Genomic DNA, 57671 nt, shown 5'->3' with positions numbered 1-57671 from the left:
ATTACAACAAGCGAACACACTTTTTTATCGTTTTTTATCGTTTCAAATTGTAACATATGTGCTATACGTTCTTGATTTGTTTTGGCAATTTCAAGTAATTCATATAAATCAGAGTAGCCTTCTCCAAGTTCTATAAAGCGCTGAATCATATTTTTTCCTCCTCTTTCTTTTACTGTACCATTTCACTTTTTAAATGAAAAGCACACAAAGAAAAAAAACCCTGCATAGCAGGGCCCTTCTTATACTAGCATGTGCTAGTAAGAAGGCAAAGGGAGAGGAGAAACCGGAGGAAGAACTTATGGGGAAACGTAAGTCTTCTCCGCGGTTGGCAACAACATCGAAGGTGATGTTGTTATAATTATTTATGTCCAATCTAAATGAAGATATACATAATGAAATTAAATTTTATGTTGGGCTTTTTATTTTTCTTTTTTTTATTTTGTGATAGGATAAAAAAGATAAAGTGGAACTAATATACATATTGGATTCACTTTAGTGAATGATGAGATGAATACATAAAAATAACGAGTGGTTATTTGATGCTGAGTTTTCTAATATTTAGGTGAATGTAATTTGTTAACGGTTACCGAAGTAGAAATGGCTTTCAATAATCGCTCGATAGATTGAAATAAAGGTAGTGACAACAGATGAGAGTAGTTTCAGGAAAATGTAAAGGACACCCACTTAAAGCGGTTCCTGGTAATACAACACGTCCAACGACAGATAAAGTAAAAGAATCTATTTTTAATATGATAGGCCCTTATTTTGATGGTGGTATCGCCCTTGATTTATTTGGCGGTAGTGGTGGTCTTGGAATTGAGGCTTTGAGTAGAGGGATCGATAAAGCAATTTTTGTTGATAGGGATAGTAAAGCGATAAAAGTGATTCATCAAAATTTAGAAAGCTGTAGAATACAGGAACAAGCTGAAGTATATCGAAATGATGCGGAACGTGCAGTAAAGGCGCTAATAAAACGTGAAATGTCATTCGATCTTATATTAATAGATCCTCCATATAAAGAGCAAAAAATTGTATCTTTAATTAGTGTAATGGATCAACATGGATTACTACATAGTGATGGATTAATTATGGCAGAGCATGGTAATGATGTGGTTTTACCGAATTCAATAGGCAGGCTTGTGAAAGTACGAGCTGAGAATTATGGGATTACTGCAATATCGATTTATAAGTATGAAGGTGAGGGGACAGAATGACAAGTATAGCTATTTCTTCAGGAAGTTTTGATCCAATTACCCTTGGGCATCTGGATATTATTAAAAGGGGAGCAAAAGTATTTGATGAGGTGTACGTAGTCGTTTTAAACAATTCATCAAAAAAACCATTCTTTTCAGTTGAAGAGCGATTAGAACTAATTCGAGAAGCGACAAAGGATATCCCGAATGTAAAAGTAGATTCGCATAGTGGGCTGTTAGTAGAGTATGCAAAAATGCGTAATGCAAATGCAATATTACGTGGTTTACGAGCAGTTTCTGATTTTGAATATGAGATGCAAATTACTTCTATGAATCGAAAATTAGATGAAAATATTGAAACATTTTTTATTATGACAAACAACCAATATTCATTTTTAAGCTCGAGTATTGTGAAAGAAGTTGCGAGGTATGGAGGAAGTGTAGTAGATCTTGTACCTCCTATTGTGGAGCGTGCTTTAAAAGAAAAGTTTCAAACCCCGTTAAAGTGAACGGGGTTTTTCTTTATACGTGCGCAAAAATAATAAAATAATATATAAGTATAGACAAAATAATGTAAAAATTGGTCCGTAATGTATAAAAGATGTCCAAATTTCATGTAGTATAGAAGGATGCTTGGATAAAAATACAGGAATATCTTTTGGTATAGGTGAGAAAGAACTCACTTTCTCATAAAATGGTGTCCAAAATACAAATGTAAAAATAGGGGCAAGAATACTTTGAATAATTCGTGCGAAAAAATAGGGTTTAAATCGGATATCTGTTTCAGCTAATATGCTAGCAACTTGTGCCTGAATAGAAAGACCGCTAAATGCTAAAATGAAGCTTGTTACAATAGCTTGTTGTAAGAGCGGTGTTTCATTTATTTGACTAATCATTTGGCTTCCGAGTGTCATTTCGAAAATACCTGATAATATAGGTATACTAAAATCTGTACTTAGTTGGAAGAATGATAAAATATGTTGCATAATAAAAGAAAGAGCTGCTGTAATGTGGAATACAGTAATCATTTTATTTAACACAGAGAATAAAATAATAAATCCGCCAATCATAAGTAATGTTTGAATAGAAGAAACGATAGCATCCCCAAGTAATTTACCGATTGGCCTTTTTTCTTGTAAGCGTGTCTCGTGAAGAATTAAAAAAGGGTTTTGAAAGCGGCGTTTTTTTGTAGTGTGTGTGTTATTTTTGTAAGCGGTATTATGTCCGTAAAAACGCATAATTAATCCGACGGCAAAGTTACTGAAATAATGGGCAGCCGCTAATATAATTCCTAATTTCGGATTATTAAAAAAACCGATAGACACAGCACCGAAAATAAAAAGTGGATTAGAAGAATTTGTGAAAGAAACGAGGCGCTCCGCTTCAATCTGAGTTAAAAGATTGCTTTTTCGTAGTCTAGCGCTTAATTTGGCGCCTGCAGGGAAACCAGAAGCCATTCCCATGGCCCAAACAAATCCACCTATCCCTGGAACGCGAAAAAGTGGGCGCATGAGTGGTTCTAATATAACGCCAATAAATTTTACAACACCGATACTAATTAGAAGTTCCGCAATGATGAAAAACGGTAGTAGTGAAGGGAATACAACTTCCCACCATATATTTAACCCGCGAATAGAAGCTTGCAAAGCGGCTTGGGGGTGGAGTACAAGAGAAAAGGTTAAAAATAGCGTTGATATGGTAAGGAAAGCGGTTTTCCATTTTTCATACATGTAAGTAAATCCCCCTTTGTCCCAAAAAACGTTCATTTCAGTATACGTGGATACGTAGTGAATTTAGACCATAAGTATGAAAAAGGAATGAAAAAAATTAAAGGGTGAGAAAAATGAAAGAACCAAAGATTGGTTTAGCACTTGGGTCTGGAGGAGCGAAAGGGTTTGCTCATATTGGTGTAATAAAGGTTTTAAGGGAAGCGGGTATCCCTATTCATATGATTGCAGGAAGTAGTATGGGGGCGCTAATAGGTACGTTTTATGCGGCAAGTAGTAACGTTGAAAGATTGTATAAATTGGCATCTGTTTTTAAGCGGAAGTATTATTTAGATTTCACGGTACCAAAAATGGGATTTATTGCTGGAAAACGTGTCAAAGATATGATTAAAATGTTTACATATAATAAAAATTTAGAAGAGTTAGATATCCCGACGGCTGTTGTGGCTACTGACATACTGAAGGGGGAAAAAGTGGTTTTTACAAGTGGGCCAGTTGCAGATGCGGTGAGGGCTAGCATATCTGTTCCTGGAGTGTTTGTACCAGAAAAAATAGATGGACGATTATTAGTGGATGGTGGAGTTATTGATCGCATCCCAGTATCGGTTGTGAAAGAGTTAGGGGCCGATATTGTTATCGCTGTTGATGTATCTCCAATTAAGGTGAATGGAGATGTTACGTCCATTTATGACGTAATCATGCAAAGTATTGAAATTATGCAGCATGAGCTTGTAATGAATCGGCAAATTGCATCGGATTTAATGATGCGACCAGCTGTAGAGCAATTTAGTTCACGTGCTTTTACGAACATTGAAGACATTATTCGAGTTGGAGAAGTAGAAGCGGAAAAACATGTTTCAAATATTTATTTATTAATTGAGCAGTGGAAGGAGAAACATAATGTTTAAGCGTTTTCGGTTTATATATGCAATCTTAATAGGGGTTATATTGGCGATGTTACTTGTTTACGTACGTTTACCGTATTATGTAACAAAACCAGGAATGGCTGCCAAATTAGAGCCTTACGTTCAAGTTGAGGGTGGAACGAAAGAATCTGGTGATTTTATGCTTGTTACGGTTTCAATGGGGCCAGCAAATGTGGTGAATTTAATAGCGGCACAGTTTAATAAATATACACATATTTCGAAAGCGGAAGAAATATTGCAAAAAGGTGAGAGTGATGAAGAATATCAATTTCGCCAAAATTATGCGATGAAAGATTCACAAAATGCAGCAATTTATAATGCATATAAACGTGCAAATCGCTCTGTTTCTTTTGAAAATAAAGGTGTATTAGTTGCTGGTGTGGCAAAAGGAATGCCGTCAGAAGGAAAGCTTAAGCTTGGTGATGTTATTATAGCTGTTGACGGAAAAACATTTGAAAAGACGGAGCAATTTATTGAATATATGACTGGGAAAAAAGAAAGCGATGCTGTAAGTATTGAGTACATGAGAAATGGAAAACAATTGAAAGAAAATTTAAATGTAAAGACGATTCCTAATGGAAATGGACGTGTCGGTATAGGTGTTTCTATCGTTACGGAAAGAGAATTAGTGGTCGATCCGAAAGTGAAAATTAATTCTCATGAAATTGGTGGACCATCCGCAGGTTTAATGTTCACATTAGAAATATATAATCAACTTGTGGAAGAAGACTTAACAAAAGGACATGAAATAGCTGGAACAGGTACAATTAATGAAAAAGGAGAAGTGGGCCCAATTGGTGGTATAAATCAAAAAGTGGTGGCTGCTAGCGATGCCGGGGCTGAAGTGTTCTTTGCGCCAAATGAAAAAGGTGCGGAGAAATCGAACTATAAAGATGCACTTGAGACTGCAAAGGATATTAAAACAAAAATGAAAATTATACCAGTGGATACGCTGGATGATGCGTTAACATATTTAGAAAAGATGGATAAGGAAAAAACCTCTCTGAAATAGAGAGGTTTTTTTTATAGGAATTTTGTAGTTGTTTCATCATAGCGAATAGGATGGTGTGTTATATCCTGTTTTAATAGTTGCGTGCGTAACGGTTCGTGCATGATGGAGAAATATACAGAGTTTGCTTTTTTCTCTATATCTAAAGCGGCATGGTCAAATGTTTTTGTATGAGTAAGGATTGGAAGTTCGATTTTTTTCTTGTTTTTTGAAAGATAAGTTTGTCCTTTTTGTGACATGCCTAACAGGCGGATATATGGTGCGTGTTGTTCTATATTTGCGCTACGTATTTCTTCTTTTGTTGTGTTTGTTAAAATGTGTGTACAAGCTCTTTGTAATCTAGTCCATGTATAACGTTTTGTTTTTAATGCTTCCATGAATGAATAGAAGGAGGAACTGTTTTGTATTTTTGATAAAATACGATGCTCTAAACCTTCTTCTATTTCATATATATGTCGTAAGTCCCCTGGAGACATCGTCATGAGTTTATATTTAAAAAATGAAAAGTATTGTTCCCAATTATGTAATATCCCGTAGTTTTGTTTGTAATTTGCTAAAAGCGAAGTGGTTGCCTGTGGGAGAAAAGGTTCAATTGTTGTAAATGATCCTTCTTCGCTAAAGAGTTGTTTTCGGATGCTTGTCGCGCTTGCAATATATTGGTCATTAAATGTTTCATCATGATAATGAGAGGCAAATCTTTGTATAGTCTGAGCTTGTATAGAACTATTTTGTGACAGAATTGCTTTCATATATTGGAAGCCTAAAATATTATTTGGTTGTGACATATCTATGTTGTTTTCGGATGTTAAAATGTGTGAGAAAGCATCTGATGTTGCTTTTGCATAACTATTACCAGCGTCCATGAATTGTTTTACAAGGCAGTTAAAAGTCTCTTCTTCGTTTTTTTGTACGGAGATGGTATTATAAAAATTTTTGATTTGTCCATCCTCACTACCGAAACAAATTTCAGAAACACGTAGGGCATTTAAAATGGAAATAGCACCATTTGCGAAGGTTTCAGCCTTCTGTGTTGCAAAGACGTATGGAAGCTCTACAACAAGGTCTACGCCGTTTGCTAAGGCCATTTTAGTGCGATACCATTTGGAAATGAGTGCGGGCTCACCACGCTGTAAAAAAGGACCACTCATAACGGCAATTATTATATCGGATTGTGTTAACTTTTTTGTCTGTTGCACATGATAAAGATGACCGTTATGAAAAGGGTTATATTCAACAACAATACCACCAGCTTTTATGGTAATCTCTCCTTTCGATGTAGCATCTTTTTGAAAAACGTGATACTCTATATATTATTTACTATGATGACTTCATTATAGTGTAAAGAAAAAACATTGACAAATATAAAATGGCTAGCTATAATTTTGTTTGTTGCCTTGAGGTGATATGATATGAAATGGTCCATCCATCAATTGAATAAATTGAGAAATAAAGGATTGACATTGGATGAGATGGTAGATGTAAGTGAGCTAAAAGAGGTCGAGAAAGATATTCGTGAAATTAATCCTGTGCATGTAAAGGGAAGAGTTGATTTTGGCTCCGGTAAGTTTACGTTTCATCTACATATAACTGGAAGCATGGTTTTACCATGTTCTCGCTCTTTAGTAGATGTGACATTACCATTTGACATTAAAACAACTGAGGTGTTCCAAACTTCACAAGAAGAATTTGAAACTGAAGCTGAAATTCATTCTTTAGAAGGAGAAGTACTTGACTTACTGCCCGTAATCAAGGAAAATATACTTTTGGAGATTCCAATGCAAATTTTCAGTGATGATGTTTCTGGTGGAGCACCGACGCAAGGTCAAGACTGGCAAGTGATTTCGGAAGAAGACAAAGAAAAGACTGTTGATCCAAGATTGGCAGGACTTGCAAAGTTTTTTGACAAATAATCGGAAGACTGGTTCAGGCCTTCATATGAAAATAACTATTTCTTTTAAGGAGGTGGGAAGAATGGCTGTACCTTTTAGAAGAACTTCTAAAACAGTAAAAAGAAAGCGTCGTACGCATTTCAAATTATCAGTACCTGGTATGGTAGAGTGCCCAAGCTGTGGTGAAGCGAAATTAGCTCACCGTGTATGTAAAGCATGCGGTACTTACAAAGGTAAAGAAGTAATCAGCAAGTAATTGCGGGAAAATAAACGCAGAAGATATCTTCTGCGTTTATTTTTTTTGTCTTAATCTTTAGTTGTTGTATTCTATCTTTTCTAGTAACTGCATATGCTTAATAAAAAATGCATAGGGAGGACTAGAGAGATGGCGACAACAAGACAAGATGCTTGGACTGATGATGAAGATTTGCTTCTGGCAGAAGTAGTACTCCGGCATATTCGAGAAGGTGGAACACAACTTTCTGCCTTTAAGGAAGTGGGGAAAAATTTATCACGTACACCAGCAGCATGTGGATTTAGATGGAATTCTTACGTAAGAAAGCAATATAAAGAACGTATTGAGGAAGCAAAGCAACTTCGTAAAGTAGAAAATTATGAAGTGAAAGAGACGAAGGTGTTAGAACCTACGTCAATTACGTTGAATGATGTTATTGATTTCTTGCAAAATTATAAAGATGAAAACTCTTTAACGGTGTTGCAACAACAAGTTGAATCATTACAAACAGAAAGAGAGCGTCTTCTGGAGCGATTATCAGTATATGAGGAAGAGTATAGAACATTACTTGATTATATCGATCAAAAAAGAAGTGTAATGGTAGTGGAAAGAAATAATGCTCGCTCGAATGAGAAGTTAGAGAAGCTTAAGAAATAAAAAACAGCTGTTATACAGCTGTTTTTTTTATTTATTTCTTAAGCCGATTCTTCGTTTGTAACCGTATTCAAATTTGTTTCTGGATGCCAAATATAAAAATCTCCATCAGTTACTGATACGGGGTTGAAATTTAATTTATCCCAAAAACCAGATGAATGAATACGCGCTATCGTTTTAATAGGAAATTGCATTTGTTTCGCATGATTTACAAGCATTTGCCCGAATCCTTGTTTTTGAAAAGTTGGTAATACTTCAAGTTTATAAAGTTCTAGGTAAGGACCTGTAATTTCGAATGGTTCTCCGCCGTTTCTTTTCATATATAGACTCATACGTGCAATTAGTGATCCGCCATAATAAATACCGTAAAATGGAGATTCACTGTCGTTTTCAATAATGTTTGCTTGCAATTCTTCCAGCATAGATAGTTCTTGGGCTCCGCACCCTTTAAATTTTTTAAATTCATCTAACGTTTTATAATTGATGAGCAAGCGCTCAACTTTTGGGAATCCCATTACATCACATCCTTTTCTTATCTCGTTGAATGCAGAAAAGTAAAAATATTTACAATAATAGTATAACTCATTTTTTTATTTTTATGAAGAAGATAGTATATTTCTTTTATTATTTTTTTGAGTATTTGCTAAACTAAGAGTATAAGTGTATTAATAGGCAGTATATACGTAGTGAAAAATGAAAGTGTATTTGTTTGGCAGAGGACAACGAAATTATAGGGCGTTCTCATGTACTTTAAAAAGATATAAAAAAGGGGGGAGGCAAGGGCGCTTAATGTGAATCCCTTGTGTGAAAATGAAAATTGGAATTGTCGGACCAGGTGCTATTGGTCTATTGTATACATTTTATTTACAAAAAAGTAACCAAAATGTTACGTTGTTTACAAGAACAGCTAAGCAGGCTGAAGAGTTAAATGAAACAGGTGTAACTTGTATTAGAGATGGAACATGTGAAACAGTATATCCATCTGTTTTACCGATAGAAAGTATGGTAGCGCAAAATTTAGATTATATATTTATTGCTGTGAAGCAATATCATATAGATGACATACTACCGTTTGTGGAAGGGGCATCATCATTAATCTTTTTGCAAAACGGAATGTCACATCTTCAAAAGATGCTGAACATAGGGAGTGAAAATATAGCTGTTGGTATTGTAGAACATGGTGCGAAAAAAGAGGGAGGGCATATCGTTCATCATACTGGAGTTGGGGTAACAAAATTTGGAGTGGTTTGTGGTCAATCTATACATTTTGAAAGTGTATTCCATTCTTTTCCTGTTTCTTATTTTCCAGTTCAAATAGAAACGGATTGGAAAGAGATTATGCATAAAAAATTAGTAGTAAATGTATGTATCAATCCGTTGACGGCGTTATTGGGAGTTAAGAATGGTGAATTAATCAAGAATCGTTTTTTTTATCAAATGATGGAGCAAGTGTTTCAGGAGGTCGTATTTCTTATTAGAGGAGAAAAAGAAATGGTATGGAAAATGGTACGCAATGTGTGTGAAGGAACGTCTCGTAATACATCCTCTATGCTAGCGGATGTAAGAGCGAATAGACAGACGGAAATTAATGCGATTGTTGGATATGTATTAGAAGAGGCTAAGAAACAGCAACGACCAGTTCCGACACTTCAATTTTTGTTCGATGCAATAAAAGGTTTAGAAACAAGAGTATAAGTGTTATTCTTTGCTTTTACTTGAAACATTGACTACAATGTGGATTGGTGAGAGAACTGGATACGAAAGGAAGAATTATATGGAGATAAAAGAAATCTCTGTTCCGCAACAAGGTGTTGTAGCGGACTATATGAACGGTAAAAAAGAGATACAGTCATGTTTTGATTATATGTTAACAGAAGATGCTTTTAAACAGCGTTTACATGATTTGCGTGAAAGGGAGTTTTTCCGCCAAGATTTAGTAGCGCATTTATTAGAATATAATACAAAATTACAAGCGGGAGAATCTACACTTCAAAATGTAAAAGCGCTTGGAGATGAAAATACATATGTTGTAATAGCTGGACAACAAGCGGGGTTATTAACTGGACCGCTTTATACAATTCATAAAGTTATTTCAATTTTAAAGCTTGCAAAGGAAAAAGAAGAAAGTTTAGGGGTGAAAGTTGTCCCTGTCTTCTGGATTGCGGGTGAAGACCATGATATGGATGAGATTAACCATACTTTTGTAGCGAAAAATAAAAAGATGAAAAAAACTATTTTTTATGATCGTAATCCGAAAAAGGCGAGTGCTTCTGAGTCTGAACTTTCTGTTGAAGATTGTAGAAATTGGATTGAAGAGATTTTTAAAACATATCCAGAAACAAATTTTACAAAGGATGTATTAAAATTTGTTGATGATGCTTTGGAAAAATCGAATACTTATGTAGATTTCTTTGCTCATCTTATTACGAAAATCTTTGCTAATTCTGGTTTAATCCTTGTTGATTCACATCATCCTGAATTAAGAAAGTTAGAAATTCCATTTTTTAAGCGAATTATAAGTAAGTATAAAGAGGTACAAGAGGGCCTTCGTAATCAGCAGGAAGTAATTAAAGAACTAGGATACAAACCGATTATTGAAACGAAGTCTCATGCAGTGCATATATTCATGGAAATAGATAATGAACGAGTATTGCTTGAAGAGCATCAAGGTAAGTTTGTTGGAAAGGATGGGGCGCATTCATTTTCATACGAAGAGTTGATTGAAGAGATGGAGAGAAATCCGGCACGTTTTAGTAATAATGTTGTAACACGTCCTCTTATGCAAGAGTATGTATTTCCTACGCTCGCATTTATTGGAGGTCCAGGGGAATTAGCTTATTGGAGTGAATTACAACAAGTATTCCATACTGTCGGTTTTCAAATGCCACCTGTCGTTCCTCGTCTTACAATTACTTATGTGGAGAGATATATAGCGACAGATTTATTCGATCTGCAATTGAGAGAAAGTGATCCGTTTTTAAATGATGTAGATAAACTGCGTGAAAACTGGTTGTCTAATCAAATAGAGGAACCGATTGATGATCATTTTGAAAAGGCGAAAAAAGAAATTGCCGATATTCATACATCTTTACAGCAATTTGTAAAGAAAATAGAGCCGGGGTTAGGTGCGTTTGCAGGGAAAAACGAATTGAAAATTAATGAACAAATTGAACTGCTGGAAAGAATGTTGAAAAGAAATGTTGAGAAAAAGTATGAGGTTCAGCTAAATAAATTTCGCCGTATACAATTCGCACTTCGTCCATTAGGTGCGCCGCAAGAACGTGTGTGGAATGTATGTTATTATTTAAATCAGTTTGGTTTGGATTTCGTTGATCGTGTAATGGAAAACCCTTTTTCTTGGGACGGAAAACATCATGTTATAAAACTATAAAATCTTGCTCTTTGGAGCAGGATTTTATTTTTATTCCGTTGAATTTACTGTGAAGTGATTTTTTTCTGAATTATCAATCAAAAAAATAGATATGGTAATTGTGTTGGATACTTAAATATATGACAAAATAGCACAAAATGTAAACGTATTATTCGCTTTTTCGACAGTTTTTTATTTAAATTCCCGCAAAAGATGATAAAATTTAGTATATAATAAAAGAAAATAGCGATTTGTATAGTATGTTGCCTTTATTGGTAAGTTAAATGAGTCGTTCTTTCGTATTATTTCATTCTCTAAGCATGAAAGATGTGTTTAGAGGAAGGGATACATTCAACATAATTAATTGGAAAAAGAGTAGGTGCAACAATGTTTAAACACGTAACAGTGCTTTTAAAGGAAACAGTAGACGGCTTAGATATAAAGCCAGATGGTACATATGTAGATTGTACACTGGGGGGAGGAGGACATAGTTCTTATTTATTATCCCAATTAACTGAAGGTGGAAAATTAATAGCGTTTGATCAAGATGAGATAGCGATTCAAAACGCGAAAGAAAAGTTCTCTTCATACGGTGAACAGTTTATAACAGTAAAGAGTAACTTCCGCTATTTAGCTGAAAAACTGCAGGAAATAGGTATAACAGAAGTAGACGGTATTTTATTTGATTTAGGTGTTTCATCCCCACAATTAGATACACCAGAGCGAGGCTTTAGTTATCATCATGATGCACCGTTAGATATGCGGATGGATCAAGATGCCCCATTAACAGCATATGATGTTGTAAATAGTTGGTCATATGAACAACTTGTAAGGATTTTCTTCCAATACGGTGAAGAGAAATTTTCAAAACAAATTGCAAGAAAAATTGAAGCTTATCGTGAGAATAAAGCTATTGAAACGACAGGAGAATTAGTAGAGCTAATTAAAGAAGGTATTCCGGCTCCTGCTCGTAGAACTGGTGGGCATCCTGCTAAGCGAGTGTTTCAGGCAATTCGTATAGCTGTAAATGATGAATTAAAAGTATTTGAAGAAGCATTGGAATCTGCTATTGAGATGGTTAAGCCAGGTGGAAGAGTTAGTGTTATAACATTCCATTCATTAGAAGATCGCATTTGTAAAACAACGTTTAAGCGAAATAGTACAACGCCACAATTGCCGCCAGGATTACCGATTATTCCTGATGAATTTAAGCCGAAATTAAAGCTTATTACAAGAAAACCGATTTTACCTTCTGATATAGAGCTAGAAGAAAATAATCGTGCGCGTTCTGCGAAGTTGAGAATCGCTGAAAAACGATAAAAGGGAGAGAGAGGTATGACTAATTTAGCTGTAAAGTACAAACAACAAGCGCAAGAAGAGGTGCAAATTCAAACGCCCCCACAGCAGATGGTTAAGCCGAAAGTTAAAGCGAAAATTACAAGAATCGAAAAACTGTTGTATGTAGCGTTTATTGGCTGTTTATTGTATGCCTGTGTCGCGTTTATTGGAAATAAAGCAGGCCTTTATCAAGTTAATGTAGAAGCAGCGACGATAGAAGAAAAAATTGTACAGCAGCAAAAAGAAAATCAAGAATTACAAGCTGAAGTAGAGAAGTTAAGTCGCTATGAACGAATCGCTGAAGTTGCAAAAAAACACGGGCTAGAAATTAATGCGAATAATGTGAAAGGCCTCAAATAAGGCAATAGGTGTGAAGGAACGATGAAGAAGAATATGACTAAATTTCATACCAATAAGGGAGCAGGTTATTTTATGATATTTTTCCTCCTGCTCTTTTTGCTGTTATTAGCCCGATTTTTTTACATACAATCAACAGGAACAGTTCATAATCAAGATTTAGATGAACTTGCTAAACAAAAGCATAGTAAAACAGGAGTTCTTGAAGCGAACAGAGGAACCATTTATGATCAAAACGGTCATGTGTTAGCGCAAGACGCAAACTCTTATAAAATAGTAGCCGCCCTAAAAGGTGCTAACTCTGTTGAGAATAAAGAAGATACTGCAAAGAAAATTGCAGGAGTACTTGGAAAAGGCGAAGAGGATATTTTAGCTTCTTTAAATAAGGAAGGTAGAAGTCAAGTCGAATTTGGAACGTTAGGTAAGGATTTGACGAAAGAAAAGAAGGAACAAATAGAAGCGTTGAAGTTGCCGGGAATATCTTTTATTACAGAAAATGCAAGGGTGTATCCAAACGGTGATTTCGCATCTTATGTTATAGGTCATGCAAAACCAAATGAGAATGGAACCTCGGTAGGTCAATTTGGCATAGAGAAAAGCTTGGATAAATATTTAAGTGCTTCTAACGGAGAAGTAGCATATACAGGTGATCGTAAAGGTGTGTCTCTTGATGGTGGAAAAGTTAATGTAAAGGCACCTAAAAATGGAGATAACGCGTATTTAACAATTGATCAACGTGTCCAAAGTTATTTAGAAGACGCGATGAAAGCAGCAAGTAAGCAATATGAACCAGAAAGTTTAATAGGGATTGTTGCAGATCCGAAAACTGGAAAAATATTAGCGATGTCTACTAAACCTAGTTATGACCCTAATGATCGTCAAATTAAATATTTCTTCAATGACGCAATTGCCAATGCATTTGAACCTGGATCAACAATGAAAATTTTCACGCTAGCGGCAGCTATTAATGAAGGTGTGTACAAAGGGCAAGATTATTATCAGTCTGGGACATATCAAGTCGGAAATAGGAAAATAAAAGATCATAACGGCGGTGCTGGTTGGGGCTCTATCACGTTTGATGAAGGGGTAGAACGTTCTTCAAACGTAGCGTTTGCAATTTTAGGAGATCAAAAACTTGGTCCAGAACGTTTCCGAAAATATATTCATAGTTTTGGATTAGATGAAAAAACGAACATTGATTTATCAGGTGAAGGATCGAATACAATTTTATTTGATCAGCAAATACAACAAGTGACAACAGCTTTTGGACAAGGTTCCACTGTAACACCAATTCAGCTTGTACAAGCTGCAACAGCTATTGCAAATGATGGGAAAATGATGAAACCTTATGCAATTGATAAAATTGTAGATCCGATAACAGGGAAAGTAAAATTAGAACATAAGCCAGAAGAAGTAGGAAAACCTGTTACAAAGGAAACAGCAGCGCAAGTAAGACAGTTATTAGAACGTGTTGTTACATCTCCGAAAGGTACAGGGACAGCTTATAAAATTGATGGATATTCAGTTGGTGGTAAAACAGGTACAGCGCAAATTCCGGATGGAAAAGGCGGCTATATGACAGGAAGACAGAATTATATATTCTCATTCTTAGGTATGGCACCAATGGACGACCCACAACTTGTTGTTTATGTAGCTGTAAAACAGCCGAAATTAAAAGATGATGAGAACGGTGCACAGCCTTTAGCTGATATTTTTAAATATGTAACAAAAAATAGTTTAGAGTATTTAAAGATTAAGCCAAATGAAGTGAAAGATCCGAAAAAACATCTGAAAGAGCAACAAACTACTGTTCCAGATGTAACTGGTAAAACGATGGCTGAAGCGGGGAAAGCAATTGATAAAGCAAAACTTCGTCCAATCGTATTAGGTGAAGGGAAAGTACAGCAACAAGTACCAAAAGCGACTGAACAAACATTGAAAGGCGACCGAGTCTTCTTGGTAGGAGATAAGCCTACAATGCCAAATATACAAGGATGGGCACTGCGTGATGTTATGAATTTAGCGAAGACATTACAGCTTAACTTGAAGCCTTCTGGTACAGGATACGTAACAGAACAAAGTGTGGCGGAAGGAACATTATTACAACCTGGTACAGAATTAGGTGTCACACTCGTACCGCCACTCGAACCACAACAAGAAGCAGAAAAGCCGTAATGGTAAAAGAGAAGAAGTTCTAATTAAATAAGTACAAGCATATATTGGAACAAGCTAGGCGTAAGGGAGGCTTGTTCCGATATGCGTGTATCAAATGTAACAGTTAGAAAACGACTTATTTTTATACTTATATCAGGTATACTTATCTTCACTATTATCGATATTCGTCTTGGATATGTGCAATTTTTTCTTGGGAATATGTTAACGGATCGTGCGAAAGATTCATGGAGTCGTAATATTACTTTTGAACCCGAACGTGGGAAAATTTTAGACCGAAATGGTGTGGAACTTGCCACGAATAAAAGTGCTCCAACTGTCTTTGTTGTACCGAGGCAAATTGAAAAACCAGCAGAGACTGCAGAGGAGTTAGCTGCAGTATTAGGTGTGGAAAAAGATGAGATTTATAAGAGGATTACAAAAAAAGAATCGATTGTAAGGTTAGATAAAGGCGGAAGGAAAATATCACATGACAAAGCGAAAGAGGTACGAGGCTTAAGTTTGAAGGGCGTGTATATCGCAGAGGATTCTATCCGGTACTACCCATTTGGGAATTTTTTATCACATGTATTAGGTTTTGCAGGTAGCGATAACCAAGGTCTTATGGGACTAGAAAAATATTATGATAAGGAGCTAAATGGGGACAAAGGTCATGTGCGTTTTTTTGCAGATGCGAAAGGACAAAGGATGCCTAATGTTGGTGATGATTTCAAAAAACCAGAAGCTGGTTTAAATTTAGGATTAACAATCGATGCGCGTATTACAAGGATTATGGAAAGAGAAATGAATATTGCGGAGTCAACTTATAATCCAGACGGTATGATTGCGATTGCAATGAATCCTAAAAATGGTGAAATTTTAGGTATGTCTAGTCGGCCGAGTTTTGATCCAGCGGATTTTCAAAGTGTCTCTCCAGAAGTGTATAACAGAAATCTACCTGTGTGGAGTACGTATGAGCCTGGTTCAACATTTAAGATCATTACATTAGCTGCAGCATTAAATGAAAATTTAGTAGACTTAGAGAAGGATACGTTTTATGATGATGGAGCAGCTGAAGTCGGTGGAGCTAGATTGAAATGCTGGAAAGCAGGAGGTCATGGCAGTCAAACGTTTTTAGAAGTCGTTCAAAACTCATGTAACCCGGGATTTATTGAACTTGGTGATCGCCTTGGTAAAGACCGATTATTTAAATACATTCGTAATTTTGGTTTTGGGCAGAAGACTGGAATTGACTTGCAAGGTGAAGGCAGTGGGATTTTATTTAATTTAGATAAAGTTGGTCCAGTAGAGCAAGCAACAACTTCATTCGGCCAAGGGGTTTCTGTTACACCAATTCAACAAGTAGCAGCTGTAGCGGCGGCTGTAAATGGTGGAACATTGTATCAGCCGTATATAGCTAAGGAGTTTATTGATCCAAAAAATAATCAAGTTGTTAGTAAAAAGACACCTGTTGAGAAAAGAAAAGTTATTTCCAAGGAAACTTCAGAAAAAGTTCGTTATGCATTAGAGAATGTTGTAGCGAAAGGTTCTGGTAAAGGAGCTTATATTGATGGATATCGTGTAGGTGGAAAAACGGGTACTGCTCAAAAGGTGAAAGATGGTAAATATTTAGAGAATAATTATATTGTATCTTTTATCGGATTTGCTCCAGCGGATGATCCAGAGATTGTTGTGTATGTTGCTGTTGATAATCCAAAAGGGGTTACACAGTTTGGTGGAGTGGTAGCAGCTCCAATTGTCGGGAATATCCTTCGAGATGCGCTTCCTGTTATGGGAGTGAAACCGAGAAAAGAACAAGTTGAGAAAGAATATAAATGGGGCGATACACCAACTGTGGAAGTTCCGAATTTAATTGGAATGAAAAAGAAAGACTTACAAACACAACTCGTCGATTTGCAGCTTGATATAAGTGGAGATGGAGAGAAAGTAATTAAGCAATCACCAGAAGCGGGAGCTAAAGTAAAAGAAGGCTCAAAAATTAGAATTTACTTCGGGAATTAAAGGTAACATAGTACGTTTTATGGTACAATTGGTGGAAGTGAGTTCTTTATAGAACAGTTACTTAATGTGAGACAATAAGTGTCTCATTCATAAATAGGCTAGTAGCACTTACCTCCTTATATAGGAGGTAATGTGTTGCTTACTGAAAAAAAGATAAATAAACAATGTAGAGAGGGTTTAGTGAAATGAAGTTGCATACACTTTTATCATGTTTGCATGATTTTCCAGTTGTTCCAAAAGAAAATCCAGAAATCACATCTATAGAAGCTGATTCACGTAAAGTGAAAGAGGGAAGCTTATTTGTATGTATGAAAGGATATACGGTTGATAGCCATGATTTTGCTAAGCAAGCAGCGGCACAAGGAGCGGCTGCTATTGTTGCGGAAAGACCAATTGATGTTGACGTTCCAGTTGTACTTGTGAAAAATACTTTTCGTTCGTTAGCGGTTTTAGCTGATTATTTTTATGGTCAACCGACACACAAGTTACATTTAATCGGAATTACAGGTACAAATGGAAAGACAACAACATCGCATATTATGGATGAGATTATGCGAGCACATGGTCATAAAACAGGGCTAATTGGAACGATTAATATGAAAATCGGTGATGAAACATTTGAGGTGAAAAATACAACACCAGATGCACTAACACTTCAACAGACGTTTTCAAAAATGGTTGAACAAGGTGTGGACAGCACGGTAATGGAAGTTTCGTCACATGCGTTAGATCTTGGTCGTGTACACGGATGTGATTACGATGTAGCGGTGTTTACGAATTTAACACAAGATCATTTAGACTATCATAAAACGATGGAAGAATATAAACATGCAAAAGGGTTACTATTTGCACAGCTTGGCAATAGTTATAATCATAATCGTGAAAAGTACGCTGTGCTGAATAGCGATGATAATGTAACAGAAGAGTATATGAGAAGTACTGCAGCAACAGTTGTAACATATGGTATTGATACAAGAAGTGACATTATGGCAAAAAATATCGTTATGACGAGTGGCGGGACTACATTTACGCTTGTCACACCATATGAAAGTGTAAATGTTACGATGAAATTAATAGGTAAATTTAATGTATATAACGTACTTGCAGCAACAGCAGCAGGACTTGTTTCGGGTGTGAAATTAGAAACAATCATTGCTGTTATAAAGGAACTAGCTGGGGTTCCAGGACGTTTTGAAGTTGTTGATGGCGGACAAAATTATACAGTTATTGTTGATTACGCGCATACGCCGGATAGTTTAGAAAATGTATTAAAAACTGCAAAACAATTTGCAAAAGGTGATGTGTATTGTATCGTTGGTTGTGGCGGCGATAGGGATCGAACAAAGAGACCGATAATGGCAAGTGTTGCAACGAAATATGCAACTCATGCAATTTATACATCAGATAATCCAAGAAGTGAAGATCCAGCGGCTATTTTAGATGATATGGTACAGGGTGCAAGTGGGAATAATTATGAAGTGATTATTGATAGAAAAGAAGCGATACACCATGCAATCGCTAATGTGAAAGCAGATGATATCATTATTATTGCTGGTAAGGGTCATGAAACGTATCAAATTATTGGTAAAGAAGTTCATCATTTTGATGATCGTGAAGTTGCCAAAGAAGCAATTACAGGGCGTTTAAACAACGAAGAGTAACAACGTGAGAGGAGGACTACATGTGCTTGAGCAAGGTTTATTAGTAACGGCTGGGGTAGCATTCTTAATTTCTGTTGCCCTTTCGCCATTGTTTATTCCATTTTTAAGAAAATTAAAGTTTGGACAGAGTATTCGTGATGAGGGACCAAAGTCACATCAAAAAAAATCAGGGACACCGACAATGGGTGGTATTGTCATATATGTATCTATGATGGTCACTTCACTTATTATGGCGATTAAGTTTAATCATTTAGGTGCAGAAGTTTCGTTATTATTATTAGTGACATTTGGTTATGGATTGATTGGATTTTTAGATGACTACATAAAGGTAGTTAAGAAGAGAAATCTTGGTTTAACATCAAAACAAAAATTAGTAGGTCAGCTTGTTATTGCTATTGCGTTCTTTTTAATTGGAAAAGGGCAAGCATTTCACACATATATCATGATTCCAGGTACGGATGTTAAGTTTGAATTAGGTTGGGCGTATTTTGTACTTGTACTATTTATGCTAATCGGTGGCTCGAATGCGGTTAACTTAACTGATGGTTTAGATGGTTTATTATCAGGAACAGCGGCTATTGCATTTGGAGCATTTAGTATTATTGCAGTAGCACAAGAACAATTTGGAGTTGCGATATTCTGTATGGCAGTTGTCGGAGCAGTACTTGGATTTTTAGTATTCAACGCGAATCCAGCAAAAGTATTTATGGGGGATACAGGTTCCTTAGCTTTAGGTGGAGCTATCGCAGCTGTAGCAATTTTATTAAAACAAGAATTACTACTTGTAATTATTGGTGGAGTATTCGTAATGGAAACTTTATCTGTTATTATTCAAGTTATTTCGTTTAAAACAACAGGGAAACGTGTCTTTAAAATGAGTCCATTACACCACCATTATGAATTATGTGGTTGGTCAGAATGGCGCGTTGTTGTAACGTTTTGGTCTGTAGGATTTTTATTAGCTGTGTTAGGAATTTATATCGGGGTGTGGATGTAATTGAAAACTGTAACTGAATTTCAAAATAAAAATATTCTTGTATTAGGCATTGCAAAGAGTGGTTATGCAGCAGCTACTTTGTTGCAAAAATTAGGGGCGAATGTCATTGTAAATGACGGAAAGCCTTTAGCAGACAATGTACTTGCTGCAGAATTACAAGCAAAAGGAATGGACGTTGTATGCGGTGGCCATCCTTTAGAATTATTAGAGAGAAATATTTCTCTTGTCGTTAAAAATCCAGGAATCCCGTATTCTAATCCAATATTAGTTGCTGCGAAAGAAAAAGAAATTCCAATTGTTACGGAAGTTGAATTAGCATATCGTATTTCAAAAGCACCATTTGTTGGAATTACAGGGTCTAATGGTAAAACGACGACAACAATGCTGACATTTGAAATGTTAAAAGAAGGACAAAAGCATCCTGTTATTGCAGGGAATATAGGAACTGTAGCTTGTGAAGTAGCACAGGATGCAAAAGAAAATGAAGTTGTAGTTACAGAGCTTTCATCGTTCCAATTGATGGGAGTAGAATCGTTCCAACCTAAAATTGCAGCGTTCTTAAACTTATTTGAAGCCCACTTAGATTATCATGGGACGAAGAAGGAATATGGTTTAGCAAAAGCAAATGTTTTTAAAAACCAAACAGAAAACGATTATAGTGTAATAAATGCGGATGATGCAGATGTGATGGAGTTATCTGCGGATACTAAAGGTCAAAAAATCCTGTTTTCGACAACGAAAGAAATTGAAGATGGCGCGTGTATAAAAGATAACGCTCTTTATTTCAAAGGTGAAAAAGTTGTTGAAGTAAGCGATATCGTTTTACCTGGTCAACATAATCTAGAAAATATTTTAGCTGCGATGAGTATTGCGAAATTATTAGGTACTTCTAATGAAGCAATTACGGTCGTGTTAAAACGTTTTACGGGTGTAAAACATCGTTTAGAATATGTAACAACGATTAACAACCGTAAGTTTTATAATGATTCAAAAGCAACGAATATGTTAGCGACTGAGAAAGCACTATCTGCGTTTACACAACCGATTGTGTTACTAGCAGGTGGGCTTGATCGTGGAAATGAATTCGATGATTTAATTCCGTATTTCAAAAATGTAAAAGCGATTGTAACATTTGGACAAACAGCTCCCAAACTAGTAAGAGCGGCAGAAAAAGCGGGATTAGATATAATTGAAAGTGTCGATACTTTAGATGAAGCAGTGGTGAAAGCTTATGCTCATTCTAAAGAAGGTGATGTTGTTCTTCTTTCTCCAGCGTGTGCAAGCTGGGATCAATTTAAAACATTTGAAGAAAGAGGAGACATTTTTATACAAGCTGTGCATAAACTTATATAAAGTAAATCAAAACATCAGTAGGCTAACACCTACTGATGTTTTGTTACATAGGGCAAAAGGTTCTGCCTAAAGAGGTGGTGTTTGTGGGTAATGAAGAAAACGCCTGATTTTATTCTCATCATCGTAACACTTTCATTGTTGACAATCGGAATGATTATGGTTTATAGTGCGAGTGCAGTTTGGGCCTCTTATAAAATGGGGGACTCATTCTTTTTTGCCAAAAGACAATTACTGTTTGCGGGTCTTGGTGTAGTAGCTATGTTTTTTATTATGAAAATTGATTATTGGGTGTGGCGTACGTATTCAAAAGTAATTTTGCTAGTTTGCTTCATTCTTCTTATTCTCGTTCTTATTCCTGGAGTAGGTCTTGTTCGAGGAGGAGCACGAAGTTGGATTGGTATCGGAGCATTTTCGATTCAACCGTCAGAATTTATGAAGTTTGCGATGATTATTTTCTTGGCAAAGTTTTTAGCGGAACGGCAAAAATTGATTACATCTTTTAAACGTGGTTTATTACCGGCTCTTAGTTTTGTGTTTCTTGCTTTTGGGATGATTATGTTACAGCCAGACCTTGGGACAGGAACGGTAATGGTTGGGACATGTATCATTATGATATTTATTTCGGGAGCGAGGGTCTTTCACTTTGCGATGTTTGGTTTGCTTGGTGTAGCAGGGTTTGTAGGGTTAATCGCATCAGCACCGTATCGAATGAAGCGCATTACATCATATTTAGATCCGTGGGCAGATCCGCTTGGAAGTGGATTTCAAATTATCCAATCATTACTCGCAATTGGACCCGGTGGATTATTTGGGCTTGGACTTGGACAAAGTAGACAAAAATTTCTTTATTTACCTGAACCACAAACTGACTTTATATTTGCAATCTTATCCGAGGAATTAGGTTTTATTGGTGGTTCATTTGTGTTATTATTATTTAGTCTATTATTATGGCGCGGGATTCGTATCGCATTAGGAGCGCCAGATTTATATGGTACGTTTTTAGCAGTAGGTATTGTGGCGATGATTGCGATTCAAGTAATGATTAATGTTGGTGTTGTAACAGGACTGATGCCTGTTACGGGTATTACCTTGCCGTTTTTAAGTTATGGTGGATCAAGTTTGACATTAATGTTAATGGCAGTAGGTGTATTATTAAATATAAGTCGCCATTCTCGCTACTAAACCCTGTTTATAAGACAGGGTTTTTCGTATGTGTGTAAAAATGCAATATGTATATAGAAATAAATATAATGGAAATAAGAAAAGAGAAGCGGAGGAGTTAGTAGTGCGTGTATTAGTGAGTGGTGGGGGTACTGGTGGTCATATTTATCCAGCTCTTGCTTTAATTAGAGAAATAAAAAAGTTAAATCCAGAAGCAAGATTTTTATATATTGGTACGGAAAATGGACTAGAGAGTACAATCGTTCCAAAAGCAGGTATACCATTTCAATCTATTGTTATAAGTGGATTTAAACGAAAAATATCATTAGATAATGTGAAGACAGTAATGCGTTTTCTAAAAGGTGTACAGGATAGTAAACGATATATTCGTCGTTTTAACCCGGATATCGTAATTGGAACGGGTGGATATGTATGTGGACCAGTTGTATACGCTGCAGCCAAATTAGGTATTCCAACTATTGTACATGAACAAAATAGTGTACCAGGTGTAACGAACAAATTTTTAAGTCGTTATGTTGATAAAGTTGCTGTTTGTTTTGAAGCAGCTACAGAGCATTTTCCAGAGTCAAAAGTGGTAATGACAGGTAATCCGCGAGCATCAGAGGTAATGGATCAAAATGGGATGAAAGGGAAACGTTCAGTTGGGCTTTCTCTTCCTAAAAAGTCTGTACTTATATTTGGTGGAAGTCGTGGCGCTAGACCGATTAACGATGCCTTCGTTGAAGCAATTGAACAGTTTGGGAACAAAAGCTACGAAATACTATATGTAACAGGTGAAGTACATTATGACAAAGTGATGGAAGCCGTGAAGCAAAAAGGGAACCCGAACAATGTTATTATTAAGCCGTTCATTCATAATATGCCAGAGGTACTAACTGGTGTAGACCTTGTTGTTTCAAGGGCTGGGGCAACAACACTTGCAGAATTAACAGCGTTAGGAAAACCAAGTGTGTTAATACCGAGTCCGTACGTAACAAATAATCATCAGGAAAAGAATGCACGTTCAGTTGTTGATAAAGGAGCGGCAAAAATGTTACTTGAAAAAGATTTAACAGCTGAAACGCTTATTCGTGATATTGATGAGATTTTATTGGATGCACAAACATTACAAAATATGAAGCTAGCTGCTAAGAAACTAGGTATTCCAGATGCAGCAAATAAGCTGTATGAAGTAATGAATAAGCTTGTAAAAAAATAAAGTGAGGTTTTAATCAGTGGGGAGTGATTCTCTCTCGTTGATTATTACCTTTCACTAATCGGATGTTTACTGGCATCCCGATACCGCCTAACTTCTTTGTTACTGCCGAATTTTGATTTAGGAGCTGTACTGCCCGTAAATAGAGGGATAACGTTAGGTGAACGCCCTGCATATTATTGTCATAAGGAGACTTAATATGGGGGAGATTGTCTATGGAACAATTAGTAAATGAGCTTATAGAAGCAGACGTTGGTCGTGTTTTAGTTAACGAGTCGTTAGCACGTTATACAACTATGAAAATAGGTGGACCAGCGGATATTTTAATTGTGCCTAAGCATGTAGCCGGTATTGAAAAAACATTACAGTTAGTAAAGCAATACAAAACGAAGTGGACTGTAATTGGGCGCGGTTCAAACCTTCTTGTATCTGATCAAGGCATAGAAGGTGTTGTTATTCGTTTAGGAGAAGGATTAGATCACTTAGAGGTCGAAAAACATAAGGTAAGAGTTGGTAGTGGATATCCTCTTATTAAATTGTCAACTTTACTTAGTCGTCAAGGGTTAGCTGGATTGGAGTTTGCAAGCGGTATTCCAGGAAGTGTCGGTGGTGCAGTATATATGAATGCAGGTGCACATAAATCGGATATATCGAGTGTATTATCCAAGGCTCTCATTCTGTTTGAAGACGGTACAATTGACTGGTTAACGAATAAAGAACTGGAGTTTTCTTATCGGGCATCTGTATTGCAAACGAAACGTCCTGGTATTGTTTTAGAGGCGGAGTTTCAATTACAGGCGGGAAAACGTGAAGAAATTGTACGTAGCATGCAAAATAATAAAGATTACCGCCGTGAAACGCAACCATGGAATCACCCGTGTGCAGGAAGTATATTTCGGAATCCAATCCCACATTTTGCAGGCGATTTAGTAGAAAAAGCAGGGCTTCGTGGTTATAGGATTGGTGGAGCTCAAATTTCTCAAATGCATGGCAATTTTATTGTTAATACCGGGGGGGCTTCAGCGCAAGATGTATTGTCCTTAATTGAATTAATAAAACATACAATTAAGGATAAATTTGATGTAGATATGCACACAGAAGTAGAAATCATTGGAAGATAACGGTTATTCGTTCCGCTCATTATCATTTATGTTATAATAAGAAGATAAGAACGGCATGAGGAACATGCCGTTCTTTATGTTACATAGGGGGATCGTACATGAATAATAGTAAAGTGATTAAACTACAAGATCGTGTACCAAAATTGAAAAATCAAAAGAAAAAAAACAAAAAAAATGTTAATCATCGATTGATTTTATACATATCAATTTTATTTTTATTAGTGCTCTTTTTAATTTATTTTCGGTCTCCGCTTAGTAATATAAAAAAGATTAGTGTGTTTGGAAATCACTATATGACGGATGAGCAAGTAATGAAGGATTCAGGCGTGACATATGATACAAGTTATTTCCGAGTGACAGCACATAAAGCTGAAGAAAACTTAACGAAGCGAAAAGAAATTAAAGCAGTAAATGTAAAAAAACGTTTTCCAAACAAGATTGATGTTCATATTGAAGAATATTTAACGATTGGTTATATAAATAAAGAGGGAAAATTACAACCGTTATTAGAGAATGGAAAAACACTTGATGTACTACCTAATGGAAAACTTCCTGTTGCAGCACCGATTTTCGAACCTTTTAAAGAAGAGAAAATGAAGGAGTTAATCGCTGAACTAGAAAAGTTAACACCAGCTATTTTAAAATCTATTTCGGAGATTCGCTATTCTCCAACGAATGCGAATGAAGATCATCTTACTTTATATATGAATGAAGGTTATGAAGTGAGCACTACGATTCAAAATTTCGCAAAACGTATGGAAGCCTATCCGCTTATTTTAAAAACAATTGAGCCAGGTAAGAAGGTATTAATTGACTTAGAAGTAGGTGCATATACGAAAGAATTAGGTGCGGAAGAAAAAAAAGAATAGAATGGTAGTTTTCGTTGCTTATAGCAGAAAAAACAAAACAAACGTTCTATTATATGCATACGAATTTAGAAGAATGGTTCATTTGATGAAAAATATGTAAAAATTCTTAGATTCATACTAGTATTGGTACAAGTTTCACTTTTCTATGAGTACATCTTAGTGTAGACTTATACTTGGCGGTAAACTTTACACTCGAAATAGAATTATTTCAAGATAAGCAGTTATTCATAGTTTACTGCGATATTCTTAATTGAATGCTAAATAAAAATAAGAAAAATATAGGGTTAAAAAAGGGAAACGTATAAAGACGTTGAATATTTTTCTTATAAATAGTAAAGTTGCGATTGTTGTTCCATATATTGAGTTGTATGGTATAAATAAAGAAGGAGGTGCCAAAGAATGAACAGCAATGAAATATATGTTAGTCTTGACATCGGTACATCCAATGTTAAAGTCATCATTGGTGAAATGGTTAATGACAGCTTAAACATTATTGGTGTTGGAAATGTAAAATCAAATGGTTTAAAGAAGGGATCGATAGTTGATATAGACGAGACTGTTCGATCAATTAAAAAAGCAATTGAACAAGCTGAGCGCATGGTGGGAATCCACATTGAGCAAGTTGTAGTAGGTGTCAATGCAAACCAGGTACAGCTACTTCCTTGTCACGGAGTAGTCGCTGTTTCAAATGAAGATCGTGAAATCGGGAATGAAGATGTCTTACGCGTTCTAGATGCAGCACAAGTTGTGTCAATTGCTCCAGAACGTGAGTTTATTGATGTGGTACCTCGACAGTTCATCGTAGACGGTCTTGACGAGATTAACGATCCACGCGGGATGATCGGTGTAAGATTAGAAATGGAAGGTACACTTATTACAGGCTCGAGAACTTTACTACATAACCTACTTCGTTGTGTAGAAAAAGCAGGTCTTGAAATTGTTGATATTTGTCTTCAACCTTTAGCGGCTGCAACAGTTGCTATATCTTCAGATGAAAAAAATAGAGGAGTAGCCCTTGTTGATATGGGGGGAGGATCTACAACTTTATCTATTTTTAAAGACGGAGAGTTACAAGCGACGAGCGTATTACCATTAGGTGGAGACCATATAACGAAGGATATTGCAATTGGGTTGAAAACTTCAACAGAAAATGCAGATCAAATTAAGTTGAAATATGGACATGCTTTTTATGATACAGCATCTGAAGAAGAGATGTTTACGGTTCCTATTATGGGAAGTGATCAAACAGAACAATATTCTCAGTTGGAATTATCGGATATAATAGAGGCTCGTGTAGAGGAAATTTTAATGTTTGTTCAAGATGAAGTGCGTAAGTTAGGAGTAAAGCAAGTGGCTTCTGGTTATGTACTAACTGGCGGAATTGCTTCTATGCCAGGTGTTCTTGATCTTGCATATGATATTTTACATGAAAATGTTCGTGTAGCAACTCCTGATTATATTGGTGTGCGTGAGCCCCAATATACAAGCGGAGTTGGATTAATTAAACATTCTTATCAAAAAGCTAAATTACGTGGGAAAAATGTGCAGGAAAAGCAAGAGCATTTTGAACCAGTACCAGCACCAGCACCAACGCCGGTACAACAGCAACCCGCGAAACAAAAAACTCGTAATCAAAACAATAATAATCAAAATGATGACCGTATGATGTCAAAAGTAAAACGTGTATTCCGTTATTTATGGGATTAAAATTGGACACGAAAAATGAGGTTCTAGGGGGATTTCGACATGTTAGAGTTTGATACTACTCAAGATCAATTAGCGAATATAAAAGTTATCGGTGTCGGCGGTGGCGGAAACAATGCTGTAAACCGTATGATTGAACACGGTGTACAAGGTGTAGACTTTATCGCTGTGAACACTGATGCACAAGCATTAAATCTATCAAAAGCTGAAACAAAAATGCAAATTGGTGGAAAATTAACGCGTGGACTTGGTGCAGGCGCAAATCCTGAAGTAGGGAAAAAAGCTGCAGAAGAAAGTAAAGAACAGATCCAAGAAGCACTTCGTGGTGCGGATATGGTCTTCGTAACTGCTGGTATGGGCGGTGGAACTGGAACTGGTGCAGCTCCAGTTGTTGCTCAAGTTGCAAAAGAATTAGGTGCTTTAACAGTTGGTGTTGTAACACGTCCATTTACTTTTGAAGGACGTAAACGTGCAACGCAAGCAGCATCTGGTATTGCAGCATTTAAAGAAAATGTAGATACTCTTATTGTAATTCCAAACGATCGCTTATTAGAGATCGTTGATAAAAATACGCCAATGTTAGAAGCATTCCGTGAAGCTGATAACGTATTACGTCAAGGTGTTCAAGGTATTTCGGATTTAATTGCAACGCCAGGTTTAATTAACTTAGACTTTGCAGACGTAAAGACAATTATGTCTAATAGAGGTTCTGCTTTAATGGGTATTGGTTCTGGTAACGGGGAAAATCGTGCTGCAGAAGCTGCGAAAAAAGCGATTTCTAGTCCATTACTAGAAACATCTATTGATGGAGCTCAAGGTGTTATCATGAACATTACGGGTGGCGCTAACTTAAGCTTATATGAAGTACAAGAAGCGGCAGATATCGTAGCTTCAGCTTCAGATCCAGAAGTAAATATGATCTTCGGTTCTGTTATTAATGAAGGATTAAAAGATGATATCGTTGTAACTGTAATTGCAACTGGTTTTGATGATAGCATTGCAACTCAACCACCAAAACCAATTATTCGTCCGAATGCGAACCACACGCAACAACAGCAACAATCAGTAGCTCAACCTTCAAAACAACGTGAAGTAAAACGTGAAATGAAGCGTGAAGAGCCAGTTGTACATGAGCGTCATTCAGATTCAGATGATATCGATATTCCAGCATTTTTACGTAACCGTCGTAGACGATAAAAAAAGGAGCTTTCATGCTCCTTTTTTGTTTTTTAAATGAAAAAGACCTGCTTAGCAGGTCTTTTTTTATTTCGTATATTTCAATATATTTTGTTGGTGAAAATAAGAGTATATCATTCTATGAATTTGTACTTTTATTTTTTACCGACAGATTATGTCTAGAAATCACAAAATAACAAAAAAACACCTCCGCAAATTGACACACTTTCCTATTGGATATGCATTATACTAGTCTCAACTTGAAAAAAGAGGTGAATTGTTTGGTTGTTTACGCCGACGTTGTTTGGTTGTTAAACGCCTGCATTGATTTTCTTTTGCTTTTATTAACAGCTACCGTGTTAAAAAAGAAAATCAAAAGATGGAGGCTTGTGTTAGGGGCATTTATAGGTTCAACTATTGTTATTTTTGCCTTTACTCCTTTTGCTTCTATGATGACACATCCAATTATGAAACTACTGTACTCGTTACTTATTGTGTATACAGCATTTGGGTTTACAACGTTTAGAAATTATGCACAAACTGTTTTTACTTTTTACTTTGTAACCTTTATGGTTGGCGGAGGATTAATTGGAACTCATTTCTTTTTGCAAACGAATGAAATGGTAAATGGATTGGTTCAATCTCAGTCAATTTCTTACGGCGATCCAATTAGTTGGTTATTTGTTATTTTTGGTTTTCCGGTAATTTATTATTTTTCTAAAAAGCGTATTGAAAGCGTAGAGGTCACGAAAATACACTATGACCAAATTGTGAAAGTAAAAATTCAATTGGCGGAAGAAGAACTAGAACTGGCAGGTCTTATTGACAGTGGGAACCAACTTTACGACCCATTAACAAAAACACCCGTTATGATTATGCATGTTTCATCATTAGAACATTGCTTACCATCTTGGTTAACAGAACAAATTTATTCCAAAACAGAAATTCCTCAAATACCAGAAAATGATTCTGGTTGGGCGACAAAATTACGTTTAATTCCTTTCCGTGCAGTAGGAGTAGAAAGTCAATTTTTGTGGGCAATTAAGCCTGACAGTGTGCAAGTTGATCATGAAGGTAGTTCTATTGTTGTAAACAAAGTATTAATTGGATTAAATACACAACAACTGTCTACAAATGGGGAGTATCAATGTATTGTGCATCCAAAAATGTTGATTTCACAAAAAATGGTGATCGCTTAATAATGAGAGGCGGGATAATATGATGAAATTAAAATTTTATTTAGTATACCTTTGGTATAAAGTATTGCTGAAATTAGGAATTAAGACCGATGAAATTTATTATATTGGTGGAAGTGAAGCGTTGCCACCACCGTTAACGAAAGAAGAAGAGGAAGTTCTTTTGAATAAATTGCCAAAGGGAGATCAGGCAGCAAGGTCATTACTTATTGAACGTAACTTAAGGCTCGTTGTATATATAGCAAGAAAGTTTGAAAATACAGGGATAAATATTGAAGATTTGATTAGTATAGGAACAATCGGCCTTATTAAAGCGGTAAATACATTTAATCCAGAAAAGAAAATAAAATTAGCAACATATGCATCGCGTTGTATAGAAAATGAAATTTTAATGCATTTACGTCGAAATAACAAAAATCGTTCGGAAGTTTCTTTTGATGAACCGCTAAACATTGATTGGGATGGGAATGAACTGTTGTTGTCTGACGTGTTAGGTACAGATGATGATATTATTACAAAAGATTTAGAAGCTACTGTAGATCGCCACCTTTTAATGAAAGCATTACACCAATTAAATGATCGTGAAAAACAAATTATGGAACTTCGGTTTGGGCTTGCTGGAGGAGAGGAAAAGACGCAAAAAGATGTGGCGGATATGCTTGGGATTTCACAGTCATACATTTCGCGTTTAGAAAAAAGAATTATAAAAAGATTACGAAAAGAATTTAATAAAATGGTGTGAAGAATAAGACCAGCCGTTATGTAGGCTGGTCTTATTCTATTTAGTTGTATTAGGAAAGATAATTTAAATAAAAAATCGTGAAAAAACCACATGCATAAAATCCCCTTCAAAGGAAATACTTTACACTGTACAGCAACTCCCGATAGGAGGGAACACTTTGACGAGAAACAAAGTAGAAATTTGCGGTGTTGATACAGCTAAACTTCCAGTATTAAAAAATGAAGAGATGCGTAAATTATTTCGTGAAATGCAAAGTGGAGAGATAAGCGCAAGAGAAAAATTAGTGAATGGAAACTTACGTCTTGTACTGAGCGTCATCCAAAGATTTAATAACAGAGGAGAATATGTTGACGATTTATTTCAAGTTGGTTGCATCGGACTTATGAAATCAATTGATAATTTTGATTTAGGCCAAAATGTAAAATTTTCAACGTATGCTGTGCCGATGATTATTGGGGAAATACGCAGATATTTGCGTGATAATAATCCGATTCGCGTATCGCGCTCATTGCGAGATATTGCGTATAAAGCTTTGCAAGTAAGAGAAAAGTTGATTGCAGAAAATTCAAAAGAACCAACAGCAATGGATATTGCAAAAGTGCTAGAAGTAACTCATGAAGAGATAGTATTTGCTTTAGATGCGATTCAAGACCCAGTTTCATTATTTGAACCGATTTATAATGATGGAGGAGATCCTATCTTTGTTATGGATCAGTTAAGTGATGAAAAACAAAAGGACGAGCAGTGGGTTGAAGAACTAGCATTGAAAGAAGGAATGAAGCGTTTAAATGATCGAGAGAAAATGATTATTAGAAAACGTTTCTTCCAAGGAAAGACACAGATGGAAGTTGCAGAAGAAATTGGGATTTCCCAAGCTCAAGTATCACGTTTAGAGAAGTCAGCCATTAAACAAATGAATAAGACGATTCAAGGATAAGGTCTCACCAATTATGGTGAGACTTTTTTATATGTAATATGGTTTACGCTCATAGTAGGGGATTAGTGTTCATATAATGAAACTAGCATGGTGTTTCGTATAGGTGACTTCCTGTAAATATGAGAAACAGCTTCCAATTCGTCATATAAGGGAGAGGATAAAAATGGTGATACGAATTTCAGAGTTACAGATGAAGGATGTTATAAATATTTCAGATGGAAAAAGGGTTGGGAATATTGGAGATATTGAAATTGATATGAACACAGGGAAAGTTTGTTCTGTTATTATTTCCAAACAGACACGTATGCTGGGTATTTTTGGAAAAGATGTTGAGATTGTAATTCCTTGGAAGGAAATTGTGAAAATTGGGGAAGATGTCATACTTGTAAGAGTAAATCCTGTTAATACTGTAACAGAATCAATACAAACACCGACAATTTCATAAAGAATATTACAAATTCCTCTTTTTTTTCTGTTAGGATTATGAAAAAATAAAAGTATGGTAAAATAGACAGGAAGTACCATACTTTTTTCTGTTATTTTAATTAAAAGGAGCCGCTTTATGAGAGAACCATTTAAATATGTGGACGGTATACTGTATTTACAAGCATGGAAAGAACTTGGAAACATTACTGCTGGATTTACGACAAAAGATGGTGGGATAAGTACGGGCTCCTTTCATGCGATGAATTTAGGATTACATGTGAATGATATCGTGGAGAACGTTCATGAAAACAGACGCATTTTAGCAAATAAGTTACAAAAACCATTAGAAAACTGGATTTGCTCTGAACAAGTTCATGATCATCATGTTGAAAAAGTAGGGCAACAGGAAAAGGGAAGTGGCGTCTATTCATATGAGGACGGTATTTCAAAAACAGATGGCATTTATACGAGTAATGAAGATGTTCTGTTAACGTCTTGTTACGCGGATTGTGTTCCGCTCTATTTTTATGCACCATCACATGGTATGATAGGACTTGCGCATGCTGGATGGAAAGGCACTGTACAAGAGATTGCAAAGGAAATGATTCAAAAGTGGAATGCAGAAGGTATTTCAAGTGATGAAATTCATGTTGCAATTGGGCCGTCGATCGGATCTTGTTGTTATGTTGTGGATGATCGTGTATTAACAGCAGCACAGAAAGTAATTAACGATGCTGTTCCTCATCAAAAAATTTCTGACGGGCAGTACGCAATTAATTTAAAAGAAATTAATCGTATATTATGCGTACAAGCAGGCATAAAAGAAGAGCATATTGTAATGTCATCTCTTTGTACAAGCTGTGAAGAGCAACTATTTTTCTCTCATCGTCGTGATCAAGGTAAGACAGGAAGAATGTTGAGTTTCATAGGTTTTAAGGAGGAAGGAAGCAAGTGACAGTACAAGAAAATTTAGTAATTGTAAACGAAGCTATTAAAGAATCTTGCGCTCGAGCTGGACGTTCGTTGCAAGATATTAAACTTGTTGCAGTGACAAAAACTGTAGGGATTGAAAAAACAAACGAAGTAATTGAAACTGGAATTATCGATTTAGGTGAAAATAGAAATGAAGGTTTCTTACAGAAATATGAGCATTTCGGTTCAAAAGTTAATTGGCATTTTATTGGCTCATTACAAACGAGAAAAGTAAAAGAAATCATTAATGAAATTGATTATTTACATTCGTTAGATCGTCTTTCCCTGGCGAAAGAAATTCAGAAACGTGCTGATAAGAAAGTGAAATGCTTTATTCAAGTGAAAACCTCATCTGAAGAATCGAAGCAAGGATTGGCAATAGAAGAGGTTGTTTCTTTTATTCAAAGTTTGCAAGAATTCGATAAAATTGAAGTGGTTGGACTAATGACGATGGCTCCATTTACAGAAGAAGAGGAAGAAATCAGACGCTGTTTTAAGGAATTACGTATGCTACAAACAGAGGTGCAGGAGCTAGAGTTATTACATGCGCCATGTAAAGAATTATCAATGGGAATGTCCAACGATTACACGATTGCAATTGAAGAAGGGGCTACATATATTCGTTTGGGAACGATTTTAGTAGGAAAAGCGTAAAAGGAAGGAGAATCTTATTATGAGTTGGTCAAAAGTAAAATACTTCTTTTTTGATACACCGGAAGAAAAAGAAGCAGCTCAATATGGTTATGAAAAGGAGCAAACAGACATGAAAAAGCAGCAAGATCCACCAGAACAACAAGATGTTACGTTTCCGAAAGCGCAACCGAAGCAAAATGTTGTAAGTATTGAAACAGCAAAACAATCTTCAAAAGTTGTTTTATTAGAACCACGCACATATTCGGAAGCACAAGGGATTGCGGACCACTTAAAAGGTAGACGAGCTGTTGTAATTAATTTGCAGAGAATGTCTACTGATCAAGCGGTACGTATCGTTGACTTTTTAAGTGGTACTGTATACGCTATAGGCGGGGATATTCAAAAAATAGGACCGAAAACATTTATGTGTACACCTGAAAATGTTGATATTGTTGGTGCAATTTCAGAGTTATTCGGTGAAGAAGAAGAAACAAATATAAAGAGGTGGTAATACGCCATGACAACAGTTTTAATGGTGTTAAGTTCTGCTATCGAGATTTACTCGTGGGCACTGATTATTTACATTCTCCTATCATGGTTTCCTGGTGCAAAGGAATCATCTTTTGGAGAGTTCTTGGCGCGAATTTGTGAACCGTATTTAGAACCATTCCGCAGATTTATTCCGCCGCTGGGTATGATTGATATTTCTCCACTCGTTGCGATTTTTGCGTTAAAACTTGCTAAAAGTGGTTTGTTCAGTTTGTTCAGCTATTTCTTATAGTAAGAGGTTAAATACATGAGCATTTATGAACATTTTAGGCCTGATGAAGAGGTCTTTGTAGATAAAGTGCTAGAGTGGAAGCGAACGGCGGAGTACCATCAAGTGAAATTAACAGATTTCCTTGATCCAAGACAGCAACAAATTGTTTCTATGGTAATTGGACAAGGAGATGTTGCTGTGCAATTTGGTGGTGCAACGCCTAATGCAGAGCGTAAAAGAGCACTCATTTATCCAGACTATCTAGAATTAAATGAAGAAGAATTTCAAGTAGAAGTATTAGAAATTGACTATCCTTCCAAGTTTTATACGCTAGAACATAGGCAAATATTAGGTACATTTATGTCTCTTGGTTTAACGAGAGAAAAATGTGGTGATATTTTGCTGCAAGAAAATCGTGCCCAAATTGTAGTTGCGAAAGAAATCGTATCGTACATTGAGATGAACTTACAAGCAATAGGAAAAGTAAAAGTCTCCTTATCAGCAGTACAAGGAGAACAAATTCTACAGATACATGAAATGTGGGGGGAGAAATCTGGAACGGTTTCTTCACTTCGTTTAGATGTTATGTTAGCTGAAATGTTACATTTATCTAGACAGAAAGTGCAACCTTTCATTAAAAATGGTTTAGTAAAAGTTAATTGGAAAATAGTGGAACAAACTGCTTATGAATGTTATCCAGGAGACGTTTTTTCTGTTAGAGGATATGGACGAAGTAAATTATTTTCTGTAGAAGGTAGAACAAAACGCGACAAATGGAGAATTTTGTATGGTATACTAAAATGATTGGTTTTTTAGAAGGAAATCCTCCTATTTTGTCGAAGAAAAGATATAATTGAAAGAGGAAATTTAGATAACTACTTGGAGGTGGCGTTGTGCCGTTAACACCATTAGATATTCATAACAAAGAATTTGGTCGCGGATTCCGTGGCTATGATGAAGATCAAGTAAATGAGTTTCTTGATCAAATTATCAAAGATTATGAATTGGTCATTCGTGAGAAAAAAGCTTTAGAAGAAAAAGTTGCGCAGTTAGAAGGGAAGTTAGATCATTTCTCTAATATTGAAGATACGTTAAACAAATCTATCGTTGTTGCGCAAGAAGCAGCGGAAGAAGTAAAACGTAATGCGCAAAAAGAAGCGAAATTAATTGTGCGTGAAGCTGAAAAGAATGCTGATCGTATTATTAACGAAGCATTAGTAAAATCAAGAAAAGTTGCTTTTGATATTGAAGAGCTAAAGAAACAAGCGAAAGTATTCCGAACTCGTTTCCGTATGTTATTAGAAACACAGCTTGAAATGTTAAACAACGATGATTGGGATAAACTAATTGAGTTAGAAGACGAAGTAGATGAACTGTTGAAAAAAGAAGAAACAGTGTAAGCTTGACGTTTTTCTCATTATTACATATAATTTTAAACAACATATTTATTAAGAAAAACGAAGATAGGGATAAGTACCTTTTCAAACCTTATATAGCGAACTGAGGACGGTGTAAGCTCAGGATAAGGAGATAGTGGGAATATCACCCTGGAGTTCCGCGCTGAACAAATAGAGTAAGCGTAGGCGTGTATTCGCGTTAAGAATATAAGAGGATTCTATACATATGTATATGATCTACTAGGGTGGTACCGCGGGAGACTTTCTCGTCCCTTTTTGGGATGAGAAAGTCTCTTTTTTATTCCGTTTTTTAAGTATTTCTTTTATACATGTAAGGAGGAATTGAGCATGGAGTACAAAAATACATTACTGATGCCGAAAACAGAGTTCCCAATGCGTGGGAACTTACCAAAACGTGAGCCTGCAATGCAAGAAAAATGGGCTGAAATGAATATTTACGAAAAAGTACAAGAACATACAAAAGGTCGTCCTTTATTTGTATTGCATGATGGGCCTCCATATGCGAATGGTGACATTCATATGGGACATGCATTAAATAAAGTATTAAAAGACTTTATTGTTCGTTATAAATCAATGACTGGTTTTAGTGCGCCATATGTTCCAGGATGGGATACGCACGGTTTACCAATTGAACAAGCTTTAACAAATAAAGGTGTAAAGCGTAAAGAAATGACAGTTGCTGAGTTCCGTAAGTTATGTGCAGAGTATGCATATGAACAAGTAGAACGTCAACGTGAACAATTTAAGCGTCTAGGTGTACGTGCAGATTGGGATAATCCATATATTACTTTAGAGCCCGCTTATGAAGCACAACAAATTAAAGTGTTTGGTGACATGGCGAAAAAAGGTTATATCTATAAAGGTCAAAAACCAGTTTACTGGTCTCCAACGAGTGAATCTGCTTTAGCAGAAGCTGAAATTGAATATCAAGATAAAAAATCAGCATCTATTTACGTAGCATTCCCTGTAAAAGATGGAAAGAACGTATTAGAAGGTGATGAAAAGTACATCATTTGGACAACAACACCTTGGACATTACCTGCAAACTTAGGTATTTCTGTTCACCCAGAGCTTGAATATAGCATTGTAAAAGTAAATGATGAGAAATATATCATTGCTTCTGAGCTGTTTGAGACAGTTGCAAAAACGTTAGAGTGGGAAAATGCTGAAGTTGTGAAAACAGTAAAAGGTAGCGAACTGGAGTACACAGTTGCAAAACATCCATTCTACGATCGTGATTCATTAGTAATGCTAGGAGATCACGTAACAACAGATGCAGGTACAGGTTGTGTTCATACAGCACCAGGACACGGGGAAGATGACTTCGTTGTTGGTAAAAAGTATGGATTAGAAGTACTTTGCCCAGTTGATGATAAAGGTGTATTAACAAATGAAGCACCTGGATTTGAAGGCTTATTCTATGATAAAGCTAACAAGCCAATTACAGAAAAATTAGAAGAAGTAGGCGCGTTACTGAAACTAACATTCATTACGCATTCATACCCACATGATTGGAGAACGAAAAAACCAATTATTTTCCGTGCGACAGCACAGTGGTTTGCATCTATTGAAGCATTCCGTAAAGAATTAATAGAAGCTGTAGCGGAAACAAAATGGGTACCAGCATGGGGAGAAACTCGTCTTCATAATATGGTTCGTGACCGTGGTGACTGGTGTATTTCTCGTCAGCGTGCATGGGGTGTGCCAATTCCGGTATTCTATGCTGAGAATGGTGATCCAATTATTACGGATGAAACAATTAACCATGTAGCAGATTTATTCCGTGAACACGGTTCTAACGTATGGTTTGAGCGTGAAGCGAAAGATCTATTACCAGAAGGATTTACACATCCAGGTAGCCAAAATGGCGAATTCCGTAAAGAAACAGACATCATGGATGTATGGTTCGATTCAGGTTCTTCTCACCAAGCTGTATTAGAAGAGCGCGAAGATTTACAGCGTCCAGCTGATTTATATTTAGAAGGATCTGATCAGTATCGTGGTTGGTTTAACTCTTCATTATCAACAGCAGTTGCTGTAACAGGTAAAGCTCCATATAAAGGCGTACTAAGCCACGGTTTCGTACTAGATGGTGAAGGACGTAAAATGAGTAAGTCGATTGGAAACATCGTCGTACCGAAGAAAATCATGGATCAATTAGGTGGAGACATTTTACGCTTATGGGTATCTTCTGTTGACTATCAATCTGACGTACGTATTTCAGATGATATTTTAAAACAAGTAGCAGAAGTGTATCGTAAAATCCGTAACACATTCCGTTTCTTATTAGGAAACTTAGACGACTTTAAGCCAAGTGAAAATGCAGTAGCTATAGCTGAGCTTCGTGAAGTAGATCGTTACATGTTAGTGAAATTAAATGACTTAATTACAAAAGTTAAAGAAGCATATGAGACATACGATTTCGCTGCTGTGTATCATGCAATTCATAACTTCTGTACAATTGATTTAAGTTCATTCTACTTAGATTTTGCAAAAGATATTTTATACATTGAAGGTGCAAACCACGAAGATCGTCGTGCAATTCAAACTGTATTATATGAAGTTCTTGTTGCGTTAACGAAACTTGTAACACCAATCTTACCGCATACAGCTGATGAAGTATGGCCATACATTCCAGGCGTAACAGAAGAAAGTGTACAATTAACTGATATGCCAGAAGCTGTACAATTAGATGACGCGGAAGCATTAAAAACAAAATGGGATGCATTTATGACATTACGTGATGACGTGTTAAAAGCACTAGAAGTAGCTCGTAATGAAAAAGTAATCGGTAAGTCATTAAATGCGAGCATTACGCTATATCCAACTGCAGAAATGAAAGCTATGTTAGAGTCTATTAGCGAAGACTTAAAGCAATTATTCATCGTTTCTGAGTATAAACTTGGTGGTATGATGGAAGAAGCGCCAGCAGATGCACCGAAGTATGAACATACAGCGGTTATTGTTGCTCAAGCAACTGGTGAAACATGTGAACGTTGTTGGGTAGTTTCAGAAACAATTGGTAAAGATGCTGAACATGAAACATTATGTGAGCGTTGTGCAACAGTTGTGAAAGAAAACTATGTAAAATAATAAAAAAACTGACTGCTATTTATGCAGTCAGTTTTTTTATTTTGATGATATATCAAAATAACTTTCAGGCTCTTTCCTGTGAAGGAAAAATGTGTGTGAGGTAAGCAAATAAATTTCGGACACACTAACTGTACATTACAGCTAGGAGGAATGTACACGTGAATGAAATCTACATGGAAATAAAAGAAGAATTGCAATTGATGAGAAAAGAGTTGCAAGAGAGACTAGCTAAAGAAGTAATGCACAAATATGATGTCGAGTTCAGCCAAGAGCTTGGATATGAAATTAAGGAAGAGATAAAGAAAAAATTGCTATTACATGATATAAAAGAGGATTTAAAGGATGTAGAACGCGCATTATTTAAAATGGAAATAGACATGTACGGTATTTGTGAAGAGACGGGGAGATTAATTTCGACAAAGCAAATGAAAACAATGCCGACTGCCCGAACAATTCATGAATTTTTCTATGAAAAGGTAAATGTATGAATACGCACAACGATATTATATTACCTTTTTTTAATTTATTTTATTCTTCTATAAAGGTTCATTGTGAAAAGGTAGCAGCTATGCTAAAATTTTGAGGTACACTGTCTTTGTGGGGGAAATGAAAATGATATATTATGTAATAGCGTTATTTGTCATTGCTATCGATCAAATATCGAAGTGGTTAATTGTAAAGAACATGGAATTGGGTACGAGTATTCCGATTATCGACAATGTATTATACATAACATCACATCGAAATAGAGGCGCTGCCTGGGGTATTTTAGAAAATAAAATGTGGTTCTTCTACATTATTACAGTTGTTTTTGTAGTGTTTATCGTATTTTATATGAAAAAGTATGCGAAAACAGACAAGCTTCTAGGTATTTCGTTAGGCCTAATTTTAGGCGGGGCAATTGGTAACTTTATTGATCGTGTATTTAGACAAGAAGTAGTGGATTTCATTCACGTGTATATTTTCTCGTACAACTATCCAGTATTCAATATAGCTGATTCAGCATTATGTATTGGTGTTGTATTAATTATTATTCAAACATTATTAGAAGGCAAGAAAGCGAAGGAGTAATTGAATGAGTGAAGTAGTACAAGTAACAGTTGTAGAAGAGCAAAAAAATGAGCGAATTGATAAATTCGTTGCAGGAATAAATAACGAATGGTCACGTTCACAAGTACAGCAATGGATTAAAGATGATGTTGTGACAGTAAACGGGAAAGCAGTAAAAGTGAATTATAAAGTAAAAGAAGAAGATGAAATTACAGTAACGATTCCTGAGCCGGAAGCGTTAGATATTCAACCAGAAGATATGAATTTAGAAATTTATTATGAAGATGCAGATGTGCTTGTTGTAAATAAACCACGTGGTATGGTTGTACATCCAGCGCCAGGGCATACAAGTGGTACGCTTGTAAACGGCCTTATGCACCATTGTACAGATTTATCAGGTATCAACGGTGTAATGCGTCCAGGTATCGTGCATCGTATTGATAAAGATACATCTGGATTATTAATGGTTGCTAAGAATGATATGGCGCATGAATCACTTGTAAATCAACTTGTAGCAAAAACAGTAACAAGACGTTACAAAGCAATTGTGCACGGTGTTATTCCGCATGATAAGGGGACTATCGATGCACCAATTGGTCGTGATAAGAAAGAGCGTCAAAGTATGACAGTTGATGAAAATGGTAAAAACGCTGTTACTCACTTCCAAGTGTTAGAACGCTTTAAAGACTTTACACTTGTAGAATGTCGCTTAGAAACGGGACGTACGCACCAAATTCGTGTTCATATGAAATATATTGGCTATCCACTTGCGGGAGATCCGAAGTATGGTCCGAAGAAAACGTTAGATATGAATGGACAAGCACTTCATGCAGGTATTTTAGGCTTTGATCATCCTCGTACTGGTGAATATATTCAGTTTGAGGCACCGATTCCAGAAGTATTTGAAGAAGCATTAAATATTTTACGGAAATAGTATTGACAAATCATAAGAAAACTGAGATACTGACAACAGTTAAATAATGATCCTTTAACACAGCCCCGTGAGGTTGAGAAGGTAACGGTTTGAAATACTTAGGGTATGCTGTACCCTTTTTTCAAAAGTCCTCTCGCACACGCTGAGAGGACTTTTTTTATACCATTACTCTCACGCAAGAAAAAAAGCTTGGAGGTGTAGAGCATGCAAGAGAAAGCTGTCGTTTTAGATGACCAAATGATTCGCCGCGCTTTAACACGAATTAGTCATGAAATCGTGGAACGAAATAAAGGTGTCGATAATTGTGTTCTTGTCGGAATTAAAACTCGTGGAATTTTTATTGCACAACGTTTGGCAGAACGAATTGGTCAAATTGAAGGAAAAGAAATGGAAGTTGGAGAGTTAGACATTACGTTATATCGTGATGATTTAACACTGCAATCCAAAAATAAAGAACCACTTGTAAAAGGTTCTGATATCCCTGTAGATATTACGAAGAAAAAAGTTATCCTTGTGGATGACGTGTTATATACAGGAAGAACAGTTCGAGCAGCAATGGATGCTCTTATGGATTTAGGTAGACCATCTCAAATCCAACTGGCGGTTCTTGTTGATAGAGGTCATCGTGAACTACCAATTCGCGCTGATTATGTAGGAAAGAACATTCCAACATCAAGTGAAGAGCGTATCGAAGTTGATTTGCAAGAGACAGATCAACAAGATCGAGTAAGCATATACGATAAGTAAAGCCCTTTTAAATGTAGTCCTGTGAGGCTGCCAAAGGGTCTTGGCTTTCATATGTCAAATTTGGCATACGAAAGTGTAGGACTCTTTGTGCACAGGCACAAAGAGTTTTTTTATTGCAAAGATTTAAACTGAAGGAGGATGTAACAATGGAACAAAAGCCAGTGTTAGACGTTAATGAAGTACCGAAACCGGGAAAATGGTTATTTTTGAGTATACAACATTTGTTCGCGATGTTTGGATCAACAGTGCTTGTTCCGTTTTTAACAGGATTGAATCCATCAGTAGCATTAATATCAAGTGGATTAGGAACGTTAGCGTTTCTTCTTATAACGAAAGGTCAAGTACCTGCCTATCTAGGATCATCATTCGCCTTTATCGCACCGATTATAACAGCGAAAACGGCAGGTGGACCGGGAGCAGCAATGCTTGGTGGTTTGCTAGCAGGGCTTGTGTACATCTTAATCTCACTCGGAATTAAGAAATCAGGATCAGAGTGGATTATGAAATTACTTCCGCCAATCGTAGTTGGGCCGGTAGTAATGGTAATCGGTTTAGCGTTAGCACATACAGCAGTTAACATGGCGATGAACGGTGCGGATGGCAAATATAGCTTTATACACTTTTCAGTAGCATTAGTAACATTAGCAATTACAATTATATGCTCGATATTCGGAAGAGGGTTCTTCAGTATAATACCAGTTTTACTCGGTATTATCGGGGGGTACATCTTCGCATACTTCCAAGGATTAGTCGATTTAAAACCAGTAGCTGAGGCGAAATGGTTTGTTGTACCAGACTTCACAGTACCATTTGTAACATATACTCCGGAGTTTTCATGGAAGATAGTACTCTTGATGGTACCAGTTGCACTAGTAACAATTTCAGAGCATATCGGACATCAAATTGTACTTGGAAATGTTATTAAAAGAGATTTAATTGAAAAACCAGGTTTACATCGCTCAATCTTCGGTGATGGAATAGCAACATTGATTGCATCACTAATAGGTGGACCACCGAATACAACGTATGGTGAAAACATCGGTGTGCTAGCAATTACGAGAGCATACAGTGTATACTTATTCATCGGTTCAGCAGTATTCGCAATCATGTTCGGATTTATCGGTAAGATTTCTGCGCTGATTCATTCGATCCCAACACCAGTTATGGGTGGGGTATCAATCTTACTATTCGGTGTAATTGCATCAAGCGGATTACGCATGATGGTAGATGATAAAACAGATTTAAGTGACAAACGAAACTTAATGATTGCATCAGTAATACTAGTAATCGGTATTGGTGGAGCGGTACTTCACGTAGGAGAATCGTTCCAAGTAGAAGGAATGGCACTAGCAGCAATTGTAGGTGTACTGTTAAATCTACTACTACCGGAAACGAAACAAATAAAACAACCTAAGCAGATTGCTTCATAATAATAACCTTTTAATTCAGTCCTGTGAGACAGAAAAGGGTGGCTTCTTCCTTGCACCCTAGTCTTACATGATTAGGGTATTTTTATACAAACGTTGTTATAAAAATACAAAAGTGGTAACATAAAAATCAGAAAGATGAGGGATGACGATGAGCCATTTGTTAACGATGAGTGAATTATCGGAAGTAGAAATTTCAGAAATCCTAAAAGATGCAGAAGATTTTGCGAATGGAAAAGAGAGCAAAACGACAGAGCAAACTTTTGTTGCAAACTTGTTCTTTGAGAATAGTACGAGAACGAGATTTAGCTTTGAAGTTGCTGAGAAGAGATTAGGACTAGATGTTTTAAACTTTTCAGCTGATGCATCTAGCGTACAAAAAGGAGAAACTTTATACGATACGATAAGAACACTAGAATCAATCGGAACAAAAGCAGTGGTCATCCGCCATGAGCAAGATCGCTACTTCGATGAACTAAAAGATCAGGTGAATATCCCGATCTTAAACGCTGGAGATGGATGTGGAAACCACCCAACGCAGTGCCTACTCGACCTTCTTACAATTAAACAAGAGTTTGGAAGATTTGAAGGTTTGAAGATTGCAATAGTAGGAGATGTTCGTCATAGCCGAGTAGCACGTTCTAATGCAGAAGCATTAACGAAGTTGGGTGCAACAATTTACTTTGCCAGTCCAGAAGAGTGGAAAGATGAAGACAACACATTTGGAACATACAAACCATTAGATGAACTTGTTCCAGAAGTGGATGTAATGATGTTACTCCGTGTACAACATGAGCGTCATGATCATTATGAAACAGACATTATGAAAGAATATCATGAGAAACACGGATTAACAGTAGAAAGAGAAAAGCGTATGAAAGAAGGAAGCATTATTATGCATCCAGCTCCTGTAAACCGTGATGTTGAAATTGCAAGTGAACTTGTTGAGTGTGAGCGTTCACGCATATTTAAACAAATGGAAAATGGGGTTTACGTAAGAATGGCTGTACTAAAACGCGCCTTACCAAATGTATTAGGAGGAATGAGACATGAATTATTTGTTTAAAAATGGTCGTTATATGAATGAAGAAGGAAAAATCGTAGCAACAGATCTTCTCGTACAAGACGGTAAAATCGCTAAGGTAGCAGAAAATATTACGGCAGATAATGCTGAAGTAATCGAAGTGAACGGAAATTTAATCGCACCTGGATTAGTAGATGTACACGTACATCTTCGTGAACCAGGTGGTGAACATAAAGAAACAATTGAAACAGGTACACTAGCAGCGGCAAAAGGTGGATTCACTACAATTTGCTCAATGCCAAATACACGCCCAGTACCAGATTGCAGAGAACATATGGAAGACCTGCAAAAACGTATTAAAGAAAAAGCGCATGTTAACGTACTACCATACGGAGCAATTACAGTACGTCAAGCTGGTTCTGAAATGACAGATTTCGAAACATTAAAAGAACTTGGAGCATTTGCTTTCACAGATGACGGCGTAGGCGTACAAGATGCTAGCATGATGTTAGCGGCTATGAAACGTGCAGCGAAATTAAATATGGCAGTAGTTGCGCACTGTGAAGAGAATACGCTTATTAATAAAGGTTGTGTACATGAAGGGAAGTTTTCTGAGAAACACGGATTAAACGGTATCCCATCAGTATGTGAATCTGTACATATTGCAAGGGATATACTGCTTGCTGAAGCAGCAGATTGTCACTATCACGTATGTCACGTAAGTACAAAAGGTTCTGTACGTGTAATCCGTGATGCGAAACGCGCTGGAATTAAAGTAACAGCAGAAGTAACACCACATCACCTAGTGTTATGTGAAGATGATATCCCATCAGTTGATCCTAACTTTAAAATGAACCCACCGCTTCGTGGAAAAGAAGACCATGCAGCATTAATTGAAGGTTTATTAGATGGAACGATCGATATGATTGCAACTGACCATGCACCGCATACAGCGGAAGAGAAAGCACAAGGAATTGAAAGAGCACCGTTCGGAATTACTGGTTTTGAAACAGCATTCCCGCTTCTATACACAAACCTTGTGAAAAAGGGAGTTATTACGCTAGAACAGTTAATTCAATTCTTAACAGAAAAGCCAGCTGATACATTCGGCTTAGAAGCTGGTCGCCTAAAAGAAGGTAGAACAGCTGATATTACAATCATTGATTTAGAACAAGAAGAAGAGATTGACCCAACAACATTCTTATCAAAAGGAAAAAATACACCATTTGCAGGTTGGAAATGCCAAGGATGGCCGGTAATGACAATCGTTGGTGGTAAGATCGCATGGCAAAAGGAGAGTGCATTAGTATGAAAAGACAACTTATCTTAGAAGATGGAACGGTATTAATTGGAAAAGGTTTCGGAGGCGAAATTGAAAAGTCAGGTGAGGTTGTATTTACAACAGGAATGACTGGATATCAAGAAACATTATCTGATCCATCATATTGCGGTCAAATCGTAACATTCACGTACCCATTAATCGGAAACTACGGCATTAACCGTGACGATTTTGAATCGATTCACCCATCTGTAAATGGCTTAATCGTAAACGAAATTTGTGATCACCCATCAAACTTCCGTAATGAAATTTCGTTAAATGATTACTTAAAAGAAAGAAACATCCCAGGCTTAGCAGGAGTTGATACGAGAAAATTAACGAGAAAAATTCGTCAATACGGTACATTACGTGGACGTCTATGTAACATGGATGCAGATGTAGAATACATCGTGAGCCAATTAAAAGCGACAGTATTTACAGATCACGTGAAACGCGTATCAACGAAAGATCCATACCCAAGCCCAGGCCGTGGACACCGAGTTGTACTTGTAGACTTCGGGATGAAACATGGTATTTTAAGAGAATTAAATAAACGTGATTGTGATGTAATTGTAGTACCTTACAATACAACAGCAGAAGAGATTTTACGCCTTAGCCCAGATGGAATTATGTTAAGTAATGGACCTGGAGACCCGAAAGATGTACCAGAAGCAATTGAAATGTTAAAAGACATTATCGGTAAAGTTCCTTTATTCGGAATTTGCCTAGGACATCAATTGTTCGCTCTAGCATCTGGTGCGAATACAAGTAAGTTAAAATTCGGTCACCGTGGTTTAAATCATCCAGTAAAACATCTTGCAACTGGAAAAGTAGCAATTACATCTCAAAACCATGGATACGCAGTAGAAGAAGAATCAGTTAAAAATACAGAACTTGAAATTACACATGTCGCTTTAAATGATGGAACAGTAGAAGGTCTTCGTCATACGAAGTTCCCAGCATTTACAGTACAATATCATCCAGAAGCTTCAGCAGGACCAGAAGATGCAAATGATTTATTCGAAGATTTCTTAGCGATGATTGAAAACTTCAAGAAAGAAGGGGAAGAGTTATGCCAAAACGCCTAGACATTAACACAATTTTAGTAATCGGATCAGGACCAATTGTAATTGGGCAAGCAGCAGAGTTTGACTACTCTGGTACACAAGCTTGTCAATCTCTTAGAGAAGAAGGTTACAAAGTAATCCTTGTTAACTCTAACCCAGCAACAATTATGACAGATACTGCAACAGCAGATAAAGTATATATAGAACCATTAACACTAGAATTCGTAAGCCGTATCATTCGTAAAGAACGTCCAGATGCGATCTTACCAACATTAGGTGGTCAAACAGGTTTAAACATGGCTGTTGAACTTGCGAAATCAGGCATACTTGAAGAGTGTGGAGTTGAAATTTTAGGAACGAAATTATCAGCAATTGAGCAAGCGGAGGATCGTGATTTATTCCGTACATTAATGCAGGAATTAAATGAACCAATTCCATCTAGTACCATCATTCATACGCTAGAAGAAGCACATGAATTTGTAAAAGAAATTGGATATCCAGTTATTGTTCGCCCAGCATTTACAATGGGGGGAACAGGTGGCGGAATCTGTAGTAATGAAGAAGAACTAATTGAAATCGTATCAGGTGGATTAAAACATAGTCCAGTAACACAATGTTTATTAGAAAAGAGCATTGCTGGTTGTAAGGAAATTGAATATGAAGTAATGCGTGATTCAAATGATAACGCGATTGTAGTATGTAATATGGAAAATATCGATCCAGTTGGAGTTCACACAGGTGATTCTATCGTAGTAGCACCGAGCCAAACATTAAGTGACCGTGAATATCAAATGTTACGAAACACTTCATTACGAATTATTCGTGCATTAGGAATTGAAGGTGGATGTAACGTTCAGCTTGCACTTGATCCACATAGCTTCCAATACTATGTAATCGAAGTAAACCCGCGTGTAAGTCGTTCATCTGCACTAGCATCTAAAGCAACTGGATATCCAATTGCGAAGCTAGCGGCAAAAATTGCAGTCGGTCTAACATTAGATGAAATTATAAATCCAGTAACACAAAAAACATACGCTTGTTTCGAACCAGCATTAGACTATGTTGTTTCAAAAATTCCGCGCTGGCCATTTGATAAGTTTGAATCAGCAAACAGAACACTGGGTACACAAATGAAGGCAACTGGTGAAGTTATGTCAATCGGACGTAACTTAGAGCAATCATTATTAAAAGCGGTTCGTTCTTTAGAACTTGGCGTTTATCACTTAGAGTTAGAGCATTTAAAAGAAATTGATAAAGAAACAATGAAAAAACGCATTATAAAAGCTGATGATGAGCGACTGTTTATTGTAGCAGAAGCAATTCGTCAAGGTGTAACGAAAGAAGAAATCAACGAATGGTGTGAAATGGACTTCTTCTTCTTACAAAAAGTTGAAAACATCGTAAATATGGAACGTGAAGTAAAAGCGAATGTAGGAAATATGGAAGTACTACAAACTGCGAAAGAAATGGGCTTCAGCGATCACTACGTTGCAGCAGCTTGGAATAAAACAGAGCGTGAAATTTACGATATACGTAAAGAAAGCAATATAACTCCTGTTTATAAAATGGTAGATACTTGTGCGGCAGAGTTTGAATCTGCAACACCATACTACTACAGCACATATGGTGACGAGAATGAATCGGTTAGAACAGATCGTAAGAGTGTGGTTGTACTAGGATCTGGTCCAATCCGTATCGGTCAAGGTGTTGAGTTTGACTACGCAACAGTTCACTCTGTATGGGCAATTAAAGAAGCTGGATATGAGGCAATCATTGTTAATAACAATCCAGAAACAGTTTCAACAGACTTCAGTATTTCTGACAAATTATACTTTGAACCATTAACAATTGAAGATGTAATGCACATTATCGATTTAGAAAAGCCAGAAGGTGTTATCGTTCAGTTCGGTGGACAAACGGCAATTAACTTAGCGGCGAAATTAGAAGAACACGGTGTGAAAATTTTAGGAACATCACTTGAAGATTTAGACCGCGCAGAAGATCGTGATAAGTTTGAAGCAGCTCTAACACAGCTTGGTATCCCGCAACCAGTTGGTAAAACAGCAACAACTGTAGAACAAGCAGTAGCAATCGCTGAAGAAATTGGTTATCCAGTATTAGTAAGACCGTCTTACGTACTAGGTGGACGTGCGATGGAAATCGTATATCGTCAAGAAGAATTACTGCACTACATGAAAAATGCAGTTAAAGTTCATGCAGAGCATCCGGTATTAATTGACCGTTACATGGTTGGTAAAGAAATTGAAGTAGATGCAATTTCAGACGGTGAGAATGTATTCATTCCAGGTATTATGGAACATATTGAACGCGCTGGAGTTCACTCTGGTGACTCAATTGGAGTATACCCACCACAAAGCTTATCTGAAAAACTAAAAGAACAAATCATTGAACATACAATTGCACTTGGAAAAGGTTTAAACATTGTTGGATTACTAAATATCCAGTTTGTAGTATTCAAAGATCAAGTGTACGTAATTGAAGTAAACCCACGTGCGAGTCGTACAGTACCGTTCTTAAGTAAAATTACGGGCGTACCGATGGCGAATGTTGCAACGAAAGTTATTTTAGGTCAAGACTTAGTAGAGCAAGGATACGGAACTGGTTATCACCCAGAAGAGAAAGAAGTATATGTAAAAGCACCGGTATTCTCGTTTGCGAAACTACGCTCAGTTGATACAACATTAGGACCTGAAATGAAGTCAACAGGGGAAGTAATGGGTAAAGACTTAACGCTTGAAAAAGCATTATACAAAGGATTAGTTGCTTCTGGAATTAACATCCCAACGCACGGATCAGTAATCATCACAGTAGCCGATAAAGATAAAGAAGAGGCAATGGAAATTGCAAAACGTTTCCACGAAATCGGTTATAACTTATTAGCAACAGCTGGAACAGCACAATCGTTAGCAGAGCAAAATATTCCAGTCCAAGTGGTAAACAAAATTGATTCTGAAGACTATAACTTACTTGATATTATCCGTCAAGGAAAAGCACAGTTTGTAATCAATACATTAACAAAAGGCAAACAACCAGCGCGTGATGGTTTCCGCATTCGCCGTGAATCAGTAGAAAATGGTGTGGCTTGCTTAACATCACTTGATACAACGAGAGCAATCTTACGAGTATTAGAATCTATGACATTCTCAGCTCATTCAATGAAAGAAATTACGCAAACAAAGCGTCACGAGGTGGTACATGCATGATGCAAAAGCAAAATATGATCGTCGTTAACCAAAAAGAAATCGCAAAAAACATTTACGAATTAGTGCTTCAAGGAACGTTAGTACAGCAAATGAACGAACCAGGGCAGTTTGTACACATTAAGGTAGCAGAGGGCATTGCGCCCCTTCTGCGCCGCCCAATTAGTATTTGTAATGTAGATCAAGAGAAGAACGAATTTACAATGCTATATCGTGCCGAAGGACAAGGGACAAAAACATTAGCAACTAGAAAACAAGGTGAAATGGTAGATGTACTAGGACCATTAGGACACGGTTTTCCTGTAGAAGAAGCAGAAGCTGGTCAAACAGCTTTACTAGTAGGCGGGGGAATTGGTGTACCACCACTTTATGAATTATCACAGCGCCTCGTTGCAAAGGGTGTACGTGTGATTCACATCTTAGGTTTTCAAACGAAAGATGTTGTTTTCTATGAAGAAAAATTTGCAGAACTTGGTGATACGTACGTTGCGACAGTAGACGGTACACACGGTACAAAAGGATTTGTCACAGATGTAATTGATAATTACGGAATCGACTTTGACATTCTTTATTCATGTGGCCCGTTAGCGATGCTTCGTGCATTAGAAGGACGTTACAAAAAGAAAAAAGCCTATATTTCATTAGAAGAGCGTATGGGTTGTGGTATTGGAGCTTGTTTCGCATGTGTATGCCACTTACAAGAAGATCCAAGTGGACATTCTTACAAGAAGGTGTGTAGCGACGGACCAGTATTTCCAATCGGGGAGGTTGTACTATGAACAGATTGCAAGTTGAATTACCAGGATTATCATTAAAAAATCCGATTATACCGGCATCTGGATGCTTTGGGTTTGGTCGTGAATATGCACAGTTTTACGATTTAAGTGTACTAGGATCAATCATGATTAAAGCGACGACAGAACAACCACGTTATGGGAATCCAACGCCGCGTGTTGCTGAAACACCAGGCGGCATGTTAAATGCAATCGGACTTCAAAACCCGGGATTAGACAAAGTAATGAATTCGGAATTACCATGGTTAGAACAATTTGACCTTCCAATTATTGCGAACGTTGCAGGCTCACAGGCTGAGGATTACGTAGCGGTTGCGAAGGAAATTTCTAAAGCGCCTAATGTCCATGCACTAGAATTAAATATTTCTTGTCCAAACGTAAAAACAGGTGGTATCGCCTTTGGTACAAATCCTGAAATTGCTGCTGATTTAACGAAGCGAGTAAAAGAGGTTTCTGAAGTACCTGTATACGTGAAATTGTCACCTAACGTGGCAAACATTGTGGAAATTGCAAAAGCGATTGAAAATGCAGGTGCAGATGGTTTAACGATGATTAATACATTGCTTGGTATGCGTCTAGATTTAAAAACAGCTAAACCAATTTTAGCAAACCGTACAGGCGGATTATCAGGTCCTGCGATTAAGCCAGTAGCAATTCGTATGGTACATGAAGTAAGTCAAGCGGTTAACATTCCAATTATCGGAATGGGCGGTATTGAAACAGCGGAAGATGTAATTGAATTCTTCTACGCTGGCGCAAGCGCAGTTGCAGTAGGTACAGCGAACTTTATCGATCCGTTCGTATGTCCGACAATTATTGAAGAGTTACCAGCATTACTAGATGAATTAGGATTTGATCATATTTCGGAATGTCAAGGAAGGAGCTGGAAGCAAACATGTCACAGTCGTTAATCGTTGCACTAGATTTTCCAGGGAAACAAGAAGTAGAACAATTCTTACACCACTTTGAAGGGGAAGAGTTATTTGTCAAAGTAGGTATGGAGTTATTTTACAAAGAAGGCCCTGCAATTATTACGTACTTAAAAGAAAAAGGACATAAGATTTTCCTAGATTTAAAACTTCATGATATTCCGAATACAGTAAAAAGCGCTATGCGTAGCCTAGCTAGTCTAGATGTTGATATGGTAAATGTTCATGCTGCTGGGGGAAGTAGCATGATGAAAGCTGCGATTGAGGGATTAGAGGAAGGTAAGCAAGAAGGAAAAGAGAGACCGATTTGTATTGCAGTTACACAACTAACAAGCACTTCGGAAGCTATGATGAAAAAAGAGATTGGCATTGAGAAAACGTTAGAAGAAGCGGTTGCTCATTATGCAAAATTAACGAAAGACAGTGGACTTGATGGCGTTGTTTGTTCAACACTTGAAGTTCCAAAATTACGTGAAGTATGCGGAAATGAATTTGTAACAGTAACACCGGGCATTCGTCTTGCAAGTGATGATGTTAATGACCAAGTGCGCGTAGCAACACCGAAACGTGCGAGGGAACTTGGCTCAAGCTACATCGTAGTTGGACGCAGTATTACGAAAGCAGAAAATCCGCTTGAAGCGTATAAAACAGTAAAACAACAGTGGGAAGGTGTAACAGTATGAAAAAAGAAATCGCATCGCATTTATTAGAAATTGGAGCAGTATTTTTACAACCGAATGATCCATTCACTTGGTCTTCAGGTATGAAATCACCAATTTATTGTGATAACCGTTTAACCTTATCTTATCCAAAAGTACGTCAAGCGATTGCAGCTGGATTAGAAGAGTTAATTAAAGAGCACTTCCCAACTGTAGAAGTTATTGCAGGAACAGCAACTGCTGGTATTGCGCACGCTGCATGGGTAAGCGATCGTATGGATTTACCAATGTGCTACGTACGTAGTAAAGCAAAAGGCCACGGTAAAGGAAACCAAATTGAAGGAAAAGCTGAAAAAGGTCAAAAAGTAGTAGTAGTAGAAGACTTAATTTCAACTGGTGGTAGTGCAATTACGTGTGTAGAAGCACTTCGCGAAGCTGGTTGTGAAGTATTGGGGATCGTATCAATCTTCACATATGAGCTTGAAGCAGGAAAAACAAAACTAGAAGCAGCTAATGTAGCATCATACTCTTTAAGCGACTACAGTGCATTAACTGAAGTAGCAGCAGAAAAAGGTATGATCGGACAAGCTGAAACGAAAAAATTACAAGAGTGGCGTAAAAATCCAGCTAACGAAGCTTGGATCACAGCGTAACATGAAAAAAAACGACCGCGGGGGAACGCGGTCGTCTTTTATATTATTGTTAAAACTTCATGTAAAGAACAGATAGTAGGAATATCGTACTTGAGTTGTGAGTTATCCCGATTTAACCATATCCCTTGCATCCCAGCTGCTGTACTACTAATCGCATCAGTCTCTAATTGATCGCCAATATAATAGCAATCTTTCATTTCAAGATTCAATTGTAATGCAGTTCTATGAAAAATTTCAGGGTCTGGTTTAGATATACCAAGTTCACTAGAAGTAAATATATATTTGAAATATTGTAGAATGTTTAGGGCAGTTAATTTTTTGACTTGTTGTTCATAGTCACCATTACTAATGATACCTAATGAGTGACCCCCTTGCTGCAAGGTCTGTAATGTATAGTGTACATCTTCAAACGCGGTCCAGTTGTTCTTATATAGTTCTATATATTGCTTGAATCTGTGCTGAGATTCCCAAGGTGATAAGTTTACTCCGTATGCTTTAAATAAATGATACATTCGCATCCCTTGTTGTTCTTCAAAAGATAATTCCTTGGATAAAAATTTGTTGAAATATTTCTCGGATAATTCATGCCATAGCTTCATAGCCTCTAATTCGTTTCCTGAAAAAATATCATTATACTTTTGGAAGAAATGTGAGATACCATTTTTCTCAGCAGTATCGTAATCAAGTAAAGTTCCATCAATATCAAAGAAAATCTCCTCGCTAATAACTATTTAGCGTTTTCCGCAACTTCATATCCTCTTACAAATAATAGCGTCATATAAGAAACGATAAATGAAAAGATGCTGTACATACCAACCCAAAAGAAAAATTTTGGAGTAAAGGCGATAACACCTATTATTAAAAAACTAGCAAACGTTACAAGCGGCATTACGTAATATGTTTTCGTCTTGCGTGTTCCAATAACAGAAACGATAAAGATAAGTAACGGACAAATTAATAAGACGAAAATCAATTCATTCATAGGTATGTCCCCTTTTCTAATTGAAGTAATCTGTTTCTCGTAAACGTTTTGAAAAAATTACTCTCCTAATATAATTTCGCTAAGTGATAACGAATCCCTCTTGAAAACCAGTAATTCATGATGAATTTTACAAGAAAAAATGTAAGCAAGAGAACACTTGCTTACGTTATAAAATAAATATCGCAAAGATAGTGGTGACAATTAAACCGATAACAACCGGTAAAAAGTTTCGGCGTGCAAGTTCAAATGGATCTACCTTGCAAATCGCAGCAGCAGGAATAAGCGCCCAAGGAATTAACGTTCCGCCCCCGGTCCATATAGCCGCAATTTGTCCGAGTGCTGTTAATGTAGCTGTTCCATGACCTAAAGCTGTTCCGAAAAGGTTTGCAACCGAACCAGCAAGTGATATACCGGAAAAACCAGATCCATCTAAGCCTGTTATAACACCTACGATAGCTAATGTTCCCGCCGATACGTATTGGTTTAAAGGGACCGTTTGAGATAAGGCAATCCCTAAGTCGTTAATGATTCCATGTGAACCTTTCGGTAAATAGTCTCCAATAATTTTCACAAAGCCGCTATCTCCTAAATAAAAGAGTGCAGCAATTGGAATAACTGGACCAAAGATTTTAAATCCAAATTGGAGCCCTTCTATAAAATAATCGGTCGTTTTATTTAGTCCATTACCTTTGTAGGCGATGAGAGAAATGATGATAATCATAATAACAGTCGTTCCGCCGATCAGTGCAGTTGCATCACTTCCTTGTAGTTTAAATTGAATCATGCAAAGAATATCGATGACATATACGATTGGAATACAAATAGCGAGCCATTTTTTTGTCCGAGGAGATAAGGAAGTGAGCGCTTTAGAAGACCCAGTTGATGGAATAGACTCTTGTATAGATAAGCCTGTATGAAATTCTTTACGTAAGAAGAAAAATGCGACGGAAGTTGTCACAATACCCATAACAATTACAAGAGGAACACTGGCAGAAACAACGCTGGAAATGGGGAGTCCAGCCGCATCTGCAGTTAATTTCGGTGCACCTTGAATAACGAAGTCGCCAGATAAGGCGATGCCGTGTCCGAATAAGTTCATAGCAATGGCAACCCCAATTGGAGGAAGACCGACGCGTACAGCGACGGGGAATAAAATAGCTCCCATTAAGGCGACAGCTGGAGAAGGCCAAAAAAAGAAAGAAATTGTCATCATTAAAAGGCCGATGATCCAGTAGGCAAGTGCAGGGGTACGAATCATCTTTGTAAATGGTGAAATCATCGTATCATTTATGCCAGTATGAACGAGTAGATTGCTCATTGATACGATAATAGAGATGATTAATATAGTTGGTAATAGCTCAGTAATAGCGTAAATGAAACTTTGAAAAATACCGCTAACGGCAAGAGGGATAGAGCTTGTAGCGGTTAATGCTAATAAAAAGATAAAAACGATACAAATAATCGTCGTATCTTTCCGGAGAATAAAAAAGGTAATAATAGTGAGTAAACAAAGAATATAGAGAGCGTGTAATAGCGTTAATTCAACTCCCATAACATTCACATCCTTAGGCATTCGTGTAGTTTATTGTATGAAAACAGTGAAAGTATGTGAGTATAGGAAAAGAAAAAATGAAATTTCATGTACTGTAATGGTAAGGGGGGGATGGATGATAAAATACAATTAATCCTAAAAATGGAATTTCAGGAGAAGGAGAATGAGGGAGAAAATAGGATATTATGGTGTGCTCGTTTGTTTACTATTATCAGTTATTTCAGGGCAATTTCTTAAAAGTGAATGGGTACCAGTTATATTATGTATAGGAGTATTGATTTTTGCTCCTATGTATCGCTGGGATGAATGGAAAGCATATAGCCGAAAAAAGAAAATTGTTTTCAGCATTGAGTTTGTCATTATAATTAGTACGATTCCGTTTTTGTTATGGAAAGGAAATAAGATAATAGATGGAATTGTAATGTTTCAAGGGTGGTTGTTTATTGCGAAATTGCTATATTTGATATGTATTTTAATGTCGGTAGCGGTACTCGCTAAAAAAGTAAACGAAAAGTTATTCGTTAATGAATAGAAGGAAGTGCCACTTTATTCGGTGGCACTTTCTTATTTTACTGAATGAGCTTTTTGCATCTTCTTAATTAAGCGAATTTGTCCGCGATGATTGATTTCATCTTCAAATACGTGAAACCATTTAAAGTGGTTATTTGCTGGTTTGTCATGCCAAAAGTTTGTCTTTTTAAACAGCCATTCATCAGGTAATGATTGAAAACTTTCAATTGTTTTAGAGCGTACTTCTTGTAATGTATGGATGTAAAATTCTATAGAGTTTCCTTTTATTTTCTCGCGTCCAAGGCTCCCTAACTCAATAGCAGGTAACCAATGTTCTAATTCAGTCTCCGTTGGTTCACGGTCTTCAAAAGTATGAATCTGGTAGTAAAATTCAACAGCAGCCATATGATACAATAACATGCCAATTGAATTTGCTTCCTTATCATATAAATAATCAAGTTCTTCAATTGTTAAATCTTCCACTGCTTGCATTGTTGTATAGCGAGCGTAATTCATCATGCAAACAAGCTTTGAAAATTCTACATGTAAACCCTCTAATTTATCAATTACAAAATTCAATTTAAATTCCCCCTCTTTAAATGAATACTCCAGAGAATGAATTCTATGTGCAAAGAAAAAGTTTTGTTTAAACCTTCATAATATTAACAAGGGATTACAATTAGTTCTCTATTTGATTTTGTAATAATGTCATAACCATCTTTGGTGATGACAATATCATCTTCGATTCTACAACCGCCCCAGTTCGGTATGTAAATGCCCGGCTCAACTGTAACAACCATACCTTCTTGTAAAGTTGCCTTACTTTCTTGGGATAGGCGAAGTGGTTCATGTATTTCTAACCCAAGACCGTGCCCGGTAGAGTGGCCAAAGTATTGACCGTATCCATGTTCTGTAATGTAATCCCTCGTTATATCATCGATACTTTTCGCAGTTTCTCCAGGCTTAATCGCTTCAGTCCCACGTTTTAACGCTTCTCGTACAACATTGTATATTTTTTTGAATTCTTCCGAGGGTTCCCCAATTGCTACGGTACGTGTTATATCGGAACAATATCCGTCGTAAAGTGCACCGAAATCTAATGTAACGATATCGCCTCGTTCGATTATTTTATTTGATGCAACTCCATGGGGAAGTGAAGAACGAACGCCTGAGGCTACAATGATTTGGAATGAAGAAGATGTAGCTCCTTTTTTTCGCATGAAAAATTCTAATTCATCTCGAACGTCAGTCTCGCTTATTCCAGGCTTTAGAAATGTAACAATATGGTGAAATGCTTCGTCAGCGATCGTAGCTGCTATTTTCATTGTTTCTATTTCAGATGTGTCTTTAATAAGTCGAATGTTTTCAATGATCTCACACACTGGAACCATTTCTGTATGTATATATTTTTGTAGTTTCTTAAATTGTTGCAAAGTTATATTATTGTCTTCTATACCAAGTTTTTGAATGTTTAATTTTGATACTTGATTTGCAACTTCTTCCTCTAAATTTCCTTTATGCATAATAATTTCTGCTGCTTTTATTTCCGTTTTTGCTTGATCTACGTAACGGAAATCGGTAATGAAAATAGCTTTATGCACAGTAATTAAGACAACGCCTGCGCTACCTGTAAAGTTTGTTGCGTATTGACGGTTTTCTTTTTTTGTAATAAGTAACCCGTCGATTCCGTAATTATGTAGTTGTTTTTGGATGTTAGTTATTCTTACATTCATTTTAATTCCTCCTTTTTACATTAATAAAGCAAGAATTGTGCCAGTATATTTATTTAGAATAAAAGAAAAGAGGATAGCTGTGTGTCAAAAAAACTAGACGAATGTAAAATAAATATATATAAAATTTTTTACAGTAAGTGTTTATGTGACTGAACAATAATGTAAACTTGCAAACAGAAATCCTCTTAATTTAAATATTATATTTTTTGTATAAATAAATTAAAACAATTGGTATAATAAGGGGTTGTTACGGTTTGTTTGTAGGTAAAGGGATGTAACGAAAAAATTGGGTTAAAGAATGTGAGTATATGAAGAAATTAAGTAAAGTAATGTCATTTTGTTTGGCCGCTAGTATGCTTGTTATAACGGGGTGTGAAACAAGTGAACACAAAGTTCAAGTAAATGAAACGATTGAACAGCTTGATGAAGCGCCAGAAGTGACAGAAAAAGAAGCGAAAAAGATTGTAAGAAAGAGTGTAGATGGAATAGCAAATGCGTTTAGTGAGATGGAAAAAGAAAATGGATGGAGCCGAAATAATCCTGGGGATTTAGAGACAGCTAAAAAAGGAGTTAAAGGATTGGTTTCAGAAAAGTTTGTAGAAAATCAGCTTCCTAAGTCGCTTGCAACATTTAATCGATCAAGAGAGACGGATATGCTACCATTCCCTATTAATATTGAACCGAACATGAGATTAACATATTCACAGAAAAAAGATATTTTAACGATTGAGACTATCACACCTTCAAATGATATGGGAAATGAAG

Annotated in this window: 57 protein-coding genes and 1 other annotated feature (2 of these 58 only partly in view); of the genes, 48 read left to right on the top strand and 9 right to left on the bottom strand. The window is 36.6% G+C overall.

Annotated features, from left to right (window positions below; all coding sequences use genetic code 11):
• Window positions 1-149, bottom strand: partial view of a DUF7147 family protein gene (locus tag MHI26_RS20285; RefSeq protein WP_061666355.1) — the 5' portion only. Its footprint begins 241 nt before the window's first position; 149 of the gene's 390 nt are visible here — the first part of the coding sequence; its start codon is at window positions 147-149; its stop codon lies off the left edge, out of view.
• 498 nt (window positions 150-647) lie between these two features.
• Between MHI26_RS20285 and rsmD the strand changes: the two genes are divergently transcribed.
• Window positions 648-1214, top strand: coding sequence for a 16S rRNA (guanine(966)-N(2))-methyltransferase RsmD (gene rsmD, locus MHI26_RS20280; protein WP_001266977.1), 567 nt, complete (start codon window positions 648-650; stop codon window positions 1212-1214).
• Entirely contained in the window at window positions 1211-1702 is a 492-nt protein-coding gene (coaD, locus tag MHI26_RS20275) for a pantetheine-phosphate adenylyltransferase (RefSeq protein ID WP_000200601.1), read from the top strand. The genes rsmD and coaD overlap by 4 nt, the downstream gene beginning before the upstream one ends.
• Here the strand turns inward: coaD and ylbJ are convergent.
• On the bottom strand, window positions 1694-2923 hold the full coding sequence (gene ylbJ, locus MHI26_RS20270; RefSeq protein WP_061666356.1) for a sporulation integral membrane protein YlbJ: 1230 nt from the start codon (window positions 2921-2923) through the stop codon (window positions 1694-1696). The two genes, coaD and ylbJ, sit on opposite strands and share 9 nt — an antisense overlap.
• 113 nt (window positions 2924-3036) lie before the next feature.
• On the opposite strand from ylbJ, the gene MHI26_RS20265 reads away from it, so the two are divergent.
• Together MHI26_RS20265 and MHI26_RS20260 are read left to right on the top strand one after the other, a co-directional pair.
• Window positions 3037-3828 (top strand): patatin-like phospholipase family protein, encoded by a 792-nt coding sequence (locus MHI26_RS20265; protein ID WP_000662590.1) that lies wholly within the window; start codon window positions 3037-3039, stop codon window positions 3826-3828.
• Complete coding sequence (locus MHI26_RS20260; RefSeq protein WP_000476296.1) at window positions 3821-4858, top strand: SepM family pheromone-processing serine protease; 1038 nt, start codon at window positions 3821-3823, stop codon at window positions 4856-4858. Before MHI26_RS20265 ends, MHI26_RS20260 begins: the two co-directional genes overlap by 8 nt.
• 11 nt (window positions 4859-4869) lie before the next feature.
• Here the strand turns inward: MHI26_RS20260 and MHI26_RS20255 are convergent, their stop codons facing one another.
• Window positions 4870-6051, bottom strand: coding sequence for a nucleotidyltransferase (locus tag MHI26_RS20255; RefSeq protein ID WP_003307657.1), 1182 nt, complete (start codon window positions 6049-6051; stop codon window positions 4870-4872).
• A 213-nt stretch (window positions 6052-6264) separates the two neighbouring features.
• On the opposite strand from MHI26_RS20255, the gene MHI26_RS20250 reads away from it, so the two are divergent.
• From MHI26_RS20250 to MHI26_RS20240, 3 genes are all read left to right on the top strand, one after another.
• Window positions 6265-6765, top strand: coding sequence for a YceD family protein (locus MHI26_RS20250; RefSeq protein ID WP_061666357.1), 501 nt, complete (start codon window positions 6265-6267; stop codon window positions 6763-6765).
• Between the two features lie 61 nt (window positions 6766-6826).
• Window positions 6827-7000, top strand: a complete 174-nt coding sequence (gene rpmF / locus MHI26_RS20245) for a 50S ribosomal protein L32 (protein WP_001984764.1) — start codon at window positions 6827-6829, stop codon at window positions 6998-7000.
• Window positions 7001-7129: 129 nt separating this feature from the next.
• Window positions 7130-7636 (top strand): RsfA family transcriptional regulator, encoded by a 507-nt coding sequence (locus tag MHI26_RS20240; RefSeq protein ID WP_000246470.1) that lies wholly within the window; start codon window positions 7130-7132, stop codon window positions 7634-7636.
• A 38-nt stretch (window positions 7637-7674) separates the two neighbouring features.
• On the opposite strand, the gene MHI26_RS20235 is transcribed toward MHI26_RS20240, so the two are convergent.
• Window positions 7675-8148, bottom strand: a complete 474-nt coding sequence (locus MHI26_RS20235; protein ID WP_000506697.1) for an N-acetyltransferase — start codon at window positions 8146-8148, stop codon at window positions 7675-7677.
• A gap of 295 nt (window positions 8149-8443) precedes the next feature.
• On the opposite strand from MHI26_RS20235, the gene panE reads away from it, so the two are divergent.
• From panE to pyrE, 39 genes are all read left to right on the top strand, one after another.
• Window positions 8444-9328 carry a 2-dehydropantoate 2-reductase gene (gene panE, locus MHI26_RS20230; protein ID WP_042973393.1) on the top strand — a complete coding sequence of 295 codons (885 nt, stop codon included), beginning with the start codon at window positions 8444-8446 and terminating at the stop codon, window positions 9326-9328.
• Between the two features lie 79 nt (window positions 9329-9407).
• Window positions 9408-11024 carry a bacillithiol biosynthesis cysteine-adding enzyme BshC gene (gene bshC, locus MHI26_RS20225; RefSeq protein WP_000403035.1) on the top strand — a complete coding sequence of 539 codons (1617 nt, stop codon included), beginning with the start codon at window positions 9408-9410 and terminating at the stop codon, window positions 11022-11024.
• A gap of 366 nt (window positions 11025-11390) precedes the next feature.
• Window positions 11391-12323 carry a 16S rRNA (cytosine(1402)-N(4))-methyltransferase RsmH gene (rsmH, locus tag MHI26_RS20220; RefSeq protein WP_000472508.1) on the top strand — a complete coding sequence of 311 codons (933 nt, stop codon included), beginning with the start codon at window positions 11391-11393 and terminating at the stop codon, window positions 12321-12323.
• Between the two features lie 15 nt (window positions 12324-12338).
• Window positions 12339-12701 carry a cell division protein FtsL gene (gene ftsL, locus MHI26_RS20215; RefSeq protein WP_061666358.1) on the top strand — a complete coding sequence of 121 codons (363 nt, stop codon included), beginning with the start codon at window positions 12339-12341 and terminating at the stop codon, window positions 12699-12701.
• Between the two features lie 21 nt (window positions 12702-12722).
• On the top strand, window positions 12723-14873 hold the full coding sequence (locus MHI26_RS20210) for a penicillin-binding protein (protein WP_086407626.1): 2151 nt from the start codon (window positions 12723-12725) through the stop codon (window positions 14871-14873).
• Between the two features lie 81 nt (window positions 14874-14954).
• On the top strand, window positions 14955-16871 hold the full coding sequence (locus MHI26_RS20205) for a stage V sporulation protein D (protein WP_001266221.1): 1917 nt from the start codon (window positions 14955-14957) through the stop codon (window positions 16869-16871).
• 185 nt (window positions 16872-17056) lie between these two features.
• Window positions 17057-18532: a UDP-N-acetylmuramoyl-L-alanyl-D-glutamate--2,6-diaminopimelate ligase gene (murE, locus tag MHI26_RS20200; RefSeq protein ID WP_000766288.1), complete on the top strand. Its 1476-nt coding sequence runs from the start codon at window positions 17057-17059 to the stop codon at window positions 18530-18532.
• Window positions 18533-18554: 22 nt separating this feature from the next.
• Window positions 18555-19529 (top strand): phospho-N-acetylmuramoyl-pentapeptide-transferase, encoded by a 975-nt coding sequence (gene mraY / locus MHI26_RS20195; RefSeq protein WP_000893058.1) that lies wholly within the window; start codon window positions 18555-18557, stop codon window positions 19527-19529.
• On the top strand, window positions 19530-20882 hold the full coding sequence (murD, locus tag MHI26_RS20190; RefSeq protein WP_000860097.1) for a UDP-N-acetylmuramoyl-L-alanine--D-glutamate ligase: 1353 nt from the start codon (window positions 19530-19532) through the stop codon (window positions 20880-20882).
• A 90-nt stretch (window positions 20883-20972) separates the two neighbouring features.
• Complete coding sequence (spoVE, locus tag MHI26_RS20185; protein ID WP_000753521.1) at window positions 20973-22064, top strand: stage V sporulation protein E; 1092 nt, start codon at window positions 20973-20975, stop codon at window positions 22062-22064.
• Window positions 22065-22167: 103 nt separating this feature from the next.
• Complete coding sequence (gene murG, locus MHI26_RS20180) at window positions 22168-23262, top strand: undecaprenyldiphospho-muramoylpentapeptide beta-N-acetylglucosaminyltransferase (RefSeq protein WP_014894899.1); 1095 nt, start codon at window positions 22168-22170, stop codon at window positions 23260-23262.
• 212 nt (window positions 23263-23474) lie between these two features.
• Entirely contained in the window at window positions 23475-24380 is a 906-nt protein-coding gene (gene murB / locus MHI26_RS20175) for a UDP-N-acetylmuramate dehydrogenase (protein ID WP_000437028.1), read from the top strand.
• A gap of 98 nt (window positions 24381-24478) precedes the next feature.
• A complete protein-coding gene (gene divIB, locus MHI26_RS20170) occupies window positions 24479-25249 on the top strand; it encodes a cell division protein DivIB (protein WP_001065791.1) in 771 nt (256 codons plus the stop codon).
• 399 nt (window positions 25250-25648) lie between these two features.
• Window positions 25649-26956 carry a cell division protein FtsA gene (gene ftsA / locus MHI26_RS20165; RefSeq protein ID WP_001087557.1) on the top strand — a complete coding sequence of 436 codons (1308 nt, stop codon included), beginning with the start codon at window positions 25649-25651 and terminating at the stop codon, window positions 26954-26956.
• Between the two features lie 39 nt (window positions 26957-26995).
• Entirely contained in the window at window positions 26996-28150 is a 1155-nt protein-coding gene (gene ftsZ / locus MHI26_RS20160) for a cell division protein FtsZ (RefSeq protein ID WP_000888985.1), read from the top strand.
• 260 nt (window positions 28151-28410) lie between these two features.
• Window positions 28411-29328, top strand: coding sequence for a sigma-E processing peptidase SpoIIGA (spoIIGA, locus tag MHI26_RS20155; protein ID WP_000261975.1), 918 nt, complete (start codon window positions 28411-28413; stop codon window positions 29326-29328).
• A gap of 19 nt (window positions 29329-29347) precedes the next feature.
• Window positions 29348-30067 (top strand): RNA polymerase sporulation sigma factor SigE, encoded by a 720-nt coding sequence (sigE, locus tag MHI26_RS20150; protein WP_000976948.1) that lies wholly within the window; start codon window positions 29348-29350, stop codon window positions 30065-30067.
• Between the two features lie 157 nt (window positions 30068-30224).
• Window positions 30225-31004, top strand: coding sequence for an RNA polymerase sporulation sigma factor SigG (gene sigG, locus MHI26_RS20145; RefSeq protein ID WP_000197755.1), 780 nt, complete (start codon window positions 30225-30227; stop codon window positions 31002-31004).
• A gap of 163 nt (window positions 31005-31167) precedes the next feature.
• Window positions 31168-31449, top strand: coding sequence for a YlmC/YmxH family sporulation protein (locus MHI26_RS20140; RefSeq protein WP_000236752.1), 282 nt, complete (start codon window positions 31168-31170; stop codon window positions 31447-31449).
• Between the two features lie 117 nt (window positions 31450-31566).
• Window positions 31567-32385, top strand: a complete 819-nt coding sequence (pgeF, locus tag MHI26_RS20135; RefSeq protein WP_061666359.1) for a peptidoglycan editing factor PgeF — start codon at window positions 31567-31569, stop codon at window positions 32383-32385.
• Window positions 32382-33056 (top strand): YggS family pyridoxal phosphate-dependent enzyme, encoded by a 675-nt coding sequence (locus MHI26_RS20130; RefSeq protein WP_000218008.1) that lies wholly within the window; start codon window positions 32382-32384, stop codon window positions 33054-33056. Before pgeF ends, MHI26_RS20130 begins: the two co-directional genes overlap by 4 nt.
• 19 nt (window positions 33057-33075) lie before the next feature.
• The gene (locus tag MHI26_RS20125; RefSeq protein WP_000119129.1) at window positions 33076-33546 is read left to right on the top strand and encodes a cell division protein SepF; all 471 of its coding nucleotides are present in this window, start codon (window positions 33076-33078) and stop codon (window positions 33544-33546) included.
• A gap of 6 nt (window positions 33547-33552) precedes the next feature.
• Window positions 33553-33816: a YggT family protein gene (locus MHI26_RS20120; protein ID WP_000214324.1), complete on the top strand. Its 264-nt coding sequence runs from the start codon at window positions 33553-33555 to the stop codon at window positions 33814-33816.
• 15 nt (window positions 33817-33831) lie between these two features.
• A complete protein-coding gene (locus MHI26_RS20115) occupies window positions 33832-34599 on the top strand; it encodes a YlmH family RNA-binding protein (protein ID WP_061666360.1) in 768 nt (255 codons plus the stop codon).
• Between the two features lie 89 nt (window positions 34600-34688).
• Window positions 34689-35195, top strand: coding sequence for a septum site-determining protein DivIVA (gene divIVA, locus MHI26_RS20110; protein ID WP_001131611.1), 507 nt, complete (start codon window positions 34689-34691; stop codon window positions 35193-35195).
• 51 nt (window positions 35196-35246) lie between these two features.
• Window positions 35247-35469 (top strand) — a binding site (T-box leader).
• A gap of 71 nt (window positions 35470-35540) precedes the next feature.
• A complete protein-coding gene (gene ileS2, locus MHI26_RS20105) occupies window positions 35541-38306 on the top strand; it encodes an isoleucine--tRNA ligase (RefSeq protein ID WP_061666361.1) in 2766 nt (921 codons plus the stop codon).
• A gap of 158 nt (window positions 38307-38464) precedes the next feature.
• Window positions 38465-38794: a molecular chaperone DnaK gene (locus MHI26_RS20100; protein WP_001002956.1), complete on the top strand. Its 330-nt coding sequence runs from the start codon at window positions 38465-38467 to the stop codon at window positions 38792-38794.
• A 124-nt stretch (window positions 38795-38918) separates the two neighbouring features.
• Window positions 38919-39377 (top strand): lipoprotein signal peptidase LspA, encoded by a 459-nt coding sequence (lspA, locus tag MHI26_RS20095; RefSeq protein WP_000642180.1) that lies wholly within the window; start codon window positions 38919-38921, stop codon window positions 39375-39377.
• Between the two features lie 4 nt (window positions 39378-39381).
• On the top strand, window positions 39382-40290 hold the full coding sequence (locus MHI26_RS20090; protein ID WP_061666362.1) for an RluA family pseudouridine synthase: 909 nt from the start codon (window positions 39382-39384) through the stop codon (window positions 40288-40290).
• A 204-nt stretch (window positions 40291-40494) separates the two neighbouring features.
• The gene (gene pyrR, locus MHI26_RS20085) at window positions 40495-41037 is read left to right on the top strand and encodes a bifunctional pyrimidine operon transcriptional regulator/uracil phosphoribosyltransferase (protein WP_001156491.1); all 543 of its coding nucleotides are present in this window, start codon (window positions 40495-40497) and stop codon (window positions 41035-41037) included.
• A gap of 146 nt (window positions 41038-41183) precedes the next feature.
• The gene (gene uraA, locus MHI26_RS20080; protein WP_000435924.1) at window positions 41184-42467 is read left to right on the top strand and encodes a uracil permease; all 1284 of its coding nucleotides are present in this window, start codon (window positions 41184-41186) and stop codon (window positions 42465-42467) included.
• Between the two features lie 148 nt (window positions 42468-42615).
• Window positions 42616-43530 (top strand): aspartate carbamoyltransferase, encoded by a 915-nt coding sequence (pyrB, locus tag MHI26_RS20075; protein ID WP_061666363.1) that lies wholly within the window; start codon window positions 42616-42618, stop codon window positions 43528-43530.
• On the top strand, window positions 43514-44800 hold the full coding sequence (gene pyrC / locus MHI26_RS20070) for a dihydroorotase (protein ID WP_001108388.1): 1287 nt from the start codon (window positions 43514-43516) through the stop codon (window positions 44798-44800). The genes pyrB and pyrC overlap by 17 nt, the downstream gene beginning before the upstream one ends.
• Complete coding sequence (locus tag MHI26_RS20065; protein ID WP_000828674.1) at window positions 44797-45894, top strand: carbamoyl phosphate synthase small subunit; 1098 nt, start codon at window positions 44797-44799, stop codon at window positions 45892-45894. Before pyrC ends, MHI26_RS20065 begins: the two co-directional genes overlap by 4 nt.
• Window positions 45879-49097, top strand: a complete 3219-nt coding sequence (gene carB / locus MHI26_RS20060; protein WP_061666364.1) for a carbamoyl-phosphate synthase large subunit — start codon at window positions 45879-45881, stop codon at window positions 49095-49097. The genes MHI26_RS20065 and carB overlap by 16 nt, the downstream gene beginning before the upstream one ends.
• Window positions 49094-49873: a dihydroorotate oxidase B electron transfer subunit gene (gene pyrK / locus MHI26_RS20055; RefSeq protein WP_000983360.1), complete on the top strand. Its 780-nt coding sequence runs from the start codon at window positions 49094-49096 to the stop codon at window positions 49871-49873. The genes carB and pyrK overlap by 4 nt, the downstream gene beginning before the upstream one ends.
• The gene (gene pyrD, locus MHI26_RS20050; RefSeq protein WP_001081049.1) at window positions 49870-50799 is read left to right on the top strand and encodes a dihydroorotate oxidase B catalytic subunit; all 930 of its coding nucleotides are present in this window, start codon (window positions 49870-49872) and stop codon (window positions 50797-50799) included. The genes pyrK and pyrD overlap by 4 nt, the downstream gene beginning before the upstream one ends.
• Entirely contained in the window at window positions 50784-51500 is a 717-nt protein-coding gene (gene pyrF, locus MHI26_RS20045) for an orotidine-5'-phosphate decarboxylase (protein ID WP_000083509.1), read from the top strand. The genes pyrD and pyrF overlap by 16 nt, the downstream gene beginning before the upstream one ends.
• Entirely contained in the window at window positions 51497-52129 is a 633-nt protein-coding gene (gene pyrE, locus MHI26_RS20040) for an orotate phosphoribosyltransferase (RefSeq protein ID WP_000711453.1), read from the top strand. Before pyrF ends, pyrE begins: the two co-directional genes overlap by 4 nt.
• Window positions 52130-52167: 38 nt before the next feature.
• On the opposite strand, the gene MHI26_RS20035 is transcribed toward pyrE, so the two are convergent.
• From MHI26_RS20035 to MHI26_RS20025, 3 genes are all read right to left on the bottom strand, one after another.
• Window positions 52168-52842, bottom strand: a complete 675-nt coding sequence (locus tag MHI26_RS20035) for an HAD family hydrolase (protein WP_061666365.1) — start codon at window positions 52840-52842, stop codon at window positions 52168-52170.
• A 14-nt stretch (window positions 52843-52856) separates the two neighbouring features.
• Entirely contained in the window at window positions 52857-53111 is a 255-nt protein-coding gene (locus MHI26_RS20030) for a YbeF family protein (protein WP_001003940.1), read from the bottom strand.
• 166 nt (window positions 53112-53277) lie between these two features.
• Entirely contained in the window at window positions 53278-54663 is a 1386-nt protein-coding gene (locus tag MHI26_RS20025) for a hypothetical protein (RefSeq protein ID WP_000537888.1), read from the bottom strand.
• Between the two features lie 163 nt (window positions 54664-54826).
• Between MHI26_RS20025 and MHI26_RS20020 the strand changes: the two genes are divergently transcribed.
• Window positions 54827-55195, top strand: a complete 369-nt coding sequence (locus tag MHI26_RS20020) for a YoqO family protein (protein ID WP_061666366.1) — start codon at window positions 54827-54829, stop codon at window positions 55193-55195.
• Window positions 55196-55227: 32 nt separating this feature from the next.
• On the opposite strand, the gene MHI26_RS20015 is transcribed toward MHI26_RS20020, so the two are convergent.
• Together MHI26_RS20015 and MHI26_RS20010 are read right to left on the bottom strand one after the other, a co-directional pair.
• Window positions 55228-55752, bottom strand: a complete 525-nt coding sequence (locus tag MHI26_RS20015; RefSeq protein ID WP_061666367.1) for a DinB family protein — start codon at window positions 55750-55752, stop codon at window positions 55228-55230.
• A gap of 83 nt (window positions 55753-55835) precedes the next feature.
• The gene (locus tag MHI26_RS20010; protein ID WP_001102866.1) at window positions 55836-56906 is read right to left on the bottom strand and encodes a M24 family metallopeptidase; all 1071 of its coding nucleotides are present in this window, start codon (window positions 56904-56906) and stop codon (window positions 55836-55838) included.
• Window positions 56907-57214: 308 nt separating this feature from the next.
• Here MHI26_RS20010 and MHI26_RS20005 point away from each other — a divergent pair, with 308 nt between their 5' ends.
• Window positions 57215-57671, top strand: partial view of a lysozyme inhibitor LprI family protein gene (locus tag MHI26_RS20005; RefSeq protein WP_000736522.1) — the beginning only. Its footprint extends 725 nt past the window's final position; 457 of the gene's 1182 nt are visible here — the first part of the coding sequence; the start codon lies at window positions 57215-57217; the stop codon falls past the right edge of the window.

Origin of the sequence: Bacillus sp. FSL K6-1218, from assembly GCF_038006445.1 — a bacterium.
Classification (GTDB): Bacteria; Bacillota; Bacilli; order Bacillales; family Bacillaceae_G; genus Bacillus_A; species Bacillus_A thuringiensis_S.
This window is presented reverse-complemented; position numbering and strand designations above follow the sequence as displayed.

Excerpts from the sequence above, each read along its gene's own strand:
- MHI26_RS20250 (WP_061666357.1), top strand. The coding sequence starts at position 6,265 with ATGAAATGGTCCATCCATCAATTGAATAAATTGAGAAATAAAGGATTG.
- MHI26_RS20025 (WP_000537888.1), bottom strand. The coding sequence starts at position 54,663 with ATGGGAGTTGAATTAACGCTATTACACGCTCTCTATATTCTTTGTTTA.
- rpmF (WP_001984764.1), top strand. The coding sequence starts at position 6,827 with ATGGCTGTACCTTTTAGAAGAACTTCTAAAACAGTAAAAAGAAAGCGT.
- pyrE (WP_000711453.1), top strand. The coding sequence starts at position 51,497 with ATGAAAAAAGAAATCGCATCGCATTTATTAGAAATTGGAGCAGTATTT.
- pyrF (WP_000083509.1), top strand. The coding sequence starts at position 50,784 with ATGTCACAGTCGTTAATCGTTGCACTAGATTTTCCAGGGAAACAAGAA.
- MHI26_RS20240 (WP_000246470.1), top strand. The coding sequence starts at position 7,130 with ATGGCGACAACAAGACAAGATGCTTGGACTGATGATGAAGATTTGCTT.
- MHI26_RS20210 (WP_086407626.1), top strand. The coding sequence starts at position 12,723 with ATGAAGAAGAATATGACTAAATTTCATACCAATAAGGGAGCAGGTTAT.
- uraA (WP_000435924.1), top strand. The coding sequence starts at position 41,184 with ATGGAACAAAAGCCAGTGTTAGACGTTAATGAAGTACCGAAACCGGGA.
- lspA (WP_000642180.1), top strand. The coding sequence starts at position 38,919 with ATGATATATTATGTAATAGCGTTATTTGTCATTGCTATCGATCAAATA.
- MHI26_RS20205 (WP_001266221.1), top strand. The coding sequence starts at position 14,955 with ATGCGTGTATCAAATGTAACAGTTAGAAAACGACTTATTTTTATACTT.
- pyrR (WP_001156491.1), top strand. The coding sequence starts at position 40,495 with ATGCAAGAGAAAGCTGTCGTTTTAGATGACCAAATGATTCGCCGCGCT.
- MHI26_RS20065 (WP_000828674.1), top strand. The coding sequence starts at position 44,797 with ATGAAAAGACAACTTATCTTAGAAGATGGAACGGTATTAATTGGAAAA.
- MHI26_RS20260 (WP_000476296.1), top strand. The coding sequence starts at position 3,821 with ATGTTTAAGCGTTTTCGGTTTATATATGCAATCTTAATAGGGGTTATA.
- coaD (WP_000200601.1), top strand. The coding sequence starts at position 1,211 with ATGACAAGTATAGCTATTTCTTCAGGAAGTTTTGATCCAATTACCCTT.
- MHI26_RS20030 (WP_001003940.1), bottom strand. The coding sequence starts at position 53,111 with ATGAATGAATTGATTTTCGTCTTATTAATTTGTCCGTTACTTATCTTT.
- pyrC (WP_001108388.1), top strand. The coding sequence starts at position 43,514 with ATGAATTATTTGTTTAAAAATGGTCGTTATATGAATGAAGAAGGAAAA.
- pyrK (WP_000983360.1), top strand. The coding sequence starts at position 49,094 with ATGATGCAAAAGCAAAATATGATCGTCGTTAACCAAAAAGAAATCGCA.
- carB (WP_061666364.1), top strand. The coding sequence starts at position 45,879 with ATGCCAAAACGCCTAGACATTAACACAATTTTAGTAATCGGATCAGGA.
- MHI26_RS20090 (WP_061666362.1), top strand. The coding sequence starts at position 39,382 with ATGAGTGAAGTAGTACAAGTAACAGTTGTAGAAGAGCAAAAAAATGAG.
- pyrB (WP_061666363.1), top strand. The coding sequence starts at position 42,616 with ATGAGCCATTTGTTAACGATGAGTGAATTATCGGAAGTAGAAATTTCA.
- MHI26_RS20140 (WP_000236752.1), top strand. The coding sequence starts at position 31,168 with ATGGTGATACGAATTTCAGAGTTACAGATGAAGGATGTTATAAATATT.
- murE (WP_000766288.1), top strand. The coding sequence starts at position 17,057 with ATGAAGTTGCATACACTTTTATCATGTTTGCATGATTTTCCAGTTGTT.
- MHI26_RS20120 (WP_000214324.1), top strand. The coding sequence starts at position 33,553 with ATGACAACAGTTTTAATGGTGTTAAGTTCTGCTATCGAGATTTACTCG.
- MHI26_RS20020 (WP_061666366.1), top strand. The coding sequence starts at position 54,827 with ATGAGGGAGAAAATAGGATATTATGGTGTGCTCGTTTGTTTACTATTA.
- bshC (WP_000403035.1), top strand. The coding sequence starts at position 9,408 with ATGGAGATAAAAGAAATCTCTGTTCCGCAACAAGGTGTTGTAGCGGAC.
- sigE (WP_000976948.1), top strand. The coding sequence starts at position 29,348 with ATGATGAAATTAAAATTTTATTTAGTATACCTTTGGTATAAAGTATTG.
- spoVE (WP_000753521.1), top strand. The coding sequence starts at position 20,973 with ATGAAGAAAACGCCTGATTTTATTCTCATCATCGTAACACTTTCATTG.
- MHI26_RS20235 (WP_000506697.1), bottom strand. The coding sequence starts at position 8,148 with ATGGGATTCCCAAAAGTTGAGCGCTTGCTCATCAATTATAAAACGTTA.
- ylbJ (WP_061666356.1), bottom strand. The coding sequence starts at position 2,923 with ATGTATGAAAAATGGAAAACCGCTTTCCTTACCATATCAACGCTATTT.
- divIB (WP_001065791.1), top strand. The coding sequence starts at position 24,479 with ATGAATAATAGTAAAGTGATTAAACTACAAGATCGTGTACCAAAATTG.
- rsmH (WP_000472508.1), top strand. The coding sequence starts at position 11,391 with ATGTTTAAACACGTAACAGTGCTTTTAAAGGAAACAGTAGACGGCTTA.
- ileS2 (WP_061666361.1), top strand. The coding sequence starts at position 35,541 with ATGGAGTACAAAAATACATTACTGATGCCGAAAACAGAGTTCCCAATG.
- ftsZ (WP_000888985.1), top strand. The coding sequence starts at position 26,996 with ATGTTAGAGTTTGATACTACTCAAGATCAATTAGCGAATATAAAAGTT.
- MHI26_RS20010 (WP_001102866.1), bottom strand. The coding sequence starts at position 56,906 with ATGAATGTAAGAATAACTAACATCCAAAAACAACTACATAATTACGGA.
- ftsA (WP_001087557.1), top strand. The coding sequence starts at position 25,649 with ATGAACAGCAATGAAATATATGTTAGTCTTGACATCGGTACATCCAAT.
- murB (WP_000437028.1), top strand. The coding sequence starts at position 23,475 with ATGGAACAATTAGTAAATGAGCTTATAGAAGCAGACGTTGGTCGTGTT.
- MHI26_RS20125 (WP_000119129.1), top strand. The coding sequence starts at position 33,076 with ATGAGTTGGTCAAAAGTAAAATACTTCTTTTTTGATACACCGGAAGAA.
- MHI26_RS20115 (WP_061666360.1), top strand. The coding sequence starts at position 33,832 with ATGAGCATTTATGAACATTTTAGGCCTGATGAAGAGGTCTTTGTAGAT.
- rsmD (WP_001266977.1), top strand. The coding sequence starts at position 648 with ATGAGAGTAGTTTCAGGAAAATGTAAAGGACACCCACTTAAAGCGGTT.
- pyrD (WP_001081049.1), top strand. The coding sequence starts at position 49,870 with ATGAACAGATTGCAAGTTGAATTACCAGGATTATCATTAAAAAATCCG.
- panE (WP_042973393.1), top strand. The coding sequence starts at position 8,444 with ATGAAAATTGGAATTGTCGGACCAGGTGCTATTGGTCTATTGTATACA.
- ftsL (WP_061666358.1), top strand. The coding sequence starts at position 12,339 with ATGACTAATTTAGCTGTAAAGTACAAACAACAAGCGCAAGAAGAGGTG.
- MHI26_RS20265 (WP_000662590.1), top strand. The coding sequence starts at position 3,037 with ATGAAAGAACCAAAGATTGGTTTAGCACTTGGGTCTGGAGGAGCGAAA.
- pgeF (WP_061666359.1), top strand. The coding sequence starts at position 31,567 with ATGAGAGAACCATTTAAATATGTGGACGGTATACTGTATTTACAAGCA.